The following is a 56,094-nucleotide window of genomic DNA, read 5'->3' on the forward strand; positions in this document are numbered from 1 at the left end:
TCACGTTACGGGCTCAGTCCCGATAGATCCGAGGCGGAAGCACTTCTTTTTCATTTACTTCAAAAGCTTCAAAAATTCGCGCATGAATCCCGGCAGATCCGGCCAGGCGTGTCCGGTTACGAGCTTGCCGTCCACATGAAGCGTCTCCGGCCCATAGGTGGCGCCGAGGCGCTCGATATCGGGGCGGCATGCCGTATACGCGGTCATCGTGCGGCCTTTGAAATAGCCGTAATCCGGAAGCGAGGCGAACACTTGAGCCGCATGGCATATGGCTCCGACCGGCTTGTTTGCTTCCAGGAAATGGGCGATGATGCGGGGAACGTTGGCATCGGAACGAATGTATTCCGGCGCTCTGCCACCCGGTATGATCAGCCCGTCGTATTCGGATGGGTCCACATCCGCAAAGGCAATATGAGACGGAAGCTGGTGGCCGAGCTTCTCCGTATAGGTCTCCCAACCTTCGACGAAATCGTGCACGACGGTGTGAAGCGTCTTCTTCACAGGCGAGGCGATGACCGCATCATACCCTTCCTCCAACAGCCGGTAGTACGGGTAATATACTTCCAATACTTCAACCGCGTCTCCTGTCAGTACAAGTACTTTCTTGGACATGGTATCACTCCTTGGTAAAGGTTGAAATGTCACTCTCTCATTATGCTGGATGGGGGGAATAGCTGTAAACGGGTTGAAATTGTCGGGATTTGTCGAATCATTTCAGGATTGCCGAAAGATGGTGTATACTGTAGAGAGAGCCATTCGTACAATTTCGTAGACGGAAAGGGGACGGTTCGTCATGTGGAGACGATTGTGGTCGCTACGGCATTGGGGTCATGTATTCCGCCGAATTATCCCGCTACTGCGTTCGTCCAAAGTGCCGATAGGGGAAAAGCTGCTGTTTTTCGTCCCTGCGCTCGTGTATTGGATTATGCCCGATGCGCTGCCGTTCATTCCGCTGGACGATATCGCCGTGACGATGCTGCTCATGAGCTGGTTCACCGACCGGGCGGAGCGCAAATACGGCGCCACCTAAACTTAATAAATACAACAAAGAGCTGCCCGCGGGCAGCTCTTTTCTTCGCTATAGAGGACGCTATTTGCTTTTCGGAAGTTCAGGCTCGTACTCCTCCGCCGGCATGCGGATCCATTTTTTCAAATAGCCCTGCTCGTACAGCGCTTTGACCAGGATGATGAGAATCGGCGACAAAATCAGTCCGGACACGCCGAACAGAGACAGCGACACGATCATGAAGGAAAGCATCGTAAAAGCGGAAACCCCGAGCGAATCGCCTGTAATTTTCGGCTCCAGGATTTGTCTTGTAGAGATGACGACCGCGAGCAGGACGGAGAGCCAGATGGCCAGCGTCGTTTGGCCGACCACGAACAGATAAATAATCCATGGAATGAACAGCGTCGAGACGCCGAGCAGCGGCAGCACGTCGAAGAAGGCAGCCAGCAGCGCGACGGAAAACGCGTTTTTGATATTCATGACGAGCAGCGCGACGAAGATGACGGCAAACGTCACGCTGATCAGCTTGGCCTGCGCCTTGATATAGCTGACGATGCCGAGCAGCACGTTTTCGCGGAGGAAGTGGAACGCTTTCTTGAACGTATTGGGCGTCTTATCCTCTGCGATCCGCTTCCAGGATTCGATTTCGATGCTTAGAAAATACGCCAAAATGATCGCAATGACGAAGTTCACCACAAAAGTCGAAAAGGACGTGAGGACGGTGAACGTGCTGGTCAGGAACGAACGGGCGATTTCGGTCGTTTTTTTCGCGATTTCCGCCGAATATTCCTTCGCTTTTTTCACGATTTCTTCCGTCGGAAGCGTACCGAAGCGGTCCTGCAGATTGTCCGTCTGCTTGGCGATTTCCTGCGTCAGCACTGCGGCGTATTCGGGCAGCTTGTCCTTCAGACTGACGATCTGGCTCGTGAAGATGACCCCAGCGCCGGTAATCGCCCCCAGGATGACAAGCACGAAAATGATGGTCGAAATCGCAGACGCAATCGCCTTCTTGATGCCCCTGCGGTGCAGGAAGCGCGCGAACGGCTCGATGATCATGTAAACGATAAAAGCCAGGAAAATCGGGGTCGCAATGCGGTACAGGTAACTGAAGACGAACATGAACAGGTACACGGTAATCACAAGCAAAGCGATGTCGAAGATTGTTTTGTAATATTTGCGGTAAAAAGAAATCATAGGTCACCTCGGAATCTCAGGGGTCAGCACCATTTGGCCGCCCACAGCTTCATTTCTTTTAACATTCGGTGCAAATCCTCACCTTTGGGTGTAAGCGTGTATTCGACCGTGACGGGGACGGTCGGATAAGCCGTCCGCTCAAGCACGCCGTTTTCCTCCAAGTGGCGCAAGGTGTCCGTCAGCGATTTGGGGCTGATCGATGAAATGTTGCGCTGCAGCTCGCCAAACCGTTTCGTTCCTCCAAACAGCTCCCGCAGAACAAGAAACGACCATTTGCCGCCGATCACGTCAAGCGCTTTTTCGATCGAGCATTCGATGTGAAGCGGCTGCTTGGGGACATAATTGCCGGGGTGCCGGTTTTGTTTGCTTTCCGTCCATGACATCTCGTCTCCTCGCTTTCCATTCGTGCGTGAGTTCATATACCTGTAATCATATCAGAAATAGGCGGCTTCTTACCAGCATTTGTGAACCGGCAGCGGAAGGTTGCTTTCGTTCCCGGGTTTATATACAATAAGGGGAAAATGCTTATTAGTGGGAGATGTGCTTGGACATGAAATGCAAAATTTCGCGCAACGCCGCCAAGGTGCTCTTGGCTGAGATGGAACAAGAAGAAAACAAAGAATTGAAGCTTCGCGTATATGTAACGCACAAGCACGGCGATCATGCGCACTACGGACTCGGAATGGACACGCCTACGGAAAATGACGTGGTCGTAACTACCGACAGCGGCATCGACGTTATTTTACAGAAGGACGAGCCGCTGCTGGACGGCGTGCGCGTCGACTACTTTTATTTGCCGGAGGAAGGCTTTGCGGTCACCAATCCGAGCAAAGGCAACCACGGCGACCATTAATTCGCCGCTTGGATGCCTCAGAAAGGATAATTCCGCATGGCCAACGATATTCGCGTCTGCGACAAATGCAAGCATATGAGAATGAAAACCGCGCTGCCGAAGCTGCAGAAGCTGGCGCCTGACGCCGACATCAAGGTCGGCTGCAAGTCCTATTGCGGCCCGTGCTCGCGGTTTGCCTTCATTTATATTAACGGCCGGTATGTGACCGGCGCGACGGAAGACGAAGCGATCGAGAAAGCAAGCAAGTATATTAAGAAGAAATGATGGACGAACCTCCTGGCGCAGCTTGCGGCCGGGAGGTTTTTTTATGGATGCTAGCTTTTACAAAATCTTCATATGCCCTTTACATCGTCGAAACAATCTGCAACTATGCTAGGAAAAGTGAGTCCGAAAACCTAGTTACATTCGCCGGGGGTATCGTCATGATGAAACGTTGGTTGAAAAAGAGAAAATGGCTGGTCCTGTCGCTTGCCGCAATGACGATCATAGGAGCGCAAACCGCAGCAGCCGCGGAAGGCGGCATGGAAGCGGTCGGCACGAAGTTCGGCATCTGGTCGGGCGGTAAAGAAGTGAAGACGGACAAGGCTCCCGTCCTGATCGACGGCAGTACCTATGTCCCGCTGCGCGCGCTCGGAGAAGCGCTGGGCAAGCAGGTGGAATGGAACGAATGGACGCAGTCGATCCGGCTGAAGGAGATGCCGAAGGTTGCAGCCGTACACGAGTGGAAAAATCCGGGGACGCTGGTCGGCAGCCTGAAAGAGGGCGGACTCTCGGGGCTGGTCCATCTGCCGGGCGACCCGGCGGACGTGTTCTATACGCTGGCTGACCGCGGGCCGAACGGCGAGTTCGGCAAGGACAAGCTGCGCACCTTCCCGAACGAGGCGTATGTGCCGCGCATCTACAAAATTAAAGCGGCCGGCGGAACGATCGAAGTGCTCGAAACGATCAAGCTGCATTTGCCGGCCGGGAAAACAGACAAGTTCAGCAAGACGGCGGAGCTTACCGGTCTGCCGAACTTGGAGGCCAGCGACGAAGTTCCGTACGACGGCAGCGGCACGAAGAAGCTGGCGTACGATCCAGACGGGCTGGATCTCGAAGGCATCGCCTATAACCCGACGGACGACACGTTCTGGCTGTCGGACGAATACCGTCCTTCCGTGCTGCAGGTGAAGCGCGACGGTATGGTTGTCGGACGGTACGTGCCGCAGGGAGCGAAGGAGCAGCTGGTGGCGGCGGGCGCGCAAACCGAGATTTACGACATTTTGCCGGCGGTGTACGCGAAGCGGATTCCGAACCGCGGCTTCGAAGGCGTCACGATTTCGCCGGACGGCAAATATTTGTACGCTTCGATCCAAAGCCCGATGGCGGTTCCCGACAAAAAGACGGGCGAAGCGTCCCGCAATCTGCGCATCTTGAAGATGGATCTGGCCGCCAAAAAAGTCGTCGGTGAATATTTGTACATCGCGGAGAACGCCGATTCGTTCACGAATGTGAAGCAGAAGGACGTCGTCATCAGCGATTTGTCCGCGTTGAGCACCGATGTGCTGCTGGTGGACGAGCGCGATAAAAACAGCGGCAAGGAAGCGCAAATCAAGCGCATTTACCGGGCGGACTTCTCGGCGGCGACCAATCTGCTTGGAACGGAGCACAGCGACAATCTGGAGAAGCTGACGCTGGCGCAAATCAAGGAAAAAGGCATCGTGCCGGCCGGCAAGGAGCTGATCGTGGACGTAGCGAAGCTGGGCTATCCGCACGAGAAGCTTGAAGGGCTCGCGGTGGTGGACAAGCATACGATCGCCGTTGTGAACGACAACGATTTCGGCGTGGACGGCTACGACGACCAAGGCCAGTTGAAGGTGAACGGCAACCCGACGCAAATGTACCTCATCCAGGTCGGCGAAGAATTAAAATAAAAGCTTCAGTGAAGAAAGAGCTCGTCCCAGGCGGACGGGCTCTTTTTCGTCACGCCATAATTTTTTGCCGAATGTCTGGGCAGGCTCGGCCAATTGCTGTATAATGAAATCCGGTTTCATTCCATGGCTGATTTTGCCGATGGTCAAAAATACCAACGGTTATATACAGAGAGAAGGTCGGTACGATGTTCGCAACTGTAAAGTCTCGTTTGCTTCATTTCTTACGCGATTATCATCCGATCGTGCATGTACTGCTCGTGGGAACCGCTCTGGCGCGGATCGCTTCGTCCATGAGCATGCCGTTTCTGGCCATATATTTGTCCCGGGAGTCGGGGCTGCATCCGATCATGATCGGCGCGATCATCGGCATCGGCTCGCTTGCCGGCATGGCGGGCGGCTTCGTCGGCGGAGCTTTGTCGGACCGACTGGGACGCAAGTTCATCATGATGATTGCCTTGCTCGGCTGGGTGATCGTGTTCGCCGGCTTTGCGTTTTCCAAAGCGCCGCTGCTCTTCATGCTGTTCAATATGCTGAACGGGCTGTGCCGTTCGCTCTACGAGCCGGTATCGCAAGCGCTGATGGCCGACGTGACGGTGAAGGAAAAGCGGCTTAACGTCTTCTCAATGCGGTATCTGGCGATCAATGTCGGCGTAGCCGTCGGACCGCTGCTCGGCGCCTACTTCGGCATGTTCGAAGCCTGGCTGCCGTTTCTGGTCACGGCTTTCATTTATTTGACCTACGCGGGTTTGCTCTATGCGCTGCTGCAGGCGTTCGGCATCCGTCAGATCGAAGGGGAGCATCGCAGCGGGGTGACGGTCCGTTCGGCTTGGCGGGTCATCGCGAGCGACCGTGTATTCCGTTATTACATTGCAGGTGGGATTATCGGCGCGATCGGCTATTCGCAGATGATGGCCACCTTATCGCAATACGTACAGCAAAGCGTAGCCGACGGGGCGACGCTGTTCGCGCTGCTGATGACGATCAATGCAGTGACGGTCGTTCTGCTGCAGGTGCCGCTGTCGAAAATGTTCGAAAGCCGCGGTCCGATGGCTGCGATTGCGGTGGGTGGCCTCATGTTTGCGCTCGGGGATATCGGCTATGCGGTATCTGCCGGCTGGATCGGATTTATGATCTCCATGGTCCTGTTCACCGTCGGGGAAGTGCTGAATTTTCCGGCAACGAACATGCTGATCGACCGGTTGGCGCCGGAGGGAATGCGAGGGACGTACTTCGGCGCGCAGTCGTTTACGAATTTCGGACATTTTCTCGGTCCTTTGGCGGGCGGCGTTCTTTTGTCGGAATGGGGAGGCGGTCCGCTGTTCTCCGTGATGGCGGCCGTTACGGTGGCGGGAATCTATTTTTATTGGAAAGGCCAGCAAGTTTATAAAATGTTTCATAATTCACATGAAAATCCATGAAAATAGTACGTAAGAACTATGTATTCTACTGAGTTGATCTTTTATCCTAAGAGATGAGATTCAATCATACACAAAAAGACAATTTTCGAGCGTGCTCGATAAAGGCAAACCGGGCGAAAGCTCGCAGGCGCAAAGCTATAGGGGATAAGGCGCCGAGGTTGCGTGATGCCAGCCAGTTTACCGAAGGCACGGAGACGCGCGATGATAGATGCGGACTCCCGTACCGTCAACGGAGAGTCTTTTTGTTTTCATATAAAGGAGCGGGAACGGATGGCAGATCAGGTTCAGGGACGGAGCATCATGACGAAGCAAGGCTTCTATACAAAAGTGGGCAACGATTTCGTCGGCGTCTTTTTGTCGAGCGAAGGCCCAAAAATGTTCATTAATCGCGAGGTATACGAGCTCGCCTCCTCTTGCTGGGACGTGGAAATGGTCAAAGGGCGCAGCCGGCAGGTCATTACGTTTTATTGGCGCGGCGAAGTGAAGCTTTCCGTGCGGTGCGAAGCGGACAACGAGGTCTTCATGTCGCTCTTCGATTATTGGAGCTGCCGGGCGCAGGACTTGCGTCACGCCTGATGACTCTTTGTCGATCCCGGTTTTCTCATTTCGAATAGGCACTTGCCCCGGTCGTTGTGCATACGATGCTTGTAGCACATTACGGCTCACCGGCCGACGGGGAGGCAGAGACAGGGATGGCAACGGATTTCGAGACATCTGCGGCGTTCGAACACCGGTTCTGGCTGCAGGTGATGGGCGATCATGCCCGGTTTATTAAAGATTCGCTGTCAGTGGACGAAACTGAAGAAGTAACGCGGGCCCGGGCGATGATCGCAGCCTTCGACGGGCTGCTTGAGCATGCCCGTAAAACGGAAAAGCGCGAGCGGCTAATCGAAATTTCGCGGGAGGCTTACGGCCTGATGCAGCAATTGATCAGCTTCAAGCTGCACCTGCTGCAGAGACATTTAATCGGGAAAATCACGATCGGATTGTCGCCTTCGTTTCTCAGTCATATGGTGAACGAGGCGGAGGAATATTTGCGGGTGTTGGGAAGTCTGCTATCCGGTCAACCGGCCCCCGTGTTCCATGAGCTTCATCATCATCTGGTCTGGCTGCAGGACGCCTACGGGCACGCCAGCTCGATTGCAAGCGATCTGGATATGGCGGAAGCGCGTTTGACCGAGCTGGCCCGGACGTTCGATCAGCATTTTCGCGAGTTTTATTTAAAAGCGGTCGAGTTGGCCGGCTATTTGCGCACGAACGTGAAGAAGTTTCCGGCTTTAACGCGTTTCGGCAAAGAAGTGGAGCTGGAGATGGCGCTGTTCATGCAATTTTTGCGGGAGCTGGAGGCGCTTCGGCTTAGCAAGCAGGCGCTGGGAGTCTTGTCGCCGTTAATAGCCGATCATATGTCTCGCGAGGAGTGCTACTACCTTACCAAGCTTTCGCAAGTATCGGAGCATAAAGCGCCCGCCTGCGACCCGACCCGTCCTCGCGTCGAGGCTTGAAGCGGACGAATCGAATAAATCCTTACAAGGTACAAGCGGGATCAACGCTTCAGCCTCGTAAGGATTTTTTGCCTTTTGCCTAAATCGTATCAGAAAGGTTAAAGCGGCAGGCAAATGGAAATATTGGATGGTATCGTTCAAGACATTGTTGACAAACATTGATCGGCGAGCCCGATGAAGTTGCAGCGGAGGACTGATATCCCCATGGCCAAGGAACAATCCATATTGCTATTGTTGTGGATCGCGAGCGTGCTGCTGCTATGTATGACCGGACGCCGACGTGTGAGAGCCACCGTACTTCTAGTGCTTCTATTTCAAACGATGACTTGGTTACTGAGTTTAGTGCTGTCGAGCTTGTCCTTGTTCGAATTTCCGGTGCGGGAATTGCCGAGGGCGACGGCAATTAATTTCACATTTGAGTTTATCTTGTTCCCGGCCTTTGCCGTCTGGTTTCAATATACGTATCCGGAGCGGAAAAGCAAGGCGCGTCAAATCGGACATTATGCGCTGTATGCCACGATTTTCGTCGTCTTTTACAGCTTGATGGCCCGTTTTACTTCGCTTGTGAAATTTCACGGTTCACCGGCTTGGCTGTATCTTACACTTCCGGCTGAACTCTATATAACCCGGCGGGTGTTCTTATGGTTCGTTCGGGAGGAACCGGGAAAGTCAGTCGCAGGCTTATCGGAGAAACGGATATGAGCAGATTCATCGAGCAGTGGATTCTTGTCTTTGTCTGGGGGTTGACGCTGGCTTCCCTTTTGTTCATTCCGAAGGACAAGTACCGCATCGCGCTTACGGTGTTTTTATTTAAGCAGTGCATCACCTGGCTCCTCGGACTTCTTGTGGTCGAGTGGGGATGGATTGCCTACCCGGTTCGGTTATTCTGGAAGGTGAATGCCACCAGCTTCACATTCGAATATTTCGTCTATCCGGTCATTTGCGTTTTCTTTATGCTGCATTATCCCGAGCGCCGGGACGGGTGGACGAAGCTGGCGTATTGTGCGGCGTTTACGACCGGAATCATGATACCGGAATATATCATTCAGCGCTATACGAAGCTCATCGATTACTTGCACTGGACCTGGTATTGGAGCTGGATCAGTTTGTTTCTTACGTTCGCGCTGTCCCGGTTGTTCTACGTATGGTATTTTAAGCCGGTGCAGCCGGACAAAAACAAGCCCTGAGCTTATTGCTCAGGGCTTGGGTTCGCCTCCTGGTCTTTGCGCCACGCGTATAAGCCGCCCGGTGCGAAGTACTGGTACAATTGGCATTCGATCCGTCCGTTAAACAGCTTCCGCTTCTTGTCTGCCGGCCGGTTCGCGTAGTGCTCGAACTGCTTGGCCGGGGTCAGGACAAAAGCGGACCAGGTAGGGAGCTGCGCATACAAGTGTCCGAAATCGCGGACGGCGCGTTCCGCTTCGCTCCGGTCGCCCAGCCGCTCGCCGTAAGGCGGGTTCGTAATAATGCAGCCGTAATCTCCTAGCGGCCGCGCTTTGGCCACCGGCAGCGTCTGCAGGTTGAGCTCTTTGGCCAGTCCGGCCGCTTTGGCCGACGCTTGGGCAACCTCGATCGCGCTGCGGTCGATGTCCGAGCCGGCGATTTGCAATGGCACGTCGTCGCGCACGAGATCGTACGCTTCTTCGCGCGCTTCCTGCCATAGAGCGCTGGGGACGAGCGGCCATGCCTCCGCATTGAAACTGCGTCTGAGGCCCGGCGCCAGATTCCAGCCGATCATGGCCGCTTCGACCGGGATCGTCCCGGAGCCGCAGAACGGATCGTACAGCGGACGCTCCGGCTGCCAGCGGCTGAGCAAAATCATGGCGGCCGCCATCGTTTCCTTCAGCGGCGCTTCGGTAACCAGCTTGCGGTAGCCGCGCTTGTGCAGCCCCGGGCCCGTCGTGTCCAGCGTAATCGTCGCGATATCGTTCAGCAGAGCGACCTCGATAACGAAGCGGCCGCCCGTCTCGCGGAACCATTCGGTCCCATAGCGCTGCTTCATGCTTTCGACGACGGCTTTCTTCACGATGCCCTGACAGGCGGGGACGCTGGACAGCTGCGATTTATGCGAGCGTCCTTCCACAGGAAACTCGCCGTCCTCGGGAATCCATTCCGGCCAGGGCAGCGCCTTGACGCCTTCGAACAGCTCGTCGAAGGTGCGCGCCGGGAATTGTCCCATTTTGACCAGCACCCGGTCGGCGGTCCGCAGCCACAGGTTCGCCCGGGCGATCGCCAACGCGTCTCCGACGAACGTGACGCGGCCGTTCTCAACCGTTACCTGATCGTATCCCAGGTCGCGGACTTCCCGAGCGACAACGGCTTCCAGGCCCATGGGGGCGGTAGCAATCAATTCAATGGTGTTCGATGTCAACGCTTGCTCACTCCTTGGAAAAGCCATACAATAAACTAGTATAGGCGATTGGCCCCGATTATACAACGGCGGCGGGAACGAAGGTAACGAACGGTACAGCCGTACGCCCTACGAGGACCAAACGGAGGAGGAAGAACGGAGATGACGGAGATGCCATTATCGGCGGAAGCGTATTTGGAGGGCTTGTTCGGGCCCGATGCGGAGCTTGAGCGGGTGCAGGAAGGCATCCGGGAGAACGGGATGCCGGAAATTTCGATCGCGCCGGGGTACGGTCGGCTGCTGACGATGCTCACGCGGCTCGTTCGCGCGGAGCAGGTGCTGGAGATTGGGGCGCTGGGCGGCTACAGCGGCATTTGTCTGGCACGCGGCCTGTCCGACGGCGGCAAGCTGGTATCGCTGGAGCTGAAGCAGGAGTATGCGGACTTGGCGCACAAGCATCTGCACGAAGCGGGACTCGGCGACAAGGTCGAATACCGGATCGGCGAGGCGCTGGACAGCCTGGAGGCGCTGTCGGCGGAAGGCCGGCGGTTCGACCTGTTTTTTATCGATGCGGACAAGGGGAATTATCCGAATTATTTGGAATGGGCGATCAAGCTGGCCCGGCCGGGCGCGTTGATCCTCGGGGATAACCTGCTGATGCGCGGCAAGACGACCGACCCGGAGCAGTCCGGCAACGCCGTGACGAAGATGCGCCAATTTAACGAAAGCATAGCGCGCGACCCGCGTCTGGAAGGCGTGCTGCTGCCGGCGTACGATGGCCTCGCCATGGCAAGAGTGCGGGGATAGAGACAGACAGGTAAATAGTTAAAGGTATGGCGAAGAGACGAGTTCCCGTAGTCGTGGCGACGAGGGGACACCGTCTCTTTTTTCTGTAAAACCTCAGAGGAGTCCTTCGCCCTAAGCCCCGGTACCTCCCGTACCCCGATAGCCGAGCTCGTGCGATATGGCGCGAGCAATCTCCACCACCTCTTGAATCCACCGCTCATGGAAGGGCAGCATACGATCGGTCGGACCGATCACGCTGACGGACGCAATCGCTTTCCCGTCGGCGTCGAAGATCGGCGCTGCAATCCCGGTCGCGCCGACATTGCGCAGGTTCGAGCTTAGCTCGTATCCGTTCATCCGGATGTCCTTCAGCCTGCGTTTCATCGTCTCCGCGTCGGTAATCGTATACGCGGTATACGTTTTCAATTGATCCCCCAGCACGTCGGCGATAAAAGCGTCGTCCCGGTAAGCCAAAATGGCGCGCGCCGCCGAGGTGGCGTACATCGGAAACCGCCGATGCTCCTCCGCGTTGAAGCGGATCGGGTACTGCGAGTCGATTTTATCGACATAAATGGCATCCTGACCGTCAATGACGCACAGCGTGACGAGCTCCTTCGTCTTATCCGAGAGCTGGGTAAGAAACGGCCTGGCGAAATCGACGAGATTGTGATTTTTCAGCACCTTGTTGCCGAGCTCCAGCAGCGTATAACCGAGCGAATACTGCTTGGTGGCGGGATTTTGCTTGATGAAGCCTTCGCTTTCGAGCGTCATGAGCAGCTTGTGCACCGCGCCTTTGGAAAGCTCCAGCTTGCGGCTCAAATCGCTCACGCCGAGCTCTTTCGGAGAATCGAGAAATAATTTCAGCAGCTTGCAGCCGTTTTTGACAGACGATAAATGGTTGTCCATAGCCTTCGTGCTCCTTGCCGTCGTAGAGTTGAGGGACGGTTTGAAATGTAGAGTAAGTGTAACATAAACCAGGCAAATTTCCCAGAATTCGCTTTCACATGTAAGAAAACATGACATTGAAAACGTTTTAAAAAAAATAAACTATTGCACTTTATCCAAGTTACGTGCTAAAATCTCCTTATGTTTCTCGTATAGTAAACGATGTTCACGTATAGTGAACGATACCACATCCGGGGAGGAATTACAATGAACAAAAAAATGGGGGTTTTAGCGGTATTGACGCTTTGCGGCTCGTTGCTCGCAGCATGCGGATCAGGGAAGCCGGCGGCATCGGGTGAAACGGGGCAAGATCAAGCCGGCGGCACGAAGCCGGAGAAGCAGCTCGTGATCTCCGGTAACGGAGCTACGGTAGAGCAAATGATGAAAGACGACGTGTTCAAAAAATTCAATGAAAAATATCCCGATGTGAAGCTCACTTATGTATCCGGCGTCGCCACCGAAATCGTGGCCAAAGTGAAAGCGCAAAAAGGCGCTCCGCAAATCGACGTGACCGTGATCGAAGCGGGCGAGCAGGAAGCCGGCCGTGCGGAAGGGCTGTGGGAGCCGTTGAACGAAAAAGACGTTCCGTCCATGAGCAAGGTTTCTCCCGAGTTGAAAGTGAAGGACAACAGCGGCGTAGCGGTCAACTTTACCCCGATGGGCATTTCTTATAACGCGGAAATGGTGAAATCCAAGGGCCTCCCAGTGCCGGAGTCGTGGAACGATCTTGCCCGCACGGAGATGAAGGGGAATTTGACGCTCAGCGAAATTTCGAGCAACTTCGGCCGTTCCGCGCTAATCATGCTTGCGTATGCAAACGGCGGCTCGGAGAAAGATATGGAGCCCGGTTTTAAAAAGTTGGAAACGGTTGCGGGCTATATGCCGACCTTCGCCAAGAGCGCAGCTCAGCTGCAGCAAAACCTGCAAAACAAGACGGCCGCCTATACGGCTTGGACGATGGCGCGCAGCTTGGTGCAGAAGGACGCCGGTCTCGATCTCGAATTCGTCATTCCGAAGGAAGGCGCGAACCTGGTGCCTACCGTAGCGTCGATGGTCAAAGGCGCGAAAAATCCGAACGCCTCCAAACTGTTCATCGAGTTCCTGCTGTCCGATGAAGTACAGGCGATGTATGCAACCAAGCTGTACTACAATCCGGCAACGAAGGTAAATCTGCCGATGGATATTTCCAAAAAGCTGAGCTTCGACATGAAGAAAGCCGTCAAATTCGATTACGAGGTTATCAGCAGCAAAACGCCGGAGTGGCTCGACCGCTTCAATAAAGAAATTGCGCCGAAAGTCGGCAAATAGGTGAGTGACATGACAAAAACGATCGATGTGGAGCTTAAAGGCATCCAGAAAAAGTTCGGATCCAACGTGGTCGTGGAACAGTTCAATCTGCAAGTTGAGCAGGGGGAATGTGTTTCGTTCCTCGGCCCTTCAGGCTGCGGCAAAACGACAACGCTCAATATGATCGCGGGCTTTCTTGAGCCGGATCAGGGCGAACTGATTATTAAGGGCAAGAAGATGAACGGCGTGCCGTCCAATAAACGGGATCTGGGCATGGTGTTTCAGACGTATTCGTTGTTCCCGCATATGACGATCTTTGAAAATGTGGCGTACGGGCTGAAGCTGCGCAAGACACCGAAGGCGGAAATGCAGGAGCGGGTGCGGAAGGTGCTGGAGCTGGTCAAGCTGCCTCACGTGGCCGACCGCTATCCGAAGCAGCTTTCGGGAGGCCAACGGCAGCGCATCGCCATCGCCCGCGCGCTCGTGACCGAGCCGTCGCTGCTGCTGTTGGACGAGCCGCTGAGTAACTTGGACGCCAAACTGCGCGAAGAGCTTCGCGACGAGTTAAAGCGGTTGCAGCAGGAGATCGGTCTGACCACCATTTTCGTGACGCACGATCAGGAAGAGGCGCTTTACCTGTCCAACCGGATTGTGGTGCTGGATCACGGCAAGGTAGAACAGATCGGCACCCCGTGGGAAATTTATAACCGCCCGGCGTCCGAGTTCGTACATACGTTCATTGGCAAATCGAACCGGATGACCAGCAGAGTGGAGGCGATGGGCAGCCAGACGCTGTCGCTCGTGACGGAGGACGGGCATCCGCTTCAGGCTGCGTTCAAAGGCATTGCGCTTCAATCGGGAGACGCCGTCTCCGTCTATGTCCGTCCCGAACGGATCGGTTTTGTGGCTGAGGGCGGCGAGAATCCCTCCGGCAGCGTCAATCGGGTGCAGGGTGTCGTCCAACTAATCTCCTTCCTCGGAGCTTACGCCGAATGCGAAGTCCAGGTCGGCCGATATACGCTGAATGTGCGCATTCCTTCCGACCGTCAGGACCGTGAATGGTCGGTCGGCGATTCGGTGTGGCTGGAATGGAAGCCGGAGGACGTGTTCGTTTTCCCAAGGAAGGGGCATGAGACCCATGGGTAAAGGCAAGTCACCCGCTGTCCGGAGCGCCGCCTTGCTGCTGCTTCCAAGTCTGGCCGTCGTCGCCGGCGTGTTTTTGCTGCCGATGCTTTATATTTTTCTTCTTAGTCTGGAGGGGAAGCAGGGGCAGTTCACGCTGGAGAACTATACGATCTTTTTTAAAGATACTTACTATCTCCAAATTTTATGGCGAACCGTCAAACTGGGCTTGCTCTCGGTGCTGGCCTGTCTGGTGCTCGGCTATCCGGTGGCGATGTTCATGGCCCAGACGTCGGGCAAGCTGCGCGGGATCATTACATTTCTAATTATTTCCCCGCACTTGATCAGCGTGGTCATCCGGAACTTCGGCTGGGTCGTCATCCTGGGCGAGAAGGGCTGGATCAACAGCACGCTGCTGAAGCTGGGGCTTATTGACACGCCGCTCAAGCTGCTCTATAACGAGCTCGGCGTCGTCATCGGCTTGACCGACTCCTTGATCGTGTATATGATTCTCGCCATCGCGACGAGTCTGTACCAGATCGACGGCTCGCTCTATAAAGCGGCCGGCATTCTCGGCGCGGGCAAGGTGCGCACGTTCTTCACGGTGACGCTTCCGCTGACGCTGCCCGGCATTGTCGCCGGAACGACGCTCGTGTTCAGCCTGTCGATGAGCGCGTTCGTTACGCCTGCGCTGATGGGGGGCACGTCCGTGAAAGTGCTGCCGGTCATCGCTTACGAGAAAATTATGGCCCAGCTCAACTGGCCGCTGGGGGCGGCGCTTTCGTTCCTGCTGCTCGGTTCGACCATCGCGCTCGTTTCGCTGTTTACGCGGCTTATCGAAACGCGGCGCTATAAAGAGGTGTTCTCCTCATGACAAAACGATTTTCGCCGCTCGGCCTCATTACGTTTTTCGTCGTCTTGTTCGTTGTTTCGCCGCTGCTGGTCATTATCCCGACCTCGCTGACATCGACCAAATATTTGTCGTTTCCGCCGGTCGGATTTTCCTTGCAATGGTATATCAAAATTTTCGACCGCCCGGAATTCGTCGATTCGTTCTGGTTCAGTCTGGAGCTGGCGGCGCTGACCGCCGTCATTTCCACGCTGCTCGGCACCATCGCGGGACTTGCGCTGCACAAGTACAAGTTTCCCGGCAAAGGGCTGATCAACGGGCTGCTGCTATCGCCGCTGACCGTTCCTGCGCTGATCATCGGGATTGCGGCGCTGCTCTTTTTCACGCGGATCGGACTGGCCGGCACGTTCACCGGGCTGCTGCTCGCGCACACGCTGATCTCGATTCCGTATGTGGTCCGGCTCGTGCTGACGGGGCTCAGCTCCTTCGATTATACGCTGGAGAGAGCGGCTTACATTTTGGGCGCCAAGCCCTTGAACGTTTTCTGGGACATTACGATGCCGCTGCTGAAGCCGGCGATTATTTCCGGCGCGATTTTCGCTTTCTTGACTTCGTTCGATAACGTGACGGTGTCGTTGTTTCTCGTCTCCCCGACGACAACGACGCTTCCGATGGCGCTGTTCAGCTATATGCAGGAAACGCTGGACCCGCTCGTCGCGTCCGTATCGTCCGTCGTAATTTTACTAAGCTTGGTGTTCATCATTATATTGGAAAGGGCATACGGATTGGACCGTTTGTTCGGATCGAATTCGCATTCCCATTAACGGAGATGCTGCGGTGTGAAGTCAATAAAAGATCGGATTGAACAATATTTGCCCGAGATGCTGGCGCGGCTTGAAGCAAGCGTCAATATGGATTCGCCATCCGCCGACAAAGCGTTGAACGACCGGATGGCGGACTGGTACGCGGGTCAATTCAAGGAAATTACGGGAGGCACGGTCGTCCGGGTTCCGAACGAAATGTACGGCGACCGGCTTCTGTGCGAGGTAGGGCAAGGGGATAAGCAGATTTTGCTGCTCGGCCACTTCGACACGGTCTGGCCGCGAGGAGAAGCGTCGCGCCGTCCGTTTCACATCGGGAACGGACGTGCTTACGGGCCGGGCGTCTACGACATGAAGGCAGGGCTGATGCAGGCGATGTTTGCGATCAAGGCGCTGCAGGAGTCGGGGCGGTTCCCGGCGGGTAAAAAAATCGTGCTTCTGCTCAACAGTGACGAAGAGCTCGGCAGTCCGACATCCCGGGCTTTTATCGAAGAGCAGGCCAGAAAGTCGGCGGTCTCCTTCGTGCTGGAGCCGCCGATGGAGCCGAGCGGCGCGCTGAAGACGGCGCGCAAAGGAAGCGGCCGGTTTAAGCTTACGGTGCAGGGCGTGTCCGCGCATGCCGGCGTGAACCCGGAAAAAGGCGTTTCGGCGATCCAGGAGCTCGCCTGCCAGATCCAGCGGCTGCATGCGTTGACCGATCCCGCCGTCGGGACGACGGTGAACGTCGGCGTCGTCAAAGGTGGCATCGGCCCTAACGTCGTGGCGGAGAACGCGGAAGGGGATATCGACATCCGCGTCGCCACGGCAGAGGAAGCCCGGAGAATCGAATCGGCGCTAGGCGGGCTCGTTCCCGTACTGCCGAAGGCCCGGCTGCAGTTGACCGGCCGGATGATGCGTCCGCCCATGGAGCGGACGGAACGGACGGCAGTCCTGTTTGCGCTGGCGCAGGAGATTGCCCGCGCCGAATTCGGCGTCGAGCTGGAGGAGACGCATACGGGCGGCGTCAGCGACGGCAATTTTACCGCCGCCGTCGGCACGCCGACGTTGGACGGACTCGGGGCGCGGGGCGATTACGCCCATTCGCCCGACGAGTACGTCCGGATAGACGAAATTCCGTTCCGTACAGCGCTTCTCGCGGAGCTGATTGCACGGTGCTAGTGAGGTTCGCTTCGCGTTGCACAAGGAATCAAAGAAGGCCGGGAAGCGCATCAAGCGTTTCCTGGCCTTCTTTTTATATATACCGCATTTATACGCTAATGGGCCTGTCGATCAACTCGTTGGACGAAATGCCCAGAAAGACGTAGGCTTCCTTTTTCATGACGCTCGGATCGTCGTTCCAGAAGCTCTGCAGCACGTTGATAAATCCGGACGCCCGCGCGATGCGGTCCATTTGCATTTTCATAATCGCTCCGCTGCACAGCACGGCGCACTGGGATACTTGAGGCAAAATGCCGCCCTGAAGCTGCTCCCAAATCGCGTTCACTTCGGGAGAGAAAACGATCGGCCGGCCGTTCTTGATCATGAAACGGTTATCGACGAGGAGCTTGGCTCCGCTCATCGAAGCAAGGCTGCTTTTTACCAGCTTGCTTGCTTCGGTGGCGTCCTCCACCGTCAACGAATCGAGTACTTGCCAGGACAAAACATTGTTCGTGCGGTCAACGTGATACTTAAAAACGTCTTCGAATGCCATATCTATTATATTCCCTCCTATTTAAACCAGGACGCGAGCATGATATCGAGCGAACGGCACGTATATCGAACCAAATGCTCGGCTTCCTTTAGTTCTTGATCGTTCATATCTTGAATGTGATGATAGACGTTGCTGTGCTCCTCGTCCGCCTCGCAGTGAATTTCCCAATACTCCAGATTCGTAAATCCGGCTTTTTTCAAAATCGCGTAGGCGTGCAGGTACATGGCATGGGCGTAGCCTTCCGCCGTACTGTTCACAAGAAGCAGCGACAAGTTTTCGCTCATGGAGCTGACAGCGCGGTATTGAAGCGAAATGAAGTCCTCGGTCTCATCATTCGGAAACGATTGTTCGGGGTCGTCAAGCCCCAAATCCGTCATCCATTGGCGGAGCATCTCGGCGTGGTCTTTCTCTTCCTCGTAATGGGTGGAGAAGACATCGTGCTCGACATCCGGGAACCGTTCCCAGCGCAGCTTAAGTAGCTCTCCGAAATGCTTGGACAAGTGGTATAAGTGCATGCACCATTTGAAATTTTCCGGCTGCGCGCTCTCGGGAAATCGGGTGAAAAAAGGATTCGACTTTTTGGTTTTCTCAAGTTCTTCTGCGATGATCGTCGATATCGTTTCAACAACTTGCGATTGCGTCATAATGATCTTCCTCTTTTCTCTGTTGAATTGGATACTTCCCGGTGGAACGACAGATGACAGATCATAAGCGGACTTCTGGTTCACCTCCTTTGGAAACACCATCCATAAGGTAAGCAGGAGGAAAAAATATTTAATTTTCTTTACTATTTCTTACATTCTTATTATCGGATACATTTTCCTTCTTGTTAGGAAAAATGGCATAATTTATTTACTAAGTTTTCATTAAAGTTCACTAATTTGTCAAAATTTCGGAGAAAATGGGCAGAAAATCATAGATTTTTGGCAAAAAAATCCTGCAAGCCCAGGATGACAAAGCACCAAAGGCTTACAGGCTGATCGCCACAAAGCGTGGTTATGAAGGGGGGTGAGTCGATTTTTGTCGGAGCAAAATCGATTTTCGGGCCCACAAGCCGTTAATTAAGAGCAGGACGGCCGAAACGAGAAAAAGCTGCTGGATCGTCATCACGCCGGAGATCGCTCCGCCAACGACAGGGCCCAGCATGTTCCCGGCCGCTAGCGCGCTCGTATTGAAGCTGTAGGAGCGGCTTTCCATCCCGTTCGGCGTATATTTCCGGATAAGCGCGTTCACCGTAGGGAGCAGTCCTCCGAGAAAAATGCCGAGAAAAAACCGGGCCGCGCAGAGCTGCCACACGTTGTGTACGAAGGCTTGAGGGACCGAAGCCACGGCAGCGCCGAGCAGGCACGTTACGAGAATTTTCTCCGGTCCGATCCGGTCGGACAATTTGCCGAATATCGGCGAAGCGATCATATTGGAGAAGCCGGTCACCGATCCGACCAGACCGGCGTAGAACGCCAGCATCTCGTCCTGTCCGTGAAGCTGCTGGACAAACAGCGGGAGAAGCGGCATGACGCTCAGCAGCGAGAACTGGATCAAGAAGGTGACGGAGTACAGTGAAGGAAGCTGCGAGATGCGCCGCAGCTCGTTGAACGCCGCCAGCATGGACTGCTTTGGCTTCTGAAGCGCTTTTTTCGCGTCGAACGTTTCCTTCACCAGCACCGCTGCAAGCAGCGAGGCGGCGAAGAGCGTAGCGCCCGTCACGAAGAAAATGTTGCGGAACCCGATCCATTCCGCCAGCAGCCCGCCGAGAAACGGCCCGAGAATCGATCCGGCGACGGAACCGGATTGCAGCGTGCCCATCGCGAAGCCGACCTTCTCCCGCGGCGTGGTGGCCGACATCAGCGCGACCCCCGCGGGCACGAAGCCGGACACCGTACCGTTCAAAAGACGGAGCAGCAGCAGATGCCAGGCGCTGGTCGAGAAGCCCATCAGCGTCATGACGATCGCCATGCCGAAGCCGGAGCGCAGCAGCATCACCTTGCGTCCGTACCGGTCGGCGAGTCCGCCCCAGATCGGTTGAAAGATAAAGGAGGTCACGAAATTCCCCGCAAAGATGACCCCGGCCCAAGTAGCGACGCTATGAGGATCATGGAGGCCCAGCTCCTGCAAATACAAAGGCAAAAAAGGAACAATCATCGTCATGCCGGCCATGACCAAAAATTGTCCCACCCATAATACGATTAAGTTAACCTGCCATTTCGCCACGCGAGCTCGCCTCTTTTCAAGCTGACCATCGCATGCAAACCGAATAACACGTTTGCCGTCATCTGTGTGCTGGTCTATGTAATGTAACGTTTCGACATGCTTCGAGTATACTCTCATTATTTCTGCGATGCAAACGTGTTCGGAGCAAGCCGAAAAATGCGGCTACCAGAGGACGCTCGTTATTTCCGCTCGATCCCGCTGCGAATTTCGTCGACGAACCGCTCCAGATTGGGCAGGCCGACGCGTTCGGCGGTGGCGACGGCTTTCTCGACGTCATAAGGCACGCGGACGAGCTGTACGGAGAACGGAGCAGGCTCCAGACAGGCCGGATGCGACGTCTCTCCTTCCAGAATGGCATAGCTCGCATAAGGGAGCCCGTCGTAAGGCGCGCCGACGCTGCCGGTGTTGAACAGCAGCAGACCTTGTCCCGCTTTCGACTTCAGCGTCTGGACGTAAGGAACATGGATATCTCCGTAGCCGATGACGTCCGGCGTCAGCTCCGTGCCTGCAAAGCCGCCCGTCTGATCCGTATTTTGGAACATTGCTAGCTTTTCCTTCTTATTAGCCTTGCGGAGCACGCGATGATAAATGCTTTGCGCGGAAGCATGAAAAAGACGCACGCGGCGTCCGCTTAGCCACAGCTCCGCGGAAAACGGCAGCTCGCGCAAGTAACGGAGCCGCTCGGTCCCGAGCAGGCGCTGCTGCCACAAACCGGTCTCCTTGTCCTGCGGGTTATTGATGCCGTGATCCCAGTTGCCCTGCACCGTCGTTTCGCACAGCTCACGAATGCGGTCCACCGCTTCGCACGGCTGCGGCCCTTTGCCGACCAGATCGCCGAGGCAGATGATACGCCGGATACGGCGGCGGCGAATATCCCGGGCGACCGCCTCCAGCGCAGGCAAGTTGCCGTGGATGTCGGAAATGACGGCAATGTTGTCCATGATGTGTAGGTTCCTCCTGTTTCTGCTGCCAAGTGGCGGATTCTTCCATTATAGCACATGCAAAGAACCTTCGGAGAACGGCATTCTCCGAAGGTTTCTATTTTTTTGCGGCTTTGTCGGCGTCTTAGTACACTTTATGAATGATCTCTTCGAAATCCGGCTCCTCCATATGAACGTCGCGGGCCGTTCCATATGGCTCCAGCCGGCGGAGTACTTCCAAGGCAGGAAGCTCCTGCCGGTTGAAATGGACGGTCAGCTCGCAGCCGTTCGCTTCCGCGACGGTGAAGCCCAACTCCGGCTCCGTGGCAACGCCCAGAGAAACTTCGGCTTCAAACGATACGCGCAAAATCGTCGGGAGTCCGATGCGCTCCCGCAGCTCGCCGATCGTTCCGTCGTACGCCAGCGCCCCGTGGTTGATCACCATGACGCGGTCGCAGAGCTGCTCGATATCGTCCATATCGTGAGTCGTCAGCAGCACCGTTTTGCCGAGCTCCCGGTTTACTTTGGACAGCAGCCCGCGAATGTTGCGTTTCGCGATGACGTCCAGTCCGATGGTCGGCTCGTCGAGGAACAGAATGTCCGGCTCGTGCAGCAGAGCGGCGGCAAGATCGGCCCGCATCCGCTGGCCGAGCGACAGCTTGCGGACCGGCGTATCGGCGAATTCGCCGAGGCCGAGCAGCCCGTCCAGCTCCGCCAGCGTCCGCTGCTGCCGCTGCCGGTCGATGCGGTACATGGCGCACAAAATATCGAACGAATCGCGCACCGGCAAGTCCCACCACAGCTGGCTGCGCTGGCCGAAGACGACGCCGAGCCGGGAAACGACCCGGCGCCGGTCCTTGTGCGGGCTCATGCCGTCGATCCTCACCTCGCCCGAGGTCGGGTGCAGAATGCCGGTCAGCATTTTGATCGTCGTCGATTTTCCGGCGCCGTTCGGACCGATATAGCCGACGAACTCGCCCGGGCCGACCGTGAAGCTGATATCGCGGACCGCCGTTTTTTGCGCTCCGCCTCCGGTCACGGCCGCTTTGATCCGTTCCCACCGGCTTAAATGGGGGGCGGGAATGCGAAAGCTTTTATGTAAATGCTTAACCTCAATCATCGGTTTATTCGCTCCTTTCAGATCTGGAAGTCGAAGTCTAAGGAAAATCAACTTCCGCTGCTTTGGTAGCGGCTCAGGCCGAACCGCCAAAACCGCAGCATGAGCGACAGGAAGACGACGGCAAAAGCCATGACGGCCGGGAGCAGCCACCAGCCGAATTCGCCCTTCACGATATAAAGTGCCGGCATGTAGTTGGCCATCCCGACAGGGATCAAGGTGAGCAGCAATGTCCGCAGCCATCCGGGATACAGCTCCATCGGATACTGCACGGCTTTGTTTGCGGCATCTTCCGTCAAATTTTGCAGATCGCTGACCCGCGTCGTCCAGAAGCCGATCGTTGCGGTGCCGAGTCCGATGGCGAACAGAAGCACCGCGCCCGTCACCAGAACGACGACGGTGAGCGGAATAGCGGCTGCGGTCACCTGTCCCGAGCTAATCAAGTGTCCTAAGCAGAGCGTCAGGATGATGCCGCCCTGCACCCATTCGCCGAGCATCAGGCGGAAGTTTTGCGACATCAGCGCCAGCAAGACGGGAATCGGCCGGATGAGCAGCTGGTCCAAATCGCCGGAGACCAAATATTTCTCCAGATGGTGCACGTCGTTGGCAAAGCTGCGGTAGAGCGCTTTGGACAGTAGGATGGTAGCGTACAAATAGCCGATTTCGTACAAGCTCCAGCCTTGAATCGAGTCGAATTTCCATAAAATCACGGAGAGCAGCAAAAAGTCCATCACACTGACAAAGGCCGCGAGCAGGGTGGATAGCCAGAAGTTGAATTTGTACTGCATCCGGCTGCGGACGCTAGCTTTGACCAGCAGCAAAAACATGCGCACCGTGCTCATCCGCCCTGCACCTCCACTTTATTCCGCACCATAGCGGTTGCGGCGAGGCAAAGCGCAGTGAACAGAACGCACCACAAAAGGCCGCCGTACATTTCGGACGGGGAAGCGAGGCCCAAATAAATTTTGCTTGGGATGTACTGCATGTACGGATAAGGCGTCAAGTAAGCGATGCGCTGAAGCCAATGCGGCAGCCATTCGATCGGAATGAGAAAGCCGGAAAGCACGCTTGAAATAGAATTATGAACCCAAAACAGCCAAGTCGATTCGGTAGTCCAGAGGGCCGTTACGCCGATGAGGTAATTCACGCAAATGTTCATATAGGCGGCCATCGCAAGCGCCGTGGCGAAAGCGAGCCAGGTGCCGGTGCTGCGCGGAACCGGCAGCGAAAGCATCCATATGTAAATCAGGTAGATGGGGATCGTCTTGTAGAGCAATTGGTAACCGATTTGTCCCCATTCACGGCACATGAGCTGGTAAAACAGATGAACCGGACGCATCAAGTCGGTAGCGATCTGTCCGGTGCGTACCGAGCGCTCGATCCCAAGCCCGTTGGTCACGAACAACGTAACCCACAGCGTCGCTTGGTTCAACGCGACATAATGGATGACCGTTTGCAGGCTGTAGCCGTGCATGCCGTCCTGCTGTCCGATGCCCTGCCAGATCGAGACGTAGATCAGCCCGAAGACGACGCTGGCGACCGTATTGACCGCATGGGACAAGCGGTACTGCAGATTGCGTGCGAACGCTTTCTTCATTAAGACAGGGAAAAGCATAGATACCTCCGTATGCTTGGATTGGAGCTTGGCTGGTAACGGCAGATAAGCCCGATTCGCCGGGTTCGGCGAGGAATGAGGCGGATTGAGGTGAGTTGCCTAAAAAGTCGAGAGAAAATCTATGTTACCAGAATAAGGAGGCGTTTGGCAATCGTTTTTTTTAGGTATTTGTGCCCCATGACCACAGACGGACGATTTGCTATAATGGGAAAAGAGAACATATGCGCTGATTCGCAGCGGGATAGGATAGGGGTAGGTTAAGATTCAAACGGAACCGGTTGATACGGAGCAATCGCGTAAGCTAAAGCATGAACAGGAGAAGGAGCAGAAGCAGAAAAGAACGCTCTGGCTAAAAATTGGCTTGTTAAGCCTCATCACGGTTGGTGCCTTCGCATATTTGATTCAAAAGCTGGATCCTCCGCAGGAGGAAACCAAAGGGGGAGGGCTGGCTCTGCCTCCCAAGATTGAAGCGATGTCCAAGCCGCCTACGACGACGATTCCAGGCGTCACTCCAGAAAAGCCGCCGGCAACGGATAGCGGTACAGCGACGGCGCCTCAGGAGCAATCCCCGAAAGTCAAGCTCACGTTCGTGGGCGATGTCATGTTCGGCAGCAAGGTGGATGACCTGCTTCAAAAGAACGGCTACGATTATCCGTACAAGCATGTCAAGCCGTACTTGGAGAAGGCGGATATTACCGTGGCGAATCTGGAAACTCCGATCACGACAAGGGGCGAAGCCCAGGAGAAAGAATACGTGTACCGGTCGTCACCGAAGTCGCTGCCCGAATTGAAGCGCGCGGGCTTCGATCTGGTCAATCTCGCCAACAACCACAGCATGGACTACGGCGTCGAAGGACTGCTCGATACGCTGGATTATCTGGATGCCCAGGACATCAAGCACGTAGGCGCGGGCCGGAATTCGGACGAAGCGTATAGCTACGTGATTATGGAGCAAAAAGGCATCAAGATCGCCTTCCTCGGCTTCAGCCGGGTCATTCCCGATACGAGCTGGTACGCCGGCAAATCGAAGCCGGGGATGGCGGAAACCTACAGCACGAAGCTTGCGTTTGAAGCCATCGGCAAGGCGAGAGCCGAGGCGGATCTGGTTGTCGTTATCGCCCATTGGGGAGAAGAGCGCAAGGCGTATCCGGTCAAATCGCAGACGGATCTGGCAAGGCAGTATATCGATCAGGGCGCAGATCTCGTTGTCGCCAGCCACCCGCATGTCGTTCAAGGCTTCGAGCAGTACAAGGGCAAATGGATCGCCTACAGCATGGGCAATTTTATATTTACTACCAATGATAATCCGAATACTTGGGAAAGCATGATTTTGGAAGCCTCCTGCACCAAGGAACGAAGCTGCGATCTCAGCATGGTACCGATCTTGACCAAGTGGGCCCAGCCGGTCCCGATGGTCGACGAGGCCCGGGACACGCTGTTCGAGAAGCTGACGAACTTGTCCGTCAATGCGCAGATCGACAAGGAAGGGCGGATTACGCTTGGGGAGACTCGCACGATTCCGTCTGAAGCGGAAGAGAAGCCACCTGTGAAGAAGGAAACGGGCATCGTCGACGGAACGTCCAAAACAGCCGTCAAATCGCCTGCGGACGGGACGAAAAAGCCTGCCGATTCCGGCAAAGCCGCCGATCCGAAGAAGGCCGAGCAGGGCAAGAAGTCCGAGGCCGGGAAGACAACGGAGACGGGCAAGAAGACGGATGGGGATAAAACACAGACCGGGAAGACAGGAGAGTCGGGCAAGTCGCAGGGAACCGGCAAGAATACCGAGGGCAAGAAAACGACTGACGACGCCAAATCGTCCGAGGGCAGTAAAAAATCGCCCGAAAGCACCAAGAAATCTGCCGAAGATCCGAAGAAATCGACCGATTCCAAGAAAACGAACGAATCTTCAAAATCCTCCGGCGAAACCCGCAAGACGGAGGAAGACCGGAAAACATCCGGTTGACAAATATTTTAAATCAACGTCCGCTTCGCTTTCGACGGTTATCGTCGGGGAGGCGGGCGTTTTTTACGATGCGCGAGCGTTGAGATTCCCCCGAGCCGGGCTTATAATGAAGGCGGAGTCTTATTTTAACGGAAAAGGAACGATCCGAAGATGAACGAATCGATTCGCAACATTTATTGCGTAGGACGCAATTACGGACTGCATGCGGCGGAGCTCGGCAACGATATTCCGGAAGAGCCGATGATTTTTACGAAGCCGACACATGCACTGGCGGTGATTGACGGCGGGGAAATTGAGCTGCCCGGCGGACGGGGCGAGGTGCACTACGAAGCCGAGCTGGTGCTCCGTATCGGACAAGCGTATAAAGAGGGCATTACCGTGGACGAGCTGGTGGACCAGCTGGCACTGGGCATCGATTTTACCTTGCGGGACGTGCAATCGGCGTTGAAAAAGAAAGGCCACCCCTGGCTCCCGGCTAAAGGGTTTAAGGGCTCGGCCGCGCTGACCGGATTCCGTCCGTTTCCCGGCTTTGGGCAAGTCAAGCAGGTGGAATATTCCTTGAACCGGAACGGTCAGGAAGTACAGCGGGGGAATTTGAACGATATGATTTTTGATCTACAGGTGATCGTAGATTATATCGCCGCACATTACGGCTTGGGTGAAGGGGATATCATTTACACGGGTACGCCTGCGGGCGTCGGGGCAGTGAATGACGGAGACCGCTTCGAGCTGTTCTGGGGAGAGCAGGCTTTTGGCGCTTTTACAGCCAGGATTGGGAAGTAGCGGGTCCCGGATCGGAAATCGATCTGCCGCAGCCGGTTTTTTACAATCATTTTCATAGGGGTTGGAAGGGGGCTCGGATGAATTGCAGCCTTGGATCATCGGATTGGCAGGAAGCGTTCTGATTGCCGGAGCGGCGTACAGGAAACGTTCGCTATCCGGGTCGGGGTTCACCGCTGCGGTCCTGCTCGGAACGCTGATGTATGCGGTAGGAAGCTTGGCTTGGTTCGGGACGCTGATTGCGTTTTTTATCTCGTCCTCGCTGTTGTCGAAGTGGAAGAGCAAGAAGAAGGCGGCCGCCGAGAGCAGCTACGCCAAATCCGGACGGAGGGATGCCGGCCAGGTGCTTGCCAACGGCGGCCTGGGGCTCGCTCTTTGTCTGGGCGCCGCCTTCGTGCCGCATCCGGCCTGGTGGGCCGCCTACACTGGCGTGATGGCAACGGTGACTGCGGACACGTGGGCGACGGAGATCGGCGGCCTCAGCCGAACGGCCCCGCGCTCCATCGTCAGCGGCCGTCCGGTGCCGCCCGGCACTTCCGGCGGCGTATCGTCACTCGGCCTTGCCGCATCCGCGGCCGGCGGCTTGTTTATCGGAGCCGTCGCTTGGGCGCTGGCGGCGCTGCAGCCGGAGCAGGCAGACGCCTCTGCGTGGGCGGTCTCCGTCCATTCGGCGGCCGGCCTGTGCGTCCTTGGGCTGGTTGGGGGCCTCGCCGGGTCGCTGGCCGACTCGTGGCTCGGGGCGGTGGTTCAGGTCATGTACCGATGCCGCGTCTGCGGGAAAGAAATCGAAAAAAACCGCCACTGCGAGGCAGCGGCGGTTCCAATCCGGGGGTTGGCGTTCATGACCAACGACACGGTTAACGCTTTAAGCTCGGCGTTTGGCGGCGCCGTAACTCTCCTACTCTCGCTGTGGCTGTAACAGCGGTTTAATCCTCTTCCTTGCGGGAATAAGCGAGCTTCGTTACATACATAGTGATGCCCGAGATAAGCAAAGCGACGATAATGCTGATGACGATAACGGTAGTTACCATGGCTTAAGCAGTCCTCCAAGCGGATAAATGTCACTTCGGACATTGTACCCCATGGAGGACAAAAAGCCAACCGTTACGGATTGCGCGGCTTCCAAGCCGGAAGCTGCAGCGAACCGACTTCGCGCAGCGTATTCAAATCGTTCGCTTTCAGCATATCGGGCGAGGACGAATACAGCGTATCGCCGATATATAGCAGGCGCTCGATATTGCGTTCGCTGCCGTACCAGTGCTGGCCCGCTTTGTTCATATCGTCTCCCGTCAAGTGCGTGATCTTGCCGCGAAGCTGGAAGCCTTTTTGCAGATCCAGCCCGTAAACATAAGCGCCTTGGAAGGTAAAATCCCCGTATTTCGATGCGTTTTCTTGCGTGTTGGCGCCGGTCTTATCTTTCACTTCCGCAACAGTAACCGGGAAGGCCAGCAGTTGCTTCTCCTTGGAAAACAGCAGCGCTTTATGATTGTACAGCAGCGGCGATTCGGTGCCCCGGTCGCCGATCGTTTCCTTGAACATCTCCTTCGGATTCGCCACATCGGATACATCGAACAGGGCAAGCTTCATGCCTTGATAGAAAGCGATCGTGTCCGAGCCGTCGCCTTTCTTGTTGGAGACCTCCACAGCTTCTTTGCCGAAGCCGATCAGATGGTTCTCGTCGTACGGATGCAGATAGTCGCTGTAGCCCGGAATTTTTAGCTTGCCGAGCATGGCCGGAGCTTGAGGGTTACTCAGATCCAGGACGAACAGCGGATCGGTATTTTTGAACGTCACCATATAGGCGCGGTTCCCGGCATAGCGTACGGAATAGATGCGCTCGCCCGGAGCCAGCCCTTCCAGCTTGCCAACGACGCTTAGCGATTCGTTCAGCACATACACGTTATTTTTCGACGTATGCTCGTCGTTCCGCCACATGTCGCCGCTTGTGGTGGCGATGCGGAAGTAGCCGTTGTGCTCATCCATCGAAAATTGGTTCAGCGCATGTCCCGGTACCTTGCCGCGTCCGACATACCGGACCGTTCCGTTATCCATGCCGAATTTATAAATGGCGCTTGTCATATTAAGCGGCGCGGGGATGAAGGTGGTTTTGCCGTCCGCCTGCACCGTCTGCTCATTCTCTTTCAGCGGCTCGTACTCGCTCACGGTGACATACAAGTTGTCGGGAGAAGCGTAGACGTTTTGACCGGAGCCGAGATAGCTCGTCACCTGCATTTTTTGATCGGGCTTGCTGAGCTTGAGGCCGCCGATCAGCAAATAGTTCGGCTCGACGGCTTTCGGGAAGTATCGGATATCCTCATAGCCGATCTTAATAAATTGGTCTCCGGCAGCGGAATCCCGGTAGGCCGGCAGCGATTCGTTCGCCTGTTTCGCGGCGGAGTCCGCCTCTTGGCGCATGATCCAAAAATAATTCATCGATTTGTTCGTTACGACGTACAACGAGTCGCCGATTTTGCGCGAAGAGACGTAATGCCCTTCCAGTTCCGCCTCGCGGACTTGCTTCAGCTGTGTCCGGTCGCCAAGCTCGTAAACGATCGTTTTCGTGGTCGAGCGGGTCGGGCGTCCCGGCCATACGACCATCTTTTTGGCCGTTCCGATGCCCGGCTCTGCAGAAACCGCAGGGCTGGCGTCATAAGGAACCGGTCCCGGCTTCTCGTACGTCGGATAGGACGTGTTCCCGACAACGACGAGATAGTTGTTATCGACATACAGCTCCTGCGGATAAAAATTCGGGTCCGCCCAGTAGACGGTGCTGACGACGCTCATGCTTTCGGCCGGAGAGGCTTTCGTCACGAGAACGCGGTCGCGATTGACCTGATAAATGTAGGTGCCGTCCGTCTTGATGACGTCCGCTTCATCGACGCCCTGCACCTGCACGTTCGTGCCGGAGTAGGCGGGGGACGCTGCATCGGAAGCCTGCTTGGCGGCGCTTCCGGCAGCTTGCGGTGCGGCAGCGGACGATTTCTCGGTGACCGCGACCGCATTATCGCCCATTAAGATCATGTTGCGGCCGTTGCCGTGAACGGCGGCGGATTCCTTAAGCAGCGCTTCCATCCGTTCCTGCGAACCGACGGTCGGCAAGCTTTTGTCCGCATCGGCAATCGTGACGCGCTTGTTCGGACCGTCCCAATAAACGTTAAAATCGAACGACTCGCTGAAAAAGCGCAGCGGTACCAAAATATTTCCGTTATCGAGCGCGGGCGCTTCGTCTAACGTGACGGCTTCGCTTCCGCGGAAAGCTTCCTTGCTGTCCAGCCGAAGCTTGATCGAGCGATCCGTTTTGCTTGCCGTGGCCGAGCGTTCGGCTTCGTCCCACTGCACCTTAACGCCGAGCGCATCCGACAGCTCGCGGAGCGGCACCATCAGTGTGTTTCCGATTAAACGGGGCTGCACGGATAAGCTGACTGGCTGTCCGTTTAGCGTTACCGCGATGGCTTGCCCCGTTTCGGCCGCCACCGATAGCGGGGCCGGGGAGACGGAAGTAAGGAGCGTCAATGCCAACATACCTGCAAAGAGTGTTCTTTTCTGCACTTGCTTTTCCTCCTTATGATGTTTAGTACCCTCTTTGTACCCTAATTGAAATATCTTCTTGTTCACCCCTACTGACGCGCTCCTCGAAGAAATTGTTTCATCAAAAACCGCTCTTTTCCAAAAAGAAAAAGAGCGGTGTGCCGATTTATTCGTCGCAATAAGCTATTGCCCGATTCCGCCCTTCCTGCTTGGCCCGATAGAGCGCCTTGTCCGCGCGGATAATTAGCTCCCGCGGTGAGACATCGCGAACAGGAATCATCGTGGCAACTCCCAGACTCGCGGTGACGAAGGAAGAGACGGCAGAGCCGCGATGAGGGATCCGCAGTAGTTCCACCTCCGAGCGCATTCGCTCGGCCACGTAAAGCGCGCCCCGGCCGTCCGTAACCGGCAGCACGATCACGAATTCCTCGCCGCCGTATCTTGCTATCATGTCGCCCGGACGCTTGGCTGCGCGCCGCATCGCTTCGGACACATATTGGAGGCAGGCGTCGCCGTCATGATGTCCATAGGTATCGTTATACCGCTTGAAATAGTCGATATCGAGCAGTATAACGGAAAGCGGCGTGGAGAAGCGCATGGCATGCCGCCATTCCTTGGCAAACCGTTCATCGAAAAACCGCCGGTTGGCGAGCCCGGTCAGCGCGTCGATCGAAGAAATTTTTTGCAGCAACTCGTTGGTTTTCATCAGCTGCTGTTCCGTTTGCTTGCGCGAAGAGATGTCCCGGGAGGTGCAGATCACCGTCTGTCCGTTTCCCGAATCGTGTTCGTCCCCTGTAATTCGTCCGCTTGTTTCGAACCAGACATAACCGCCGTTTTTCGTGCGAATCCGGTACGAGCTCAAAGGCAAATTCGGCGCCGTCTCCATAGGGGACGTAATTCCAGGGATTTTCGTCAAGTCCTCGGGATGAAACAAATCGTAGGCGCTGGTCCCGATCAATTCCTCGGGCTCGTACCCAAGCAGAACACGGCAAGAAGGGGAAATGTACAAAATACGGCCGGACAAATCGTGCATCGACACAACGTCTGTGCTTTGCTCTACGAGAGTCTGGTAGAGAGAATCGCGGCCTGTTCCGTTCGTCTCACATATCGTTTCCTGCCCGGGGGCCGGCGCCGCGAATCGGCTCTGTGCATCGCTCTCCAGAATTTGGACGAACAGAGAAGTCGGCCATCCGTTTAGCCGGGGAACGACGGGCGCCGTGACGGAGCACGGGACCAGCGTGCCGTCGCTGCGGATCAGCCTTGCTTCGAACGGCCGAGATACGGACGTCCCGTCGGCCAGCTCTTTCAATATTCTATGAATCTGCTCTCTATCGTCGGGATGAATAACAGGTTCCCAAGGCATGCCGTTCAACGCCTCTTCGGGATAGCCGATTTGCTTGCCGAATGCAGGATTGACACGAAGAAATAGGCCTTCTTCCGAGAAGAAAGCCATACCGCTTGTGGATAGCCTAAACGCGCTGAAATATAATTGGGTTTGTTCTGCATTCGTCCATTGATCAACCATGCTGCCGGCATCCTTCCTGCATGGATTACGTCCTAGTAACTAGGAAAATCGTTCCAAACTCGCACTTACTATATTAATGAAAGTGGAGTTTTTGATCAATGAGGATGGAAAGGTTATGGCAGATTTAATATAAATTTTACTATTTCTTGACTATTTAAAAAAAACGATCGGCAGAAACCGTTATTTGCTTGAGTTCTTTCCGTCTTCCGTATGTTCCACGTCCGTATCCGCTGCAAGGAACGACCGGCTGTCCGCGTCTTCGGTAACGGCCAGAGCTTGCTCGGAGGACGCCTCGTTCACCCGTTTCTCAAGCTGCTTGATCTTACGCTGCAGCTTGATCTGGCGGAACAAGCCGATCAGGAAGGCGATCAAGCCGCCGAGTAGGGTAGATCCCAGAATGACCAGAATGAGTGGGATGTCGGCTTGGGTGAATAAAAAATTGACGCGGACGGGCTCCACGTTAATAACGGCGAATACCGCGGTAATAAGGGCAAAAAGCAACGTGCTGATCAACATCCATTGGGCTCTCATCGAAATCGTCTCCTTTTAACTGCTGCATGAAGGGCAAAAAGGCTGAGCCGGGCAATACCGGACTCAGCCTGCGTCGGCGACTTACTTCGCCAGCGCTTCCATTTGCTCCAGAAGCTCTTTGAATACGCTCATCGCCTGTTTGATCGGTTCCGGCGTCGACATATCTACGCCTGCCTTCTTCAAGATATTGATGGAGTAGTCGCTGCTCCCGCTTTTCAAGAAGCCGAGGTAACGGTCGACGGCCGGCTGGCCCTCGTCCAAAATCTGCTTCGCGAAGCTGGTCGCCGCCGAGAAGCCGGTAGCGTATTTGTACACGTAGAAGCTGTTGTAGAAATGAGGGATGCGCGCCCATTCCATCTCGATGTCCTGATCTACCGCCATATCTTTGCCGTAATACTGCACGTTCAGATCGTAGTAGATTTGGCTCAACAGCTGCGGGGTAAGCGTTTCGCCTTGCTCCGCTTTTTCGTGAATGATTTTCTCGAACTCGGCGAACATGGTTTGCCGGAATACCGTCGTCCGGAACTGGTCCATATAGTAGGTGAGCAGGTACATTTTTTCTTTCTTATCCGTCGACTTCTTCAGCAGGTAATCCATCAGTAGCGCTTCGTTCAGCGTGGATGCGACTTCCGCAAGGAAGATTGTATACTGCGCATAGCGGTAAGGCTGATTCGCGTCCGACGAGTAGGAATGGAGCGCGTGGCCCATCTCATGCGTCAGCGTGAACATGCTGTTCAGGTTGTCCTTGTGATTCAGGAGTACGTACGGATGGGTGCCGAATGCGCCCCAGCTGTAGGCCCCGTTGCGCTTGCCTTCGTTCTCGTAGATGTCGATCCAGCCGCCTTCGAAGCCCTCCTGCAGGGTCTTCAAATACGCTTCGCCGAGCGGCTTTAAGCTTTCCTTGACCGTTTTTTTCGCTTCCTCGTAGTTAATCTCCAGGTCGTATTCTTCGACCAGCGGAGCGAACAGGTCGTACATATGCAGCTTGTCGACCTTCATCAGCTTGCGGCGCAGCTCCATATAGCGGTGCATGAGCGGCAGCGACTCGTGAATCGTGTCGATCAGGTTTGTGTACACTTCCTTCTTGATGTTGTCCCCGAACAGCGACATTTCCAGCGTGGAAGGGTACTTGCGGATCTTGGAGTAAAAAATATTTTTCGTCACATTGGCGGCAAGCGTCGAAGCGATCGTGTTCTTTTGCTTGGCATAGGTGGCGTACATCACTTCGAAAGCTTGCTTGCGGACGTCGCGGTTGCGGCTTTCGAGGAATTGGATGTAGCGGCCGTGCGTGAGCTCGACTTCTTCGCCTTTTTCGTTTTTCACCTTCGGGAACTTGATATCCGCGTTGTTGATCATGCCGTAAATCGTGCTTGGTGCTTGCGACAGGTTGCCGACTTGGGCCAGCAGCGCCTCCTCCGCTTTGCTGAGCACGTGCTGCTTTTCGCGAATCAGCTCTTCGAGCGTCCTTTTGTAGAAGGCGAGCTGGGGATCGTTCACCAGCTTCTGCAGTTGGTCGTCCGACAAGCTCAAAATTTCCGGGGAAATAAACGAGGTCGCTTCACCGGCTTCGACGCTTAATCTTTTCGATTTATCGGATAAGGCCTGATATGTAGGGTCCGCCATGTCCTCGTGATGCTTCATGTTGGCGTAGACGTACAGACGTTCCGTATGTAGGGAGATTTTATCCTCCAGCTCAAAGCACTGCTTGATGGCCGCCGGGTCGTTCAGCTTGCCGTGAAAACGGCCGATTTCCTTCAGCGCGTTTTTCGCTTCTTGATGCTCTTGATCCCAGGCCTGCTGGTTTGGATAAAGGTCCTCCAGGTTCCAACGGTGTTCCGCAGGAACGTCGCTCCGCTTCGGTACTTGATTCATGGGAGCCCTCCTTGTCAAATGAAATGGTTTAGCCGCTTGATTCGCAGCCGCCGCCGATCCGATCACAACACCGGAGAGCAGCACGCCGGACAGCAGCAACGGCAACAATCGCATTACTCGCTCACGCTCCAAGCTGTTTATGGGTCCGTTGGAAAGCTCTAGTTAGTATGGCCGGAGCGCGGGTTAAATATAAGTATAGGGAATTCAAGGAAAGAAGTCTATTCGCTTACTTCGCGCCGGAAAAAAAACTAAAGATCATCAGCACGAACGAAAACGATACCATCACCAGCGCCAAAATGGCCAGCGGCCGTTTCACGTTCGCCGGAAGGGAATCTTTCTTCATGATTAAGATCAGCGCGAGCGAAAACGAAATAATCATGAACGTCAAGATCGATGCACCATTGCTCAAAGCCTATCACCTCTTACTGTCTATGTTCGCCAATTCGGGCGGTTTTCCTTTAACTCCTCATGAAAAAAATGCAATGGGAAACGCTCCAGCGGGAACGCTATACCGGAAAGCGAAAGGAGTGATTCCCATGAGCCCTACCACACTTGCGGATGCTGCTGCGCCCCCGGTGCTTGCCGACATGAATCAACCCGCCGCAGGCTTATCCGTATCGCAGTTCGTTCTGGAGCAGCTGAAGGCTTGGAAGGTTGAGCGGATCTACGGCGTGATCGGCGACGCCAATTTAAGTTTATTGGATGAGCTCGGAAAACAGAACGCGATCTGGTACGTGTCTTGCAGGCATGAAAGCGCCGCCGCGCTGATGGCTTCCGCCGAAGCCAAGCTGACGGGAAGGACGGCCGTATGCCTGGCAACAAGCGGCCCGGGCGTCACGAACATGTTGAACGGCCTAGCCGATGCCGCTATGGATCGGGCGCCGGTGCTGGCGTTGTCGGGACAGGTCGAAACGGCGAACATCGGCACCCGGACCAAGCAGTATGTTGACCAGCAAAAGCTCAATGCCGCCATCGCGGGGAAATCCGAACTAGTCGCGAATGCGGACGCACTGCCCGAATTGATGGAACAGGCGCTCGTCCGCGGTTTGCTCCAAGGGCAGGTGACCCATCTGTCCATCCCGAAGGACTTGTACCCGGTGAAGGTAAAAGGCGGGATAAAGCCGTACTCGGCCCATCTGCATCAACCACTGGCCGCTCCCGACAGCGAGATTGCGGAATTGGCAGCCATACTCGCTTCGGCCGAGCGGCCGGTCCTGTATATTGGCCGCGGCGTGAAGCAGACAGCGGAGGATGTCCTTCAGCTCGCGGAGAAGCTGTCTGCCGCCGTCATCACCACGCTGCCCGCCCGGCCGTTGTTTCCGAACGACCACGAATGCTATGCGGGGGGCCTTGGTCAGGCCGGCAGCGAGGCGTCCAGCGTCCTGCTGGCCGAGAGCGATCTGATCGTCATCCTCGGCGCGACATGGTGGCCGGACGATTACGTGCCGACGCAGGCGAGGATCGTTCAGGTCGATTGGAACCGGGAAGCGATCGGTCTAGGTCATCCGCTGCATAAAGGCGTTGTCGGTGACCTCGGGCAGATTGTACCCCAACTCGCCGCTGCCGGGCATATCTCGGCCAAAGACCGCAGCGCCTGGCGCGCCCGGGTTCGCGATGTTTGTACGGGCTGGAAACGGCAGATCGAGGACGAGGCCCGGGCCGATGGCACGCCGATACCCCCGCAACGTGTCATGAAGACGATTGCGGATCACGTATCGGACCACGCGATCGTCGCCGTCGACACCGGCAATCATACGCTATGGTTCAATCGAATCTTTCAAGCCAAGGCGGGGCAGGATATTTTGATTTCCGGCCGGTGGCGGACGCTCGGCTTTGCTTTACCGGCGGCAATAGCCGCCAAGCTCTGCTATCCCGACCGTCAAGTGATTGCCGTAGCAGGGGATGGGGGAGTCGTCCAGACGCTGATGGAATTTCAAACGGCAGCCGAGCAGCAGCTCCCAATCGTACTCGTTGTTTTCAACAACAGTGCTTACGCGATGGAGCAGGACCGGATGAACGTCGCTGGCATGAACCTGACCGGCAGCGCGCTCCAGCCGCCCGATTTCGCGGCCATCGCCGAAGCCTGCGGCGGCTCCGGCTATCGGGCGTCGAGCGCCGCCGAATTCGAGCAATCTCTTACTAAGGCGCTGATCGGCAGCAAGCCCGCGCTGATCGACGTCCGCACCGCAGCAATCCCCGTTCCGCATGCGAAAATTTGAACTTAAACGCAACAAAGCCGGCACTAGTGGAATGTGCCGGCTTTGCTGCATTACCTCACTTTAAGCCGCGAGGCTGATTTTTTGCAGGTAATAACCGCGATAAGCGGAGACGGAGAGCAGAATAACTGTCGGAGAGCTTGCGTGCCGCCTTTGACAACGGTTATTACCATAATATCCAATTCATTTAACCCATTGTCAACAGCGGCCGGAGTCAGTTACTTCTGACTCGCAGCCCCCTGCATATCCGAGTTTCCGCAACCCGCTCAGCCTCGCGACTTCACCAAAATCATGCGTCCTTTTTCATCGCGCTTCGCTTCGAAATTATCGTTCGGTTGGATGTCCGCTCCCTGCTCCAGATCGGGCGGGATGGTCAGGTGGCCGCTCTCGTTAATGGATACCAAGGAGCCGTAGATCTTCTTCCAGTAGCCTGCCAGGAGGACACCCAGAACGATGATGGCAACCAAGCCCCACTTCACGATCGGGTTAGCGATAAACCATTCCTTCACAAGTGGGTCTCCCGTCAGCATCGAACCCGCGGTATAAGCGAGTACGCCGGAACCGATGTAGATGATCCAAGGAAACTTTTCCAGCAGCTTGATAAACATAGTGCTGCCCCATACCATAATTGGTACGCTGATAATGAGGCCGAGCACGACCAGAAGGAAGCTGCCGTGAGAAGCGCCAGCGACCGCCATGACGTTGTCGAAGCCCATGGCCGCGTCCGCGATGATAATTGTACGAATGGCAGGCCAGAGCTGCGGTCTCGCTTCAATAGCGTGGTCTTTCTTGTCCACCAGCAGCTTGTAGGCGATCCAGATTAGCACGACTCCGCCGATGAGCAGTAGGGCAGGCAGCTTCAGCAGCCAAACGACGGCGAGTGTAGCAATGACACGAATGATAACGGCACCGACCGTTCCCCAGAGGACTGCGCCTTTTTGCTGTTCTTTCGGCAAATTGCGCGCTGCGAGTGCGATGACGATGGCATTGTCCCCGGCAAGCACGAGGTCGATCAAGACAATGTTCAACAGGGCAAGAAGAAATTCTACGGACAACCATTCCATGTCCTACCACTCCTTTTTACGTTGTTGTTGGTGTTAGTTTTTTTACACAAAAATGACCTCTACCATATCGGTACAGGTCATTTTTCCACCAAAAAGACCTTTACTTCAATGGCAAAGGTCTTGCTAACAACGTTTCGTTGCCAATAAAGCCGGGGCTCTTCCCAGAACCCGAACTGACGACTTTACTGTGACAGCTACTCCCCTTTGGAGGACATCCTTATGTAATTGCCCTCATTATAACGAATGGACAAGCCGGGCGTCAAGCAAAATTATGTCCAATTTCGTATTAAACTTGACGGAAAGCTTCCATTATACTCTCAAGCTCTTCGTCGGTACCTTGGAACCGTTCCTTGGAGAAGCGTTCGTTCACCCAATGCATCATCTCCGGACGGCTGAGAAACGTGTGGCAATCCTCGCCCCACTGGTCGGAAATTTCTCTTAAAATCAACTGCTTTCCGTTGACCTCGACCGTCAGCATGTTCCATTTGTCTTTTTTGTAGATCGTATGTTTTTTAATCCCCTGATTTTTCAAGGCTGTTACCTCTTTCTATTCCAATGGTTGCGGGCGATGAGAGAGCCATCGCTACCTCTACCTTAGCATGAATTGATCTTGGCTTCAACCAAGCGGGCAACCATGTTGCGATTGTCAATCACCATAGACCGTGATAAAATGCCAATAAGCTCCAGCATCGGCCGAAGGGCGGGTGGGGGCCAAGCTATTCAATACATGAGCAGAGGAGAGCGGAGAAGGATGAGCAGAGGGTATGAGCAGATTGGAGTGGCAATGACCTGCCGGTCGTTTGCCGAGTACGAACGCATGTTTAGTCTGAGGCCGGAGCTGCTGGAGGCAGGGCCGATTTTGGACGTGGCCGCAGGAGCTTCGTCGTTTGTAGCGGAAGCTGCTGCCCGTGGATTCGCGGCCGTAGCGGCCGATCCGATGTACGTGCTGTCGGCAGAAGGAATTTACCGCCACGGGATGACGGAAATCGAAGTGTCGACCGGAAAGCTGACCAAGCTGCGGGAGAGCTTTGATTGGACGTTCTACGGCGACCCGAATCGGCATCGTGCGATGCGTGAGGCGTCTATGAGGCGGTTCGCCGACGATTATGCGCAATCTTCCGAAGGAAGCAAGTATACGGCAGCCAAGCTGCCTCATCTTCCATATGAAGACGAGTCGTTCGAGCTTGTGCTGTGCAGCCACTTTTTATTTCTGTACCATGAGCAATTCGACTATGACTTTCACACCCGCGCGCTGCGTGAGCTGCTAAGGGTGTGCCGTGCGGGCGGAGAGGTGCGGGTATATCCCGTCATCACGCTGCAATGGGATCGATATCCGATGCTGGACCGGCTTCTGGAAGAGCTGCGGATGGCCGGATTCGAGGCGTCTTTGGAGCTCTCCGAGTTACCTTTTATTCCCGGTTCCAAAGAGCTGCTGCGCGTACAAAAATAAGGCTGCGTATAATTTAGGTCTTGTTGATTTATCCTGATAAGGGTGATATACTTGAACCATTCGCCCTTGATGGCGATACATCTAGGAGGTTGTTTTCATTGAAAGGTACAGTAAAATGGTTTAACGCAGAAAAAGGCTACGGCTTCATTCAAGTAGAAGGCGGCGACGACGTATTCGTACACTTCTCCGCAATCCAAGGCGACGGCTTCAAAACTTTGGAAGAAGGCCAATCGGTTGAGTTCGAAATCGTTCAAGGCAACCGTGGTCCGCAAGCGGCTAACGTTCACAAACTGTAAGACGAAACTAACTACGATGCCCGGTCGACAATCGGTTGGCGGGTTTTGATATAAGCTTTCTTTTAGAAATCAAAACGATGAAAACTTCTTGAATTCGCTTCTTGATTTCGCAAGAAAACTTACCGCTGCGGCGGTTTTCATCTCATCGTTAGATAGTTTACTTAAGTTTCAATGCCAAATGAAAAGCCAACAAGGCGGTTCTTGGAATCATCGTTCCAGGAACCGCTTTTTTTGCGCCTCTGGACAAGCTTTCGAACGGATCGGGGAGCGGTGGCAGACTAGGACATGATACTTTTTTACGATGGGAGCATGCAAAGAACGCCCCGGATCCCGATATGGGTCCGAGGCGTTTTTTAACGTTTCCGTCATTAATCGACGATATGAAGGATGTCGTCAATTTCCTTGCGCGGCAGGCGGGCTGGCCGTTCGGAAGGATAGCCGAGGGCAATGACCATATTGATCTGGCATTCCGGCCGAATGTTCAAATATTCGCGAAGCTGGTCCTGAGCGAGCAGCACCGGACCGGTCATCGGGCATGTGCCAAGTCCGCGGGCATGTGCGGCCAGCATCAGGTTTTGTGCGGCGAGGCAGCTGCTTTTGATGCCTTCTTCCGCCCATACTGCATCGTCGACCAGCTCGACGGGATCGAAGATACGCTCCCGGAACTTGGAATTGTACGGTGTTGCGAGACATACGATCAGTACCGGCGCATTCGAGAAAGCCGTAGCGTAAGGTCCGAACGACTTGGTCAGCAAGCGGCCTTCCTTGGACAGGCCGCGCTGCTCCGCCTCGGCAGCTCTGCGGTGCAGCTGCTCCCAAGTAATCTGCTCGATTTCTTTAATCTTGTCGCGATTCATCACGGCAATGAATTCCCACGTTTGGGAGTTTGTATCGCTTGGGGCGTAACGGGCGCAATCAATGATTTCGCGAATATCTTCGACGGCAACGGGCTGATCCGTATATTTGCGGATGCTGCGACGGTCAAGCGCGATCGTTTTGAATTCATGGTAGGACAGTGTAGATGTATCGGTCATTAGCGGGTCATCCTCTCTTAGTGACTTGCGGTATTTCTTAGGACTTGGTACTAAAAGCTCTTTTCCATTATAACGGCGCTGCATGAAAATGACAACCGTATGGCAAGAGGGCTGTGAAAATTCAAAATAAACGGTTTCATCACAATTTTACTGGATTAAGCTGATCCGTTCGGCAGATTTCTTGCCAAAATGAAGAACCGCACCCGAAGGTACGGTGGAGTGGAATAGGAGTTATTGAAGCACGACGGACTCGCCTTCGTTCAGGCCGCTTAGCACTTCCGTTTTTTCCGGCGTCTCCAGGCCGATTTTGACGATGCGTTTCTCCAAGCTGCCATCAGCGGCTTCGACCATGACGTAATAGTCGTCTTTATCCCGTTGAATCGTCAGCGTCGGCACGACCAGCGCGCCGCCTTTCTTATCCGTTTGGATCGAGGCGGTCAAGCTGAGTCCGGCAATCAGCCGTTCGTTCGGCTCCAGGGAGATCGTAACCTCGAACTGGGCGGCCGTCGTGTTCGAGGACTCGCTGCTGCTGCCGGTGCCGGCCTTGGCGAATTTGGACAGACGCTCGACCTTGCCCTTCAGCTTGACATCCTTCAGCGCATCGACGCGCACCTCGACATCCATACCTTCCTTGATGCGGAACAAGTCGTATTCGCCGACGTTGCAAATCAGCTGCAGCTTCGTCAAATCGACGATTTTGCCGATCCGCTCGTTGTCCTTCACCGACTTCGGCTCCTTGGTGCCCTCGAATAGAAAAATGCCGTTTTCCGGGGCCGCAAAGCCGGCGGCTTGCAGCTTCTTCGTTTTTTCCGCGAGCTGCGAACGGGTATGCTCAAGAGTAACCCGCGTAATCTCGTTTTGCATTTTGCGGCTTTCCGACGCGGCAAAGCGCTTTTTGGCGTCCGTTTCGGTAATGCCCTCGGTGTCCGCATCGGCGATGCCGGTTTTTTCCTGAAATTGACTCAAGCGTATGTCCATTTCCTGCTTCTTGGCGTTCGCTTGAAGCTGGGCGATTTCGTTGCGGAGCTCCGTGTCGTCAAGCCGGAACAGCACGTCGCCTTTGGCCACTTGAGAGCCGTCTTTGGCGGACCACGCCGCGACATAGGCGCCGAACGGAGCGTTTATGTATGTCTCCTTTTGATAGGAGGACTTTCCTTTCACCTCGACAATGTTGGCCAGATCCTCCCGGACGGCTTTGAATTTCAATGCGTTCGTTGTTTGCGAAACCGCCGGACGGGATGCGTTCTGCGGCCGGCTTTGCCAATATAACAGCCCCGTCACGCTGACAACAAGCACTGCGCTTACGGCGATTAACCAAGTTCTTTTTTTCATAGCTGCATAACTCCTAAACGTTTAGTCTCGTTTGATGGCGGTCAGCGCGTCCGTGCGCGACGCTTTGATGGCCGGATAAATGCCGGAGAGCACGCCGGTCATGATGGCAAAGAACAGACCGACCGGCAGAATCCAGGGACTAATAAACAAAATTTCCGCCTGAGATCCCGACCTTGGAGGCGCAAACAGCATGATGGCGATATTGATCCCCCAAATGACCCAATACGACACCAGAATGCCCACCAGGCCCCCAAGCAGCCCGAGCAGCGCCGATTCGACCATAAACATGTTGCGGATTTGGCCGAGGTTGGCGCCCAGCACCTTCATGATGCCGATCTGCCGCCTGCGCTGATAGGTCGACATCGTCATGGCGACGATGATCGAGATCGAGGCGACGAACAAAATAAAGATGCCCGCGCCGCCGAAGATCAGCCGGACGATGAGCAGCTCGTTTTGCATGCTTTCTTCGCGGTGAAGATTCGTCTGCACGGTGAGCTTCAGCTTCTTGAGCAGCGACTCAACTTCTTTCACATGGGCGCTGCCGTCCACCTTAATTTTGACCTCGTTATACTCGGCCGTTTGCGAGGAGTTTTTATCTTCCTTGACCTTGCCGCCGTTCATTTGAATGATCGCTTCCTGAAGCCGCTTGCCGAGCGCCGGCGATACGAACGCCGTCTTTTGATGAATCAGCATATCGTCGGGAACGCCCTCCGGCTTCTTGAGGATGCCGACGACCCGGACGGGGATTTGGATGTCTACCGTTTCCCCGACGTCGTTCGAGCGGTAAATTTGCGGCTTCAGCACGATTTGCTTCTGATATACGGGATATGCGATATACTGCTGCTCCCGCCAAGCATTCCGGGCATCGCGTTCGCTCATGCTCTGGAGCTGCTGCTGACGGGCTTTGGATATTTGGCTGTCGAACAGCCCCATCGTCGCCCCGTAGCTCAAAATAATCGTGTTCTCCTGTTCCGAAGGTCCGCCTTGCTGCAGTTCATAGCCGAAAGCAGGCAGCGTGTCCAGCTCGGTGGCGAAGATTTGATCGATATAGCCTTTTTTGCTGTCCACTTCATATTCGAACTGGTTTAATGTCCGATAGGTAGCCAGCGCCTTAATATGCGGAAAGGTGCGCATCATGCCAATCTTGGCTTTCGTTAGCTCGTAAGGCTTCGCGCTGTTCGGATCGTTCGGATCGGCTCCTTCGGCGCGGCCGCCGCTGGTTACCGTAATCTCGTCCGATTTCAGGTATAGGCTCATCTGCGTCCGGCTGTATTGGTTGATCGACTCGCCGAAGGAGAGGGCGACCACGATGGAAGCGGAGCCGATGGCAATGCCCATCGTACACAGCAGGGTGACGACGACGCGCCGTTTGAGCTGATCCCAGCCGAGCTTAAAATAATCGATCAGCTTCATTCCGTGTCACCTGCCCATGCGCCGTCTTCGACCAGGTACCCGTCGCGCAGTTGAATGACTCTCCGGGTTCGCTTGGCGACCTCCAGCTCGTGGGTAACGATGACAAAGGTGATGCCGAGCGTCTGATTCAAATCGATCAGCAGATCGATAATTTCTTTCTCCGTCTTCGTATCGAGGTTCCCGGTCGGCTCGTCCGCGAACACGATAGCCGGCTGCGTAATGAGCGAACGGGCGATGCTGACCCGCTGCTGCTGCCCGCCGGACAGCTGTGAGGGGAACATCTCGGTCTTTTCCCCGAGGCCCACCTTGGCGAGCAGCGACACCGCTTCTTCCCGTCGATGCTTGCCGCGCAGGCCTTGAAAGACAAGCGGCAGCTCGACGTTCTCGCGAACGGTCAAATGCGGAATCAATTCGTACGATTGAAAAATAAAGCCGATATGCGTCCGGCGGAATTCCGCAAGCCGGTTTTCGCTCATTTTCTCGATCGCCTGGCCGCTGATCAGGATGCTTCCGGACGTCGGCTTCATCAAGCCGGCCATCAGGTTCAGCAGCGTCGACTTTCCTGAGCCGGAGCTGCCGAGCAGGGCGATCATTTCCCCTTTGTCTACCCGGAAGTCAATATCGTGCAGGACAGGCGTGTTCTCGCTGCCGCTGCGAAAGCTGTGTGACAAATGTTCTACCGCAAGCACATAACCCCTCCGTTGTCGAATTTTTCTAATTCAGTATAGACGAGCGTTCCATTCAGAAGTGGAAAAAGCTGAAAAGTTAAGAAAACTTTAAGAGTCGCAGGCAAAAAAAGCCGCCGGAACGTCCTTGAGAATAGACGTTTGCCAAGGCGGCCAATCCTGCAGCTATTGCAATGAATCTTGCTGTGCCCCTTCCGCAACGCTCTTCGCTTTGACGTAAAGGGCAAGAAATCCGAGCATGGCGACAAACGAGAGCACGGAGCCGACCGCGTACAAGGCGTGCGGGCTCCAACTGTTGAACACCCAACCGCCGATCGTGCCGCTGAGCAGCCCGGCGAGCCCAGACCATGTAATCGCAAAGACCGCCTGGCCGCTGGCCCGGAAATGATCGGGAACCACGCTCTGAATGTACCGGATGGTCGTAAACAAAAACACGCCGAACGTGACCGAATGCATCATCTGAATGGCAATGACCCACATCGGGTTATCCACCAGGCTCATGAGCAGGAAGCGTACGGCATAAGCCAGACAGCAGAGTGCCAGCAGCGGCAGCTCCTTCAGCTTGTGCCCGTATTTGCTGAGCAGGAAGAAAACCGGAATTTCGCTGAGCGCCGACACCATCCACGACCAGCCGACGACGGATTGGTCTCCGCCGAGCCGCTGCAAGAACAAGGCGAGGAAGCCGTCATTCATCCGGTGGGCGATGGAAACCGTCAGTACTGTAAGCAGAAACGCGAGAAAAGACCGGGAACCGACGATCGGGAGAAGCCCGGAAAAGTCCGGCTTTTTCACATTGGCGTCCCGCGTATCCGTAAGCAGGAACGACAGCAGCAGGGAGCAGGCGATCGTGCCGAGGCACAGCACCACGGTCAGACCGGCGCCGTAGCTTTTGAGCAGCTGGCCGAACACGAGGGCGGCGACGGCGAAGCCGATCGAGCCCCAGACACGGAAGGACGCGTAGCTTTTGCCGTTCCGGCTCACGGTAAGCAGAATCAAGCTGTCGGTCAGCGAGGTCGTCGGCGACTGGAAAAAGAAGAAGGCGGCCATCAACACCATCAGAAGCCCGAACGTATCGGTGTGAAACGTCCAAGCCGCCATCAACAGCTGTCCGATAAAAATGACGTTCAAAATCTTTTTTACGCTGCGGACCTTGTCGCTGGCCACGCCCCAAAATAAGTTCGAGAAGATGCCGATCATCGGCCCGACCGAATACAAAAGTCCGATTTGCAGTGTGGAAAAGCCTTTCGATTGGAAATATAAAGGAAAGAACGACGTGATCACGGCCATCGTCATGTAATACGTAAATGTAAAACTGCGCAGCACGACCTCGTTGCGCGGAGGTTTGGACATACTCATAAGCTTTCACTCGATTCGTTAGGTTTTCGGTTCGCATCCGGCAACGGCCTTGGAATGGCTTCGTCCGCCCGCAGAGCCGAGCGCAGTACGGCCCAGACGACCGCCGCTTCCGCCGCGACGCCGAGCGATTGAGCCAAGGCGCCGATCATGCCGTTCCAGCCCGGAGTCCGGGCTACGCACAGCACAAGAACCAGCAGCGTAACGCACACGTTTGCGGCTTGAGACCAGACCATCACCTTGGTCAGACTGCGCAGCATCAGCAGTCCGTTGCCGAAATCAAGCCACGGGAACACGAGCGTCATCAGCATAAAGACGCGGAGCGTCGACAGGCTTGCTAGCATCAACCGCTCGTTAACGCCCATCACGTGCTGCATGAACCACGGGCCGGCCGGCGTATAAGCGAGCAAGGCGATCAGCAGACTCGGGATGAGCGAGAGCATCAGGGTGAAGCGGACCACGGAAGCCGCATCTTTGCGGTAAAAGTTCAGCACAATCTGATGTATGTAGGAGAAAAAGCTTTGCACCAGGTTCGTGAGGCTGGCGGCGATCGCAAACGAGGCGATGGCGAGCTTCAAGTCCGTCGTTTTTCCGAGAAAGGCGTTGATCGCCGGTCCCGAAATGACCGCAATAACCGACGAGTACAACAGCGGCCGGTAAAACCGGAACACCTGCGAAGGCTTCTCGATCGGATGGTCCGGCTGCTTCTCCGGAATTTCGTTTTTTAACAAAGCCCTTCCTTCCTAGAGGCTTACGGCGGCTTCGATGACCATCCCCGTCAGGAAGATGACCGCGCCGACCGTTCCGCTAGTGACGCCCGTCCGTATAAAATAAAGTGAGAGCGCGTACATTCCGGCAAGCCGTATCGCCATGCCGATCGTCAGCCATTTGGTCCGCATATTGTAAATAATAATGCCGTGAAACATGCAGCGGATTCCCGAAAAAATGCTGACGAACATCAAGACGCGGTACACCTCCACCATCGGCTCGACCATCGCAGCGTCGACCCCGAACAAACGCAAAAACACCCACGGTCCGACGGGGGTGTAGCTGATGAATGCGCCGATGAGGAAGATGGCCCCGAGAACATAAAGGCTGACCGATGTCAAAGCGCGGAACGAGAGGCGATCGCGCACCAGGGCGGAGCACGTCTGCCGCAGCAGGACCGCCGGTCGCTCGGTAATACCCAGAATGCTCATCGGCAGGGCGTAGCTTGCGATGACAATTTCGGGAGAGGCTGCGCGCGCCAGCGTGCTGTTAATAATGACATGGGAGATCGTTACAAGGCTCGCCGACATTCCGAGGGGAACAAAGAAGGCAAGCAGCTGCCGAAACGTAATGCGGGTTTGCTGCAGATCGTTCATGTTGACTTCCCTCTTTTCACATGCCAAACATTATAACATGGATAGGGGAGTCAAGGGAGAAAAATTTACGTACCTACTGGAAGCGGCTCATGGTTCGTGATACATTTATATAGATAAACGGATCGATCAAACGGTGCGTGCCTTTTGCATAATCGAGAAAAGGTAAGAAAGGTGGAAACGGAGATGACTTACACGTTTGAACTGGACGAACGTCTCGGCATTCCGCTGCCCCGTCTTGAACAGGACTTTGAGGACTACAGCCAGCAGGAACAAGCGGAGATGCTTCTGCGCTGGGAGGAAATCCGCGGCAGCATTCCCGATCGGATCAAGCAATTGGAACGGGTCATTATCGCGAAGCAGGAGCAGCTCAATGTGGAAGAGCATTTTCCGACGTCCTGCAGCTTAAACAGCGAAATCGCCGATCTGGCCAGCACGATCAACGAGCTGCACTTATGGTTCCGGGTTCATCAGGACATGCCGGATCGTGCGGTTCATCACTGATTGCGCGGCCCATTACCAAATATAATGGGGGAAACCCCGATGCATGCAAAGCTATGGATGGCAACGCGGTACGCAGAAGGAGGTTGTAAGCTTGAGTTGGACCGATAGTCTAGGCAGGCTCGTAGTGCAGCTGACGTCGCATAAACCTTCGCTGTATCCCGACGAAGAGCTCGACGACTTAACCGATATCAAGATCGGAAAGCTGTCGCTGGACGCGTTCGAAGGGGAACGGAAAGCCTATGCGCTCACGGTAAAAGCGGGGCTGCATTTGTTTAATGAGAGCTTGGAAAAATCTCATGCGCTTTCCCAGGAAATTCATAATCCCGCAGGCAGCTACTGGCACGGAATCATGCACCGGATGGAAGGCGATTATCCTAATGCCGACTATTGGTTTCGCATGGCGCGCAGCCTGCCGATTTATGCGGAGCTCGCGGAGCGGGCCTACGGTTACGTGCGGACGGCAGACCTGCGGGGCATGACAAATACGGCGTTCAGGGAACGGCTGGAGGAGTGGGCATCCGGGTCCGGTTGGGATTCCTGCGCGTTTAACGAGCTGGTCGAGCGGCACGTCACCCGGATACGGGACGAGCAGGCCGAGGAGCTGCTGAAGCATATCCAATGGCTTGAGATGCGCCTGCTTCTCGAATACGGCTATGTCCAAAGCGGAGGCGGAGGATCGTTGCTTGAGTCGCCGTAATTCGTCAGCCGATGTGCCCCAACGCCCGATTGGACTTATGCTGCGCGTGTATCGCTATGCGCTGCCGGAGGTGCGAGAGCAGCTTCGCCACTGGCGGGACAAAGCCGAAGCGATGCCCGATCCCGAGCTCCGAAAGCAAGCGATCGCCAGCATGACCAGCAAGCAGTTCCACTGCGAAGGCGGCTCGGTCTATGCCGTAGCGAATCTGCCCATGCGTCATGTGCTCATTCCGCTGATCGTCGCTTTCCAGACGATCAGCGATTACTTGGACAACTTGTGCGACCGGAGTACTTCGCTCGATCCCGAAGATTTTCGGCGTCTGCATCAATCGATGCTCGATGCGGTCGATCCGGCGGAGCCGCTGCACGATTATTACGAATTCCGGGAAGAGAAGGACGACGCCGGTTATTTGAACGAGCTGGTCAAGACATGCCAAGCCAGCCTCCGGCTGCTGCCCTCTTACCCGCTTGCAGCCGATACGGTGCGCGAGCTGGTCGGTTTGTACTGCGATTTGCAGGTATACAAGCATATTCATCGGGAGCTGCGCGAGGATGCGCTGCTGACCTGGTGGGAGCGGCATCGGGGACGGTTTCCGGCGGTTGCGTGGAACGAATTTGCTGCCGCTACGGGATCGACGCTTGGCGTTTTCATGTTGTTTTTGGCTGCTTCCGATCCGAAGCTGCAGCCGGAAACGGTCCGACAAATTCACGAGGCGTATTTTCCGTACATTTGCGGACTTCACATTTTGCTTGATTATTTGATAGACCAAGAGGAAGATCTGGCCGGCGGCGATCTTAATTTCTGCAGCTACTACGATAATATGGATCGAACCGTCGAACGCATCGCCTTCATCGTAGAGGAGGCGAAGAGCAAGTCGGAACAGCTCGAGCATCCGGGATTTCACCGGATGATTATCGAAGGATTGCTGGCGCTGTACTTGTCTGATCCTAAAGTCAGCAAGCAGCGGCAAGTGAAGACGATATCCCGGAAGTTGATGAAGGACAGTCCGCTGATGCGCTTGTTTTTCTTCATTAACAGTATTTGGATCCGCAAAACCTCTTGATTCTATATACAATTAAAGAGACAGTCAAGATGACGAGGAGGAACCACCATGTCTGTAAAAAAAATTGCGGTACTCACGAGCGGAGGCGATTCCCAGGGGATGAACGCGGCCGTTCGCGCCGTCGTGCGCAGCGGCTTGTATCACGGTCTTGAAGTATTCGCCGTGCAGCGCGGTTACTCCGGGCTGATCAACGACGACATCCGCGAGATGGACCTGCGGAGCGTCGGCGACATCATTCAGCGCGGCGGAACGATTCTGCAAACGGCACGCTGTAAGGAGTTCGTCACGCCGGAAGGACAGCAGCTCGCTGCGGATAACCTGCGCAAGCGCGGAATCGACGGGCTCGTCGTCATCGGCGGGGACGGCTCGTATCAAGGCGCGAACAAGCTGAGCAAGCTCGGGATTAAAACGATGGGGCTGCCGGGAACGATCGATAATGACATCCCGTTCACCGATTTCACCATCGGGTTTGATACCGCGGTCAGCATCGTTGTCGATGCGATCAATAAGATTCGGGATACGATGAGCTCTCATGAACGCTCGTCCATTGTCGAGGTCATGGGCCGTCACTGTGGAGATATCGCCCTCTATGCCGGCCTAGCCAGCGGAGCGGAGACGATTCTGGTGCCCGAGGTTCCATACGATCTGGACGAAATCGCCAACCGCATGACGGAAAACTTCTCCCAAGGAAAGCGTCACAGTATCATTATCGTGGCCGAAGGCGTAGGCAAAGGGGAAAATATCTCGGCGGAAATTATGAAGCGCAACGGAATCGAGCCGCGGGTGACCGTGCTTGGACATATTCAGCGGGGCGGCACGCCTACGCACAACGACCGGATTCTGGCGAGCAGCCTCGGCGATTTTGCCGTACGCCGGCTGATCGAAGGAGATTCCGGCAAGGGATGCGGAATCGTCAAAGGCGAGCTTGTTGCGACCGATATTGATAAAGTCGTTAATACCAAAAAACAATTCAATATGGAATTATACGAGCTTTCGAAACGGTTATCCCAATAAAAGCACAAAAAACATGCAGTCTTCCGTAGGCGGAAGCTGCATGTTTTTTTTCATACGTTGGGACTATTCCGAGTCCCGGGCTAATGCTGCTACGATTTCAGCGGTAGGGCGGTTTCCTCTTGCCGCATACCGGATCGTGCCGTCCCGGCCGATGACATAAACGATGCGCTGCTGCCCAAGCAGACCGAATAACGTCTGGCCCACATCGTACAGCTGGCGGATCGTCTCCCCGGAATCGGTGACAAGCGGAAAATCGTAACCGAACTTTTGCGAGAACTGCCGGTGCTCTTCGAGAGAACCGGGATTGACACCCAGCACCAGCGCATCATAATCGGCATATTGAACCTTGGAATCGCGAACGGCACAAAGCTGCTTCGTGCAGATGGGCGTGTTGTCCTTCGGATAAAAAATAAGCACGATCGGCCGTTTCCCCAGGTGATCAGCTAATCGGACCGCACCTTGCGTGCTTTCTGCGGCAAATGCCGGAGCCTTGGTCCCGATGGCAAGCACAGGCTTTTCCCCCTCACATGGATGACGAAGTGTACTAGTTGTATTGTAGCGAATCGCTGCCGGGGAATGCAAGACAAGTATCTCATCGCATTGTGGCATTATATAGTCGTTTTCCCGCTAAGGATTTGTAGCTCATGTCAACGCCGCTGTCTGTGAATCAGTCACACTCCTTAAAACACTTGCTTCTTCCGGCCGATTTCGGTAGGATGGGGGAGCAGCCTGGGAGTACTGGAAGCGACGACTGTCGGGTCCAAGGCACGGGCTATGTCATTGAAAGCAAAAAGCAGTAAAACTTTAGATGAAGCAAAGGAGCAGTCAAACGATGAAAATTGCAATTATTGCGGGAAGCAACCGTAAAGAGGCTACGAGCACGCAGCTGTGCCGGTATATTGCGCGGCTGCTTGAAGAAAAGCAGTGCCAGATTACGTTGTTCGATTTGTATGAGAAGCCGCTGCCGTTCTACAACGGGGACCTCGATCAGACGGATGCGAATATCGTCGAGCTGAGACAGCGTCTGCTGGAAGCCGATGGCATCGTACTGGCGACGCCGGAATATCACGGGAGCGTGTCGGGCGTCCTGAAAAACGCGCTCGATTTTACCGGCTTTGATCACTTCGACGGCAAGGTGACGCTGTCGGTCAGCTCGGCCGGGGGAGCCGTCGGCGTCAGCTCGCTGCAGCAGCTGCAGACCATCGTGCGCAACCTGCACGGCATCAACTGCCCGGAATGGATCTCCATCGGCGGAGCGCAACGCAGCTTTACGCCGGAGGGCGAGCCGGAAGATGCCAAGACGCGGGAGCGCGTGCTGAAAACCGTCAGCTATTTCGCACAAATGGTATCGACGTTTCGGAAATAATCGGGAATGAAAGGGGAGTGAGGTCGCCGTGGCGGCGATATTGCAAAATGACTGGGCTCCTTTGCTGGAAGACCAGTTTCAGGCGCCTTATTATAACCGGTTGAGAACGTTTTTGAAGCAGGAGTATGCCACGCGTACGGTATACCCGGATATGCACGATATTTTCAACGCTCTTCATTATACTTCCTATGCGGATACCAAAGTGGTCATTCTCGGTCAAGACCCGTATCATGGCCCGGGACAAGCTCACGGCCTCAGCTTCTCGGTCAAGCCTGGAATCCCGGCACCGCCTTCGCTGCAAAACATATTCAAGGAGCTGCACAGCGACCTTGGCTGCTCGATCCCCGATAACGGCTGCCTGGTGCCTTGGGCCGAGCAGGGCGTGCTGCTGCTGAACACGGTGCTTACCGTGCGGCAGGGCGAAGCGCACTCGCACAAAGGGCAAGGCTGGGAGACGTTCACCGATCGAGTCATTTCGCTGTTGAACGAGCGGGAGAAGCCGATCGTGTTCGTTCTCTGGGGAAGCCCGGCCCAGCAAAAAATGCAGCTCATTACCGAGCGGCGTCACTTCATCGTGCGGTCCGTTCATCCGAGCCCGCTGTCGGCGCATCGCGGCTTTTTCGGCAGCCGGCCGTTCTCGCAGGTCAACGATTTTCTGCGAAGCATCGGCAGCGCCGAGATCGACTGGCAGCTCCCGAATCTGGGCGTGCGAAGCCGCAGCAGCGGCACGGCCTGACCTTTTTTACAAATGTAAAAGCCCGCTCCTTTCGATGGAAGGAAGCGGGCTTTTCACTTATCTCGCAAGTAAGGCTTTTTACTTGTAATCGACGTCCGGCGTGTACGTATTGACGGCGTTCCATAGCAGGAACTCTTCGGTGCCGTTATCTTTCAGCGCGCGGACTTGCTCTTCGATCTCTTTCTTGCCGTAACGGATGTGACCGGGTACCCAAGTGGCGGTGAAATCTTGAATCCAAGGTCGGACGACCGGCTTCAGAGATTGCAGCGGATCAAGCTTCTTGGCGGTATCCTTCATGGCCCCGTTGATTGTTACGTATGGCGCGGCATCCGGCACCTTGGCTCCGAACCAACCGTTCGAATAGTGGCTCGGATAAATCATCGGGCAGATAACATCAACGTTTTGGGATATTTTCTGGAAGTCTTGGCCGATGCCTTCGGCGGCCGGTACGGAAGCGGCGTAGCCGAAGATGTCAACCGATATCCGGACACCCAAAGGGGTGAGCTGCTCCCGGGCGTACTTCACGAATTCGGCAACCGCTTCGATGCGGGAACGCTCGTCTTTATCGTACTTCAGCGTATCGGCCCGCTTCTCGAAGCCTTCCGGGAACCGGACGTAATCGAATTGAATTTCCTTGAAGCCCGCCTTGGCCGCTTCTTTCGCAATCGCGATGTTGTAGTCCCATACTTCTTTCTTGTACGGATTCACGAAGCTGTCCGGCGGATTTTTGCCATTGCCCCAGAGGGAGCCGTCCGGATTTACAAAAGACAGATCAGGCCGTTTTTTTGCCAGTACGGTGTCTTTGAATACGACAATGCGGGCAATCGGGTATACCTTGTGCTCCTGAAGCGTGCTCATCAGCTTCGGCATGTCGGTAATAATTTTTTGCGTCGTGTCCATCGCATTCAGTTCGGGATTGCCGGTATCGTATGTTATGTATCCCCAGTCGTCCTTCAGGTCGATGACCATCGAATTCAACTCGGTGTCGTCCATCAGCTTCAGCAGCGTATTCATACGCGAGCCGCCTGCGCTGTGCGCCGTGACGTAAATGCCTTTGACTTTCGGCGCATCTTTTTGCGGGTCCTTCTTGTCCACCGGAGTCAGCCGGTCGAACAGATTCCCGTCGGGGGAAGGCTGCTGGGCGACGGCAGTTTTGGAATCGATCGAAGCTTGGGCCACCTGCTCGAACGTCGCATCAGGATGATCGGCGCTGACGCCCCCCCAGGCCATGAGGAACGCGGCCAATAAAAGTTCCATGAATAGTCTCTCCTTGCTAGTTTGATATCTATCATTATAATAAAAGAGTCGGCAATCCGATAGAGAACTTTGATAGATTTTAAACGACACCTACAAAAAGGACCGATACCCGGATGAACAAACAGATCTGGACGCTGCGGGGGCTAAACTTTTCATACTACGCGACCACTGCCGTCCTCATGCCGTTTCTGCCCATTTACTTCGAAGGAAAAGGCTACTCTTCCTCACAAATCGGACTGCTTATGATGATCGGGCCGTTTGTAACGATCTTTGCTCAGCCGATCTGGGGCTATTTGAGCGACCGCTACCAGACGCTGAAGACGATCATCTTCGGGCTGTGGGTCATGACGGTATTGTCGAGCATCGGCATTTTCGAGACGAGCGGGTACACCCTCGCGCTGCTTTTTATGCTGCTGCTGTATTTCTTCATGCAATCGTCGGTGCCGCTGCTCGACACGGTGTCGATTAAATCCGCGCTGCAGGCCGGGAAAAGCTACGGGTCGATCCGGATGTGGGGCTCGATGGGATTTACGCTGCTGGCGCTGTCGTCCGGTTATGTATTGGACGCTTTAGGCGGGATGAACAGCATTCCTTATGTGTATTGGAGCATCTGGGTGTTGCCTTTCGTGCTACTCGTATTTCTTAAAGACGAGAAAGGAACGGGAGAGCGCATTTCTCTCAAGGCGCTGGGCAGCTTGTTCGGAAACAAGCCGCTCCTATGGTTTCTGCTGCTGATCTTCATACTCATGGTGCCGCACCGGATGAATGACGGCCTGTTCGTCCTGTACTTGAAGGATTTGGGGGCCACGGATTCGATGGCCGGATGGGCTTGGGCGCTTGCGGCCGGGGCGGAAATCCCGACATTTGCGCTGCTCGGCCGTTATATGCACCGGTTTCACGAGCTGGCGCTGCTCGGAATCGTCGCGGTGCTGTATACAATCCGCTGGCTGTTGTACGGCTGGATATCGGACCCGTTCGTGTTGATGCTATTGCAAGCGACGCATTGTATGACGTTCGCTGCCTTCTGGATCGTTTCGGTGCAATATGTCGTCCGGCTCGTGCCGCAAGAGCTGCAATCTACGGGGCAGTCGATGCTGTCCATGGTGTTTCTAGGGCTCGCGGGCATTGCCGGCGGATCGGTCGGAGGCTGGATCAAAGACGAGTGGGGCGGCTCGTACATGTATTACATGGGAGCGGGAATGGCTTGTATCGCAGCGGTGCTGCTGCTCGGTACGCATGCGTATTACCGCAAAAAAAACCATCCGTCCTGATCGGACGAATGGTTTCATCGTACTGGAATTATTTATTCGCTGTCGGCTGAGCGGGTTCGCTTACGGACGAAGCCGCAGGAGCCGCCAATTCTTTTTTCGGGGCTTCGGGTTCCGGAGTAGGATCATCGGAACGGCCGCCGTTGCCGGTAGTCGCATCTTTGAATTCGCGGAACATTTTGCCGAAACCGCGTCCGAGCTCCGGAAGCTTGTTCGGTCCGAACAAAAGCAGAGCGACGAGAGCGATCAAAATGATGTGCCAAGGGGATAATGCTCCCATAGTGAAAGTACACCTCCGAAATGGTATGATTTAATCATACCATTTATTTAATTGTACTATAACACATTTTTGTTACAAAAAGACAACGATTTTAGGACAGGCCTAGAAATTTTTTAAGAGAATAACTCAGGCTTCGAATTTGTCCGCGAAGGTAAGCTGCACTTCTTTCAAATTCATCAGCGCGGCGCCGGTTATCGCATCCGGCCTGACCGTTAGCGTATAGGTGCCCGGCTCGGGAATGCGTATCGTCCCAAGCTCGGCGGTTCTGAAATCGTACCAGCCGCCCGTCGGCTGCACGGCTCCTTGAAGGTGCTCGCCGCACAGTTCAACGTGATACGTGCCCCCGGCTTCGCCTTCCGCTGCTCCGTAAATGACGGTTACCCGGCAGGTTCCAGGCGTTTCCGCGCGAAATGTCCAGTGGATGAAGTCCGCGGGATTGACCCAGTTCGTTACGACGTCGCGGCCTCTTTTGCCGGTATCGTAATGCAGCTCGCTGCCTTGGATGTCGCCGTCGAAGGCGACGAACCGGTTAACATAATCGCGCTCCAGCAGCCGTTTCACCGGATTGGCGTCAATTGAGCCTTCGTACTCGACAACGACTACGGTGACGTTTGGGTCAAGCGGGGTAACAGGCACCTCGATCAGCACATCCTCTGCGTCCAAGCGGCTGTGGGCGAGCGGGCGCCGCTCCGGATCGGCCAGCAGGTACGCGCTTAGAACGTCGTTGCGCAGCCCCGGTACCACCAGTTGCCCGCTCGCAGGCCATTCGAATACGTGCAGATAAAGGAGGCCGTCCTTTGTCGTGCAGCGCCCCCACTGAGGCTTGCCGAGCGGGCTTCCGGTCGTCCCATACACGCTCTCGCCGTTTATGTTCAGCCATTGTCCGATTTCGCGTAAAACTTGCTTTGACGGTTCGTCAAATTCGCCTTCCGGTGTCGGGCCTACGTTCAGCAAATAGTTGCCGTTCAAGCTGAACACGTCGATCATATTGTGCAGAATGCTTGTAATGGATTTCCAGTTGTGATCCGTTTTCTTGTAGCCCCATGAATCGTTCATCGTGTGGATCGATTCCCAGTCTTTGCGGTTGATCCGGATGTACAGCTGATTGTCGCCGGAATTGCCGTAATCCCCGAAGCCGTCCCGGCGCACGCGGCGGTTCACCAGGCAATCCGGCTGCAGGCTGCGGACCGTATCGACGAACCTTTGTCCCTGCTCGTCGGTCACTTTATGCCCGCAATCGAACCATACGATGGCGACGTCCCCGTAGCCGGTCAGCAGCTCCCGGACTTGCGGCAACGCCTTTTCTTCCAAGTACCGCTCGTACCGCGCAAATTTGTCCTCATCGTTCACCCACGATTCCAAAGGGTCCCATGCCCCGATATTGTTCGGATAGTCATGCGTATTGCCCTGGGAATCCGGGTGATGCCAGTCCATCGAATGGGAGTAATAGAAGCACAGCTTGATTCCTTCCTTGCGGCAAGCCTCGGCTAATTCTTTCATCGGGTCGCGGCCGAAAGGGGAGCGCTTGACGATGTTGAAATTGCTTACGGCCGAGTCGTATAAGGCAAAGCCGTCGTGATGTTTCGCCGTGATCACGATATATTTCATACCGGCATCCTTGGCGGCGCGTACCCAGGCTTCCGCATCGAAGCGGACCGGGTTGAACGCTTCCGCAAGCCGCTCGTATTCCTTCACCGGAATTTGGCCGCGCAGCATAATGTGCTCTCCGTAGGCACCCGGCACTGTCCGGCCTTTCCAGATGCCGCCCAGCAGCGAATACAATCCCCAATGGATAAACATCCCGAAGCGCGCCTCCCGCCACCAAGCCAGCCTGCGGTCCTGCAGCTCATCATTCGGTAAGGGCGTATTCGCCCGCTCGGTCGCTTCCGCTTCCGCATTATCCATATA

General features: G+C 55.3%; 56 protein-coding genes, 1 pseudogene and 1 riboswitch (1 of these 58 only partly in view). Of the genes and pseudogenes, 28 read left to right on the forward strand and 29 right to left on the reverse strand.

Annotation, left to right across the window (positions count from 1 at the left end):
* Positions 1-54: 54 nt before the first annotated feature.
* The gene (locus ET33_RS09565; protein WP_036679988.1) at positions 55-612 is read right to left on the reverse strand and encodes a DJ-1/PfpI family protein; all 558 of its coding nucleotides are present in this window, start codon (positions 610-612) and stop codon (positions 55-57) included.
* A gap of 181 nt (positions 613-793) precedes the next feature.
* On the opposite strand from ET33_RS09565, the gene ET33_RS09570 reads away from it, so the two are divergent.
* Positions 794-1,030 (forward strand): hypothetical protein, encoded by a 237-nt coding sequence (locus tag ET33_RS09570; protein ID WP_036679989.1) that lies wholly within the window; start codon positions 794-796, stop codon positions 1,028-1,030.
* A gap of 60 nt (positions 1,031-1,090) precedes the next feature.
* Here the strand turns inward: ET33_RS09570 and ytvI are convergent, their stop codons facing one another.
* Positions 1,091-2,200, reverse strand: coding sequence for a sporulation integral membrane protein YtvI (gene ytvI, locus ET33_RS09575; RefSeq protein ID WP_036679990.1), 1,110 nt, complete (start codon positions 2,198-2,200; stop codon positions 1,091-1,093).
* Between the two features lie 23 nt (positions 2,201-2,223).
* Positions 2,224-2,583 carry a winged helix-turn-helix transcriptional regulator gene (locus ET33_RS09580; RefSeq protein ID WP_036679991.1) on the reverse strand — a complete coding sequence of 120 codons (360 nt, stop codon included), beginning with the start codon at positions 2,581-2,583 and terminating at the stop codon, positions 2,224-2,226.
* Between the two features lie 167 nt (positions 2,584-2,750).
* On the opposite strand from ET33_RS09580, the gene ET33_RS09585 reads away from it, so the two are divergent.
* The 8 genes from ET33_RS09585 (at position 2,751) to ET33_RS09620 (ending at position 9,073) form a co-directional block, all read left to right on the forward strand.
* Positions 2,751-3,053 carry a heme biosynthesis protein HemY gene (locus ET33_RS09585; RefSeq protein ID WP_010491539.1) on the forward strand — a complete coding sequence of 101 codons (303 nt, stop codon included), beginning with the start codon at positions 2,751-2,753 and terminating at the stop codon, positions 3,051-3,053.
* 36 nt (positions 3,054-3,089) lie between these two features.
* Positions 3,090-3,317 carry a DUF1450 domain-containing protein gene (locus ET33_RS09590; RefSeq protein ID WP_025851711.1) on the forward strand — a complete coding sequence of 76 codons (228 nt, stop codon included), beginning with the start codon at positions 3,090-3,092 and terminating at the stop codon, positions 3,315-3,317.
* A 158-nt stretch (positions 3,318-3,475) separates the two neighbouring features.
* Complete coding sequence (locus ET33_RS09595; protein ID WP_235206682.1) at positions 3,476-4,966, forward strand: esterase-like activity of phytase family protein; 1,491 nt, start codon at positions 3,476-3,478, stop codon at positions 4,964-4,966.
* 185 nt (positions 4,967-5,151) lie between these two features.
* Positions 5,152-6,384: an MDR family MFS transporter gene (locus ET33_RS09600; RefSeq protein ID WP_036679992.1), complete on the forward strand. Its 1,233-nt coding sequence runs from the start codon at positions 5,152-5,154 to the stop codon at positions 6,382-6,384.
* A gap of 93 nt (positions 6,385-6,477) precedes the next feature.
* Positions 6,478-6,569, forward strand: a riboswitch (cyclic di-GMP riboswitch).
* Positions 6,570-6,654: 85 nt separating this feature from the next.
* Positions 6,655-6,960, forward strand: a complete 306-nt coding sequence (locus ET33_RS09605) for a hypothetical protein (protein ID WP_036679994.1) — start codon at positions 6,655-6,657, stop codon at positions 6,958-6,960.
* A gap of 116 nt (positions 6,961-7,076) precedes the next feature.
* Positions 7,077-7,886 (forward strand): DUF2935 domain-containing protein, encoded by an 810-nt coding sequence (locus ET33_RS09610; RefSeq protein ID WP_036679996.1) that lies wholly within the window; start codon positions 7,077-7,079, stop codon positions 7,884-7,886.
* 204 nt (positions 7,887-8,090) lie between these two features.
* Positions 8,091-8,588: a CBO0543 family protein gene (locus ET33_RS09615; protein ID WP_036679999.1), complete on the forward strand. Its 498-nt coding sequence runs from the start codon at positions 8,091-8,093 to the stop codon at positions 8,586-8,588.
* The gene (locus ET33_RS09620; protein ID WP_036680001.1) at positions 8,585-9,073 is read left to right on the forward strand and encodes a CBO0543 family protein; all 489 of its coding nucleotides are present in this window, start codon (positions 8,585-8,587) and stop codon (positions 9,071-9,073) included. Before ET33_RS09615 ends, ET33_RS09620 begins: the two co-directional genes overlap by 4 nt.
* Positions 9,074-9,075: 2 nt before the next feature.
* Here ET33_RS09620 and ET33_RS09625 read toward each other — a convergent pair whose 3' ends face one another.
* Positions 9,076-10,257, reverse strand: a complete 1,182-nt coding sequence (locus ET33_RS09625) for a THUMP domain-containing class I SAM-dependent RNA methyltransferase (protein WP_036680003.1) — start codon at positions 10,255-10,257, stop codon at positions 9,076-9,078.
* Positions 10,258-10,398: 141 nt separating this feature from the next.
* Between ET33_RS09625 and ET33_RS09630 the strand changes: the two genes are divergently transcribed.
* Positions 10,399-11,043: an O-methyltransferase gene (locus ET33_RS09630; RefSeq protein WP_036680006.1), complete on the forward strand. Its 645-nt coding sequence runs from the start codon at positions 10,399-10,401 to the stop codon at positions 11,041-11,043.
* Positions 11,044-11,154: 111 nt separating this feature from the next.
* On the opposite strand, the gene ET33_RS09635 is transcribed toward ET33_RS09630, so the two are convergent.
* The gene (locus tag ET33_RS09635; protein WP_036680009.1) at positions 11,155-11,928 is read right to left on the reverse strand and encodes an IclR family transcriptional regulator; all 774 of its coding nucleotides are present in this window, start codon (positions 11,926-11,928) and stop codon (positions 11,155-11,157) included.
* A 246-nt stretch (positions 11,929-12,174) separates the two neighbouring features.
* Here ET33_RS09635 and ET33_RS09640 point away from each other — a divergent pair, with 246 nt between their 5' ends.
* Genes ET33_RS09640 through ET33_RS09660 form a run of 5 tightly spaced genes read left to right on the forward strand, consistent with a single transcriptional unit; the run spans position 12,175 to position 17,205 of the window.
* Positions 12,175-13,275 carry an ABC transporter substrate-binding protein gene (locus ET33_RS09640; protein WP_036680012.1) on the forward strand — a complete coding sequence of 367 codons (1,101 nt, stop codon included), beginning with the start codon at positions 12,175-12,177 and terminating at the stop codon, positions 13,273-13,275.
* Positions 13,276-13,284: 9 nt separating this feature from the next.
* The gene (locus ET33_RS09645; protein WP_036680015.1) at positions 13,285-14,400 is read left to right on the forward strand and encodes an ABC transporter ATP-binding protein; all 1,116 of its coding nucleotides are present in this window, start codon (positions 13,285-13,287) and stop codon (positions 14,398-14,400) included.
* Positions 14,393-15,250 (forward strand): ABC transporter permease, encoded by an 858-nt coding sequence (locus tag ET33_RS09650; RefSeq protein WP_051775223.1) that lies wholly within the window; start codon positions 14,393-14,395, stop codon positions 15,248-15,250. The genes ET33_RS09645 and ET33_RS09650 overlap by 8 nt, the downstream gene beginning before the upstream one ends.
* The gene (locus ET33_RS09655) at positions 15,247-16,050 is read left to right on the forward strand and encodes an ABC transporter permease (RefSeq protein ID WP_036680018.1); all 804 of its coding nucleotides are present in this window, start codon (positions 15,247-15,249) and stop codon (positions 16,048-16,050) included. Before ET33_RS09650 ends, ET33_RS09655 begins: the two co-directional genes overlap by 4 nt.
* A 57-nt stretch (positions 16,051-16,107) precedes the next feature.
* Positions 16,108-17,205, forward strand: a complete 1,098-nt coding sequence (locus ET33_RS09660; RefSeq protein ID WP_051775232.1) for a M20 family metallopeptidase — start codon at positions 16,108-16,110, stop codon at positions 17,203-17,205.
* Positions 17,206-17,293: 88 nt separating this feature from the next.
* Here the strand turns inward: ET33_RS09660 and ET33_RS09665 are convergent, their stop codons facing one another.
* From ET33_RS09665 to ET33_RS09695, 7 genes are all read right to left on the reverse strand, one after another.
* Positions 17,294-17,737 carry a hypothetical protein gene (locus ET33_RS09665; protein WP_081890269.1) on the reverse strand — a complete coding sequence of 148 codons (444 nt, stop codon included), beginning with the start codon at positions 17,735-17,737 and terminating at the stop codon, positions 17,294-17,296.
* 17 nt (positions 17,738-17,754) lie between these two features.
* Positions 17,755-18,381 carry an iron-containing redox enzyme family protein gene (locus ET33_RS09670; RefSeq protein ID WP_036680025.1) on the reverse strand — a complete coding sequence of 209 codons (627 nt, stop codon included), beginning with the start codon at positions 18,379-18,381 and terminating at the stop codon, positions 17,755-17,757.
* A gap of 352 nt (positions 18,382-18,733) precedes the next feature.
* On the reverse strand, positions 18,734-19,945 hold the full coding sequence (locus ET33_RS09675) for an MFS transporter (protein ID WP_036680027.1): 1,212 nt from the start codon (positions 19,943-19,945) through the stop codon (positions 18,734-18,736).
* Between the two features lie 179 nt (positions 19,946-20,124).
* Positions 20,125-20,886 carry a metallophosphoesterase family protein gene (locus ET33_RS09680; RefSeq protein WP_036680029.1) on the reverse strand — a complete coding sequence of 254 codons (762 nt, stop codon included), beginning with the start codon at positions 20,884-20,886 and terminating at the stop codon, positions 20,125-20,127.
* Positions 20,887-21,010: 124 nt separating this feature from the next.
* Positions 21,011-21,985: an ABC transporter ATP-binding protein gene (locus ET33_RS09685; protein ID WP_036680031.1), complete on the reverse strand. Its 975-nt coding sequence runs from the start codon at positions 21,983-21,985 to the stop codon at positions 21,011-21,013.
* Positions 21,986-22,032: 47 nt separating this feature from the next.
* On the reverse strand, positions 22,033-22,824 hold the full coding sequence (locus ET33_RS09690; protein WP_036680048.1) for an ABC transporter permease: 792 nt from the start codon (positions 22,822-22,824) through the stop codon (positions 22,033-22,035).
* The gene (locus ET33_RS09695; RefSeq protein ID WP_036680052.1) at positions 22,821-23,597 is read right to left on the reverse strand and encodes an ABC transporter permease; all 777 of its coding nucleotides are present in this window, start codon (positions 23,595-23,597) and stop codon (positions 22,821-22,823) included. The genes ET33_RS09690 and ET33_RS09695 overlap by 4 nt, the downstream gene beginning before the upstream one ends.
* Before the next feature lie 397 nt (positions 23,598-23,994).
* Here ET33_RS09695 and ET33_RS09700 point away from each other — a divergent pair, with 397 nt between their 5' ends.
* From ET33_RS09700 to ET33_RS09710, 3 genes are all read left to right on the forward strand, one after another.
* Positions 23,995-25,560, forward strand: a complete 1,566-nt coding sequence (locus ET33_RS09700; RefSeq protein WP_051775224.1) for a CapA family protein — start codon at positions 23,995-23,997, stop codon at positions 25,558-25,560.
* Between the two features lie 150 nt (positions 25,561-25,710).
* Complete coding sequence (locus ET33_RS09705; protein WP_036680054.1) at positions 25,711-26,343, forward strand: fumarylacetoacetate hydrolase family protein; 633 nt, start codon at positions 25,711-25,713, stop codon at positions 26,341-26,343.
* Positions 26,344-26,425: 82 nt separating this feature from the next.
* On the forward strand, positions 26,426-27,259 hold the full coding sequence (locus tag ET33_RS09710; RefSeq protein WP_036680056.1) for a DUF92 domain-containing protein: 834 nt from the start codon (positions 26,426-26,428) through the stop codon (positions 27,257-27,259).
* A gap of 185 nt (positions 27,260-27,444) precedes the next feature.
* On the opposite strand, the gene ET33_RS09715 is transcribed toward ET33_RS09710, so the two are convergent.
* From ET33_RS09715 to ET33_RS09735, 5 genes are all read right to left on the reverse strand, one after another.
* Positions 27,445-29,889, reverse strand: coding sequence for a beta-propeller domain-containing protein (locus ET33_RS09715; protein ID WP_036680057.1), 2,445 nt, complete (start codon positions 29,887-29,889; stop codon positions 27,445-27,447).
* Between the two features lie 145 nt (positions 29,890-30,034).
* Positions 30,035-31,393, reverse strand: coding sequence for a sensor domain-containing diguanylate cyclase (locus ET33_RS09720; protein WP_051775225.1), 1,359 nt, complete (start codon positions 31,391-31,393; stop codon positions 30,035-30,037).
* Between the two features lie 180 nt (positions 31,394-31,573).
* Positions 31,574-31,924 carry a LapA family protein gene (locus tag ET33_RS09725; RefSeq protein WP_036680058.1) on the reverse strand — a complete coding sequence of 117 codons (351 nt, stop codon included), beginning with the start codon at positions 31,922-31,924 and terminating at the stop codon, positions 31,574-31,576.
* A gap of 81 nt (positions 31,925-32,005) precedes the next feature.
* The gene (gene pepF / locus ET33_RS09730) at positions 32,006-33,796 is read right to left on the reverse strand and encodes an oligoendopeptidase F (protein WP_081890273.1); all 1,791 of its coding nucleotides are present in this window, start codon (positions 33,794-33,796) and stop codon (positions 32,006-32,008) included.
* A 226-nt stretch (positions 33,797-34,022) separates the two neighbouring features.
* Positions 34,023-34,205: a hypothetical protein gene (locus ET33_RS09735; RefSeq protein ID WP_010491482.1), complete on the reverse strand. Its 183-nt coding sequence runs from the start codon at positions 34,203-34,205 to the stop codon at positions 34,023-34,025.
* Between the two features lie 127 nt (positions 34,206-34,332).
* Here ET33_RS09735 and ET33_RS09740 point away from each other — a divergent pair, with 127 nt between their 5' ends.
* Positions 34,333-36,015: a thiamine pyrophosphate-binding protein gene (locus ET33_RS09740; RefSeq protein ID WP_051775226.1), complete on the forward strand. Its 1,683-nt coding sequence runs from the start codon at positions 34,333-34,335 to the stop codon at positions 36,013-36,015.
* Between the two features lie 263 nt (positions 36,016-36,278).
* On the opposite strand, the gene ET33_RS09745 is transcribed toward ET33_RS09740, so the two are convergent.
* Complete coding sequence (locus ET33_RS09745; RefSeq protein ID WP_036680060.1) at positions 36,279-37,076, reverse strand: TerC family protein; 798 nt, start codon at positions 37,074-37,076, stop codon at positions 36,279-36,281.
* Positions 37,077-37,362: 286 nt separating this feature from the next.
* On the reverse strand, positions 37,363-37,554 hold the full coding sequence (locus ET33_RS09750; RefSeq protein ID WP_050900449.1) for a hypothetical protein: 192 nt from the start codon (positions 37,552-37,554) through the stop codon (positions 37,363-37,365).
* Between the two features lie 273 nt (positions 37,555-37,827).
* Between ET33_RS09750 and ET33_RS09755 the strand changes: the two genes are divergently transcribed.
* Both ET33_RS09755 and ET33_RS09760 read left to right on the forward strand, forming a co-directional pair.
* The gene (locus tag ET33_RS09755; protein WP_036680061.1) at positions 37,828-38,526 is read left to right on the forward strand and encodes a class I SAM-dependent methyltransferase; all 699 of its coding nucleotides are present in this window, start codon (positions 37,828-37,830) and stop codon (positions 38,524-38,526) included.
* A 98-nt stretch (positions 38,527-38,624) separates the two neighbouring features.
* The gene (locus ET33_RS09760) at positions 38,625-38,822 is read left to right on the forward strand and encodes a cold-shock protein (protein ID WP_036680064.1); all 198 of its coding nucleotides are present in this window, start codon (positions 38,625-38,627) and stop codon (positions 38,820-38,822) included.
* A 368-nt stretch (positions 38,823-39,190) separates the two neighbouring features.
* On the opposite strand, the gene ET33_RS09765 is transcribed toward ET33_RS09760, so the two are convergent.
* The 6 genes and pseudogenes from ET33_RS09765 to ET33_RS09790 all read right to left on the reverse strand — a co-directional run bounded on the left by ET33_RS09765 (position 39,191) and on the right by ET33_RS09790 (position 46,004).
* Entirely contained in the window at positions 39,191-39,856 is a 666-nt protein-coding gene (locus tag ET33_RS09765; protein ID WP_036680067.1) for a nitroreductase family protein, read from the reverse strand.
* A 231-nt stretch (positions 39,857-40,087) separates the two neighbouring features.
* The gene (locus ET33_RS09770) at positions 40,088-41,188 is read right to left on the reverse strand and encodes an efflux RND transporter periplasmic adaptor subunit (protein WP_036680070.1); all 1,101 of its coding nucleotides are present in this window, start codon (positions 41,186-41,188) and stop codon (positions 40,088-40,090) included.
* 21 nt (positions 41,189-41,209) lie between these two features.
* Complete coding sequence (locus ET33_RS09775) at positions 41,210-42,601, reverse strand: ABC transporter permease (protein WP_036680072.1); 1,392 nt, start codon at positions 42,599-42,601, stop codon at positions 41,210-41,212.
* The gene (locus ET33_RS09780; RefSeq protein WP_036680074.1) at positions 42,598-43,290 is read right to left on the reverse strand and encodes an ABC transporter ATP-binding protein; all 693 of its coding nucleotides are present in this window, start codon (positions 43,288-43,290) and stop codon (positions 42,598-42,600) included. The genes ET33_RS09775 and ET33_RS09780 overlap by 4 nt, the downstream gene beginning before the upstream one ends.
* Positions 43,291-43,452: 162 nt before the next feature.
* Positions 43,453-44,643, reverse strand: coding sequence for an MFS transporter (locus ET33_RS09785; RefSeq protein WP_036680076.1), 1,191 nt, complete (start codon positions 44,641-44,643; stop codon positions 43,453-43,455).
* Positions 44,640-46,004: pseudogene (locus ET33_RS09790) on the reverse strand (multi antimicrobial extrusion protein MatE). Before ET33_RS09790 ends, ET33_RS09785 begins: the two are co-directional and overlap by 4 nt.
* A gap of 183 nt (positions 46,005-46,187) precedes the next feature.
* Here ET33_RS09790 and ET33_RS09795 point away from each other — a divergent pair.
* From ET33_RS09795 to pfkA, 4 genes are all read left to right on the forward strand, one after another.
* Positions 46,188-46,505: a hypothetical protein gene (locus tag ET33_RS09795; protein ID WP_036680078.1), complete on the forward strand. Its 318-nt coding sequence runs from the start codon at positions 46,188-46,190 to the stop codon at positions 46,503-46,505.
* A 91-nt stretch (positions 46,506-46,596) separates the two neighbouring features.
* Positions 46,597-47,202 carry a hypothetical protein gene (locus tag ET33_RS09800; protein ID WP_036680079.1) on the forward strand — a complete coding sequence of 202 codons (606 nt, stop codon included), beginning with the start codon at positions 46,597-46,599 and terminating at the stop codon, positions 47,200-47,202.
* 37 nt (positions 47,203-47,239) lie between these two features.
* On the forward strand, positions 47,240-48,265 hold the full coding sequence (locus ET33_RS09805; RefSeq protein ID WP_200879198.1) for a tetraprenyl-beta-curcumene synthase family protein: 1,026 nt from the start codon (positions 47,240-47,242) through the stop codon (positions 48,263-48,265).
* Positions 48,266-48,313: 48 nt separating this feature from the next.
* Entirely contained in the window at positions 48,314-49,279 is a 966-nt protein-coding gene (gene pfkA, locus ET33_RS09810; protein ID WP_036680082.1) for a 6-phosphofructokinase, read from the forward strand.
* A gap of 63 nt (positions 49,280-49,342) precedes the next feature.
* Here the strand turns inward: pfkA and ET33_RS09815 are convergent, their stop codons facing one another.
* Positions 49,343-49,789 (reverse strand): peroxiredoxin, encoded by a 447-nt coding sequence (locus ET33_RS09815; RefSeq protein ID WP_036680083.1) that lies wholly within the window; start codon positions 49,787-49,789, stop codon positions 49,343-49,345.
* A gap of 322 nt (positions 49,790-50,111) precedes the next feature.
* Here ET33_RS09815 and ET33_RS09820 point away from each other — a divergent pair, with 322 nt between their 5' ends.
* Both ET33_RS09820 and ET33_RS09825 read left to right on the forward strand, forming a co-directional pair.
* Positions 50,112-50,645 (forward strand): NADPH-dependent FMN reductase, encoded by a 534-nt coding sequence (locus ET33_RS09820; RefSeq protein ID WP_036680086.1) that lies wholly within the window; start codon positions 50,112-50,114, stop codon positions 50,643-50,645.
* A 28-nt stretch (positions 50,646-50,673) separates the two neighbouring features.
* Positions 50,674-51,381: a uracil-DNA glycosylase gene (locus tag ET33_RS09825; RefSeq protein ID WP_036680088.1), complete on the forward strand. Its 708-nt coding sequence runs from the start codon at positions 50,674-50,676 to the stop codon at positions 51,379-51,381.
* Positions 51,382-51,459: 78 nt separating this feature from the next.
* Here ET33_RS09825 and ET33_RS09830 read toward each other — a convergent pair whose 3' ends face one another.
* Positions 51,460-52,638 carry a putative glycoside hydrolase gene (locus tag ET33_RS09830; protein ID WP_036680090.1) on the reverse strand — a complete coding sequence of 393 codons (1,179 nt, stop codon included), beginning with the start codon at positions 52,636-52,638 and terminating at the stop codon, positions 51,460-51,462.
* 113 nt (positions 52,639-52,751) lie between these two features.
* On the opposite strand from ET33_RS09830, the gene ET33_RS09835 reads away from it, so the two are divergent.
* Positions 52,752-53,909, forward strand: coding sequence for an MFS transporter (locus ET33_RS09835; RefSeq protein WP_036680091.1), 1,158 nt, complete (start codon positions 52,752-52,754; stop codon positions 53,907-53,909).
* A gap of 28 nt (positions 53,910-53,937) precedes the next feature.
* Here ET33_RS09835 and tatA read toward each other — a convergent pair whose 3' ends face one another.
* Positions 53,938-54,186 (reverse strand): twin-arginine translocase TatA/TatE family subunit, encoded by a 249-nt coding sequence (gene tatA, locus ET33_RS09840; protein ID WP_036680092.1) that lies wholly within the window; start codon positions 54,184-54,186, stop codon positions 53,938-53,940.
* Between the two features lie 126 nt (positions 54,187-54,312).
* Positions 54,313-56,094 carry the 3' portion of an alpha-L-fucosidase gene (locus ET33_RS09845; RefSeq protein ID WP_036680094.1) on the reverse strand. Its footprint extends 18 nt past the window's final position, so 1,782 of the gene's 1,800 nt are visible here — the last part of the coding sequence; its start codon lies off the right edge, out of view; it ends in the stop codon at positions 54,313-54,315.

The organism is Paenibacillus tyrphae, from assembly GCF_000722545.1.
Taxonomy (GTDB): Bacteria; Bacillota; Bacilli; order Paenibacillales; family NBRC-103111; genus Paenibacillus_G; species Paenibacillus_G tyrfis.

Excerpts from the sequence above, each read along its gene's own strand:
- ET33_RS09565 (WP_036679988.1), bottom strand. The coding sequence starts at position 612 with ATGTCCAAGAAAGTACTTGTACTGACAGGAGACGCGGTTGAAGTATTG.
- ET33_RS09570 (WP_036679989.1), top strand. The coding sequence starts at position 794 with ATGTGGAGACGATTGTGGTCGCTACGGCATTGGGGTCATGTATTCCGC.
- ytvI (WP_036679990.1), bottom strand. The coding sequence starts at position 2,200 with ATGATTTCTTTTTACCGCAAATATTACAAAACAATCTTCGACATCGCT.
- ET33_RS09580 (WP_036679991.1), bottom strand. The coding sequence starts at position 2,583 with ATGTCATGGACGGAAAGCAAACAAAACCGGCACCCCGGCAATTATGTC.
- ET33_RS09585 (WP_010491539.1), top strand. The coding sequence starts at position 2,751 with ATGAAATGCAAAATTTCGCGCAACGCCGCCAAGGTGCTCTTGGCTGAG.
- ET33_RS09590 (WP_025851711.1), top strand. The coding sequence starts at position 3,090 with ATGGCCAACGATATTCGCGTCTGCGACAAATGCAAGCATATGAGAATG.
- ET33_RS09595 (WP_235206682.1), top strand. The coding sequence starts at position 3,476 with ATGATGAAACGTTGGTTGAAAAAGAGAAAATGGCTGGTCCTGTCGCTT.
- ET33_RS09600 (WP_036679992.1), top strand. The coding sequence starts at position 5,152 with ATGTTCGCAACTGTAAAGTCTCGTTTGCTTCATTTCTTACGCGATTAT.
- ET33_RS09605 (WP_036679994.1), top strand. The coding sequence starts at position 6,655 with ATGGCAGATCAGGTTCAGGGACGGAGCATCATGACGAAGCAAGGCTTC.
- ET33_RS09610 (WP_036679996.1), top strand. The coding sequence starts at position 7,077 with ATGGCAACGGATTTCGAGACATCTGCGGCGTTCGAACACCGGTTCTGG.
- ET33_RS09615 (WP_036679999.1), top strand. The coding sequence starts at position 8,091 with ATGGCCAAGGAACAATCCATATTGCTATTGTTGTGGATCGCGAGCGTG.
- ET33_RS09620 (WP_036680001.1), top strand. The coding sequence starts at position 8,585 with ATGAGCAGATTCATCGAGCAGTGGATTCTTGTCTTTGTCTGGGGGTTG.
- ET33_RS09630 (WP_036680006.1), top strand. The coding sequence starts at position 10,399 with ATGACGGAGATGCCATTATCGGCGGAAGCGTATTTGGAGGGCTTGTTC.
- ET33_RS09635 (WP_036680009.1), bottom strand. The coding sequence starts at position 11,928 with ATGGACAACCATTTATCGTCTGTCAAAAACGGCTGCAAGCTGCTGAAA.
- ET33_RS09640 (WP_036680012.1), top strand. The coding sequence starts at position 12,175 with ATGAACAAAAAAATGGGGGTTTTAGCGGTATTGACGCTTTGCGGCTCG.
- ET33_RS09645 (WP_036680015.1), top strand. The coding sequence starts at position 13,285 with ATGACAAAAACGATCGATGTGGAGCTTAAAGGCATCCAGAAAAAGTTC.
- ET33_RS09650 (WP_051775223.1), top strand. The coding sequence starts at position 14,393 with ATGGGTAAAGGCAAGTCACCCGCTGTCCGGAGCGCCGCCTTGCTGCTG.
- ET33_RS09655 (WP_036680018.1), top strand. The coding sequence starts at position 15,247 with ATGACAAAACGATTTTCGCCGCTCGGCCTCATTACGTTTTTCGTCGTC.
- ET33_RS09660 (WP_051775232.1), top strand. The coding sequence starts at position 16,108 with ATGCTGGCGCGGCTTGAAGCAAGCGTCAATATGGATTCGCCATCCGCC.
- ET33_RS09665 (WP_081890269.1), bottom strand. The coding sequence starts at position 17,737 with ATGGCATTCGAAGACGTTTTTAAGTATCACGTTGACCGCACGAACAAT.
- ET33_RS09670 (WP_036680025.1), bottom strand. The coding sequence starts at position 18,381 with ATGACGCAATCGCAAGTTGTTGAAACGATATCGACGATCATCGCAGAA.
- ET33_RS09680 (WP_036680029.1), bottom strand. The coding sequence starts at position 20,886 with ATGGACAACATTGCCGTCATTTCCGACATCCACGGCAACTTGCCTGCG.
- ET33_RS09685 (WP_036680031.1), bottom strand. The coding sequence starts at position 21,985 with ATGATTGAGGTTAAGCATTTACATAAAAGCTTTCGCATTCCCGCCCCC.
- ET33_RS09690 (WP_036680048.1), bottom strand. The coding sequence starts at position 22,824 with ATGAGCACGGTGCGCATGTTTTTGCTGCTGGTCAAAGCTAGCGTCCGC.
- ET33_RS09695 (WP_036680052.1), bottom strand. The coding sequence starts at position 23,597 with ATGCTTTTCCCTGTCTTAATGAAGAAAGCGTTCGCACGCAATCTGCAG.
- ET33_RS09705 (WP_036680054.1), top strand. The coding sequence starts at position 25,711 with ATGAACGAATCGATTCGCAACATTTATTGCGTAGGACGCAATTACGGA.
- ET33_RS09720 (WP_051775225.1), bottom strand. The coding sequence starts at position 31,393 with ATGGTTGATCAATGGACGAATGCAGAACAAACCCAATTATATTTCAGC.
- ET33_RS09725 (WP_036680058.1), bottom strand. The coding sequence starts at position 31,924 with ATGAGAGCCCAATGGATGTTGATCAGCACGTTGCTTTTTGCCCTTATT.
- pepF (WP_081890273.1), bottom strand. The coding sequence starts at position 33,796 with ATGAATCAAGTACCGAAGCGGAGCGACGTTCCTGCGGAACACCGTTGG.
- ET33_RS09740 (WP_051775226.1), top strand. The coding sequence starts at position 34,333 with ATGAGCCCTACCACACTTGCGGATGCTGCTGCGCCCCCGGTGCTTGCC.
- ET33_RS09745 (WP_036680060.1), bottom strand. The coding sequence starts at position 37,076 with ATGGAATGGTTGTCCGTAGAATTTCTTCTTGCCCTGTTGAACATTGTC.
- ET33_RS09750 (WP_050900449.1), bottom strand. The coding sequence starts at position 37,554 with ATGCTGACGGTCGAGGTCAACGGAAAGCAGTTGATTTTAAGAGAAATT.
- ET33_RS09755 (WP_036680061.1), top strand. The coding sequence starts at position 37,828 with ATGAGCAGAGGGTATGAGCAGATTGGAGTGGCAATGACCTGCCGGTCG.
- ET33_RS09765 (WP_036680067.1), bottom strand. The coding sequence starts at position 39,856 with ATGACCGATACATCTACACTGTCCTACCATGAATTCAAAACGATCGCG.
- ET33_RS09770 (WP_036680070.1), bottom strand. The coding sequence starts at position 41,188 with ATGAAAAAAAGAACTTGGTTAATCGCCGTAAGCGCAGTGCTTGTTGTC.
- ET33_RS09775 (WP_036680072.1), bottom strand. The coding sequence starts at position 42,601 with ATGAAGCTGATCGATTATTTTAAGCTCGGCTGGGATCAGCTCAAACGG.
- ET33_RS09785 (WP_036680076.1), bottom strand. The coding sequence starts at position 44,643 with ATGAGTATGTCCAAACCTCCGCGCAACGAGGTCGTGCTGCGCAGTTTT.
- ET33_RS09795 (WP_036680078.1), top strand. The coding sequence starts at position 46,188 with ATGACTTACACGTTTGAACTGGACGAACGTCTCGGCATTCCGCTGCCC.
- ET33_RS09805 (WP_200879198.1), top strand. The coding sequence starts at position 47,240 with ATGCTGCGCGTGTATCGCTATGCGCTGCCGGAGGTGCGAGAGCAGCTT.
- pfkA (WP_036680082.1), top strand. The coding sequence starts at position 48,314 with ATGTCTGTAAAAAAAATTGCGGTACTCACGAGCGGAGGCGATTCCCAG.
- ET33_RS09820 (WP_036680086.1), top strand. The coding sequence starts at position 50,112 with ATGAAAATTGCAATTATTGCGGGAAGCAACCGTAAAGAGGCTACGAGC.
- ET33_RS09830 (WP_036680090.1), bottom strand. The coding sequence starts at position 52,638 with ATGGAACTTTTATTGGCCGCGTTCCTCATGGCCTGGGGGGGCGTCAGC.
- ET33_RS09835 (WP_036680091.1), top strand. The coding sequence starts at position 52,752 with ATGAACAAACAGATCTGGACGCTGCGGGGGCTAAACTTTTCATACTAC.
- tatA (WP_036680092.1), bottom strand. The coding sequence starts at position 54,186 with ATGGGAGCATTATCCCCTTGGCACATCATTTTGATCGCTCTCGTCGCT.